Source organism: Streptomyces sp. NPDC059524 (assembly GCF_042749255.1).
Classification (GTDB): Bacteria; Actinomycetota; Actinomycetes; order Streptomycetales; family Streptomycetaceae; genus Streptomyces; species Streptomyces xanthii.
Genome location: NZ_JBHYTK010000066.1, coordinates 1 through 41,199 on the forward strand (window position 1 = coordinate 1; position 41,199 = coordinate 41,199).

Annotated in this window: 34 protein-coding genes and 1 tRNA gene; 13 read left to right on the forward strand and 22 right to left on the reverse strand. The window is 72.6% G+C overall.

Going from position 1 to position 41,199, the window contains the following annotated elements:
* Nucleotides 1–485 precede the first annotated feature (485 nt).
* Nucleotides 486–701: a DUF6243 family protein gene (locus ACFW9D_RS19805; protein WP_188335810.1), complete on the forward strand. Its 216-nt coding sequence runs from the start codon at nucleotides 486–488 to the stop codon at nucleotides 699–701.
* Between the two features lie 157 nt (nucleotides 702–858).
* Here the strand turns inward: ACFW9D_RS19805 and ACFW9D_RS19810 are convergent.
* The 3 genes from ACFW9D_RS19810 to ACFW9D_RS19820 form a co-directional block, all read right to left on the reverse strand.
* Nucleotides 859–932: transfer RNA gene (locus tag ACFW9D_RS19810), tRNA-Pro, on the reverse strand.
* Between the two features lie 102 nt (nucleotides 933–1,034).
* Nucleotides 1,035–1,580 (reverse strand): TetR/AcrR family transcriptional regulator, encoded by a 546-nt coding sequence (locus ACFW9D_RS19815; protein ID WP_384623442.1) that lies wholly within the window; start codon nucleotides 1,578–1,580, stop codon nucleotides 1,035–1,037.
* A gap of 14 nt (nucleotides 1,581–1,594) precedes the next feature.
* Complete coding sequence (locus ACFW9D_RS19820) at nucleotides 1,595–2,200, reverse strand: sugar O-acetyltransferase (protein WP_384623444.1); 606 nt, start codon at nucleotides 2,198–2,200, stop codon at nucleotides 1,595–1,597.
* A 204-nt stretch (nucleotides 2,201–2,404) separates the two neighbouring features.
* Here ACFW9D_RS19820 and ACFW9D_RS19825 point away from each other — a divergent pair, with 204 nt between their 5' ends.
* The gene (locus ACFW9D_RS19825) at nucleotides 2,405–2,728 is read left to right on the forward strand and encodes a hypothetical protein (RefSeq protein ID WP_384623446.1); all 324 of its coding nucleotides are present in this window, start codon (nucleotides 2,405–2,407) and stop codon (nucleotides 2,726–2,728) included.
* Here the strand turns inward: ACFW9D_RS19825 and ACFW9D_RS19830 are convergent.
* The 3 genes from ACFW9D_RS19830 to ACFW9D_RS19840 form a co-directional block, all read right to left on the reverse strand.
* Nucleotides 2,711–4,096, reverse strand: coding sequence for an MFS transporter (locus ACFW9D_RS19830; RefSeq protein WP_384623448.1), 1,386 nt, complete (start codon nucleotides 4,094–4,096; stop codon nucleotides 2,711–2,713). The two genes, ACFW9D_RS19825 and ACFW9D_RS19830, sit on opposite strands and share 18 nt — an antisense overlap.
* Before the next feature lie 104 nt (nucleotides 4,097–4,200).
* Nucleotides 4,201–4,560: an MmcQ/YjbR family DNA-binding protein gene (locus tag ACFW9D_RS19835; protein ID WP_188335815.1), complete on the reverse strand. Its 360-nt coding sequence runs from the start codon at nucleotides 4,558–4,560 to the stop codon at nucleotides 4,201–4,203.
* An 86-nt stretch (nucleotides 4,561–4,646) separates the two neighbouring features.
* Nucleotides 4,647–5,612, reverse strand: coding sequence for an alpha/beta fold hydrolase (locus ACFW9D_RS19840; protein ID WP_384623451.1), 966 nt, complete (start codon nucleotides 5,610–5,612; stop codon nucleotides 4,647–4,649).
* Between the two features lie 182 nt (nucleotides 5,613–5,794).
* Between ACFW9D_RS19840 and ACFW9D_RS19845 the strand changes: the two genes are divergently transcribed.
* The gene (locus tag ACFW9D_RS19845) at nucleotides 5,795–6,862 is read left to right on the forward strand and encodes an SUKH-4 family immunity protein (protein ID WP_384623453.1); all 1,068 of its coding nucleotides are present in this window, start codon (nucleotides 5,795–5,797) and stop codon (nucleotides 6,860–6,862) included.
* Here the strand turns inward: ACFW9D_RS19845 and ACFW9D_RS19850 are convergent.
* The 3 genes from ACFW9D_RS19850 to tdh form a co-directional block, all read right to left on the reverse strand.
* Nucleotides 6,859–7,761 carry a LysR family transcriptional regulator gene (locus ACFW9D_RS19850; RefSeq protein WP_188335818.1) on the reverse strand — a complete coding sequence of 301 codons (903 nt, stop codon included), beginning with the start codon at nucleotides 7,759–7,761 and terminating at the stop codon, nucleotides 6,859–6,861. The two genes, ACFW9D_RS19845 and ACFW9D_RS19850, sit on opposite strands and share 4 nt — an antisense overlap.
* A 22-nt stretch (nucleotides 7,762–7,783) precedes the next feature.
* A complete protein-coding gene (locus ACFW9D_RS19855; protein ID WP_188335819.1) occupies nucleotides 7,784–8,980 on the reverse strand; it encodes a glycine C-acetyltransferase in 1,197 nt (398 codons plus the stop codon).
* Nucleotides 8,981–9,054: 74 nt separating this feature from the next.
* Nucleotides 9,055–10,083: an L-threonine 3-dehydrogenase gene (tdh, locus tag ACFW9D_RS19860; RefSeq protein ID WP_384623456.1), complete on the reverse strand. Its 1,029-nt coding sequence runs from the start codon at nucleotides 10,081–10,083 to the stop codon at nucleotides 9,055–9,057.
* A 302-nt stretch (nucleotides 10,084–10,385) separates the two neighbouring features.
* On the opposite strand from tdh, the gene ACFW9D_RS19865 reads away from it, so the two are divergent.
* Nucleotides 10,386–11,006, forward strand: a complete 621-nt coding sequence (locus ACFW9D_RS19865) for a dihydrofolate reductase family protein (protein ID WP_384623458.1) — start codon at nucleotides 10,386–10,388, stop codon at nucleotides 11,004–11,006.
* Between the two features lie 12 nt (nucleotides 11,007–11,018).
* Here the strand turns inward: ACFW9D_RS19865 and ACFW9D_RS19870 are convergent, their stop codons facing one another.
* The 6 genes from ACFW9D_RS19870 to ACFW9D_RS19895 all read right to left on the reverse strand — a co-directional run bounded on the left by ACFW9D_RS19870 (nucleotide 11,019) and on the right by ACFW9D_RS19895 (nucleotide 19,728).
* Nucleotides 11,019–12,215: a Gfo/Idh/MocA family protein gene (locus tag ACFW9D_RS19870; protein ID WP_188335822.1), complete on the reverse strand. Its 1,197-nt coding sequence runs from the start codon at nucleotides 12,213–12,215 to the stop codon at nucleotides 11,019–11,021.
* A gap of 115 nt (nucleotides 12,216–12,330) precedes the next feature.
* Complete coding sequence (locus ACFW9D_RS19875; protein ID WP_384623460.1) at nucleotides 12,331–14,538, reverse strand: right-handed parallel beta-helix repeat-containing protein; 2,208 nt, start codon at nucleotides 14,536–14,538, stop codon at nucleotides 12,331–12,333.
* A gap of 38 nt (nucleotides 14,539–14,576) precedes the next feature.
* Nucleotides 14,577–16,043 (reverse strand): M1 family metallopeptidase, encoded by a 1,467-nt coding sequence (locus tag ACFW9D_RS19880; RefSeq protein ID WP_384623462.1) that lies wholly within the window; start codon nucleotides 16,041–16,043, stop codon nucleotides 14,577–14,579.
* Entirely contained in the window at nucleotides 16,040–17,713 is a 1,674-nt protein-coding gene (locus ACFW9D_RS19885; protein WP_384623464.1) for a hypothetical protein, read from the reverse strand. The genes ACFW9D_RS19880 and ACFW9D_RS19885 overlap by 4 nt, the downstream gene beginning before the upstream one ends.
* 73 nt (nucleotides 17,714–17,786) lie before the next feature.
* Nucleotides 17,787–18,647 (reverse strand): carbohydrate ABC transporter permease, encoded by an 861-nt coding sequence (locus tag ACFW9D_RS19890; RefSeq protein WP_188341194.1) that lies wholly within the window; start codon nucleotides 18,645–18,647, stop codon nucleotides 17,787–17,789.
* 94 nt (nucleotides 18,648–18,741) lie between these two features.
* Nucleotides 18,742–19,728: an ABC transporter permease gene (locus tag ACFW9D_RS19895; protein ID WP_384623466.1), complete on the reverse strand. Its 987-nt coding sequence runs from the start codon at nucleotides 19,726–19,728 to the stop codon at nucleotides 18,742–18,744.
* A gap of 269 nt (nucleotides 19,729–19,997) precedes the next feature.
* Between ACFW9D_RS19895 and ACFW9D_RS19900 the strand changes: the two genes are divergently transcribed.
* The 6 genes from ACFW9D_RS19900 to ACFW9D_RS19925 all read left to right on the forward strand — a co-directional run bounded on the left by ACFW9D_RS19900 (nucleotide 19,998) and on the right by ACFW9D_RS19925 (nucleotide 29,764).
* Nucleotides 19,998–21,068 carry a hydroxyacid dehydrogenase gene (locus ACFW9D_RS19900; RefSeq protein WP_384623468.1) on the forward strand — a complete coding sequence of 357 codons (1,071 nt, stop codon included), beginning with the start codon at nucleotides 19,998–20,000 and terminating at the stop codon, nucleotides 21,066–21,068.
* A 110-nt stretch (nucleotides 21,069–21,178) separates the two neighbouring features.
* A complete protein-coding gene (locus ACFW9D_RS19905) occupies nucleotides 21,179–22,279 on the forward strand; it encodes a LacI family DNA-binding transcriptional regulator (RefSeq protein ID WP_384623493.1) in 1,101 nt (366 codons plus the stop codon).
* A gap of 186 nt (nucleotides 22,280–22,465) precedes the next feature.
* Nucleotides 22,466–23,968, forward strand: a complete 1,503-nt coding sequence (locus tag ACFW9D_RS19910) for a M60 family metallopeptidase (RefSeq protein ID WP_384623470.1) — start codon at nucleotides 22,466–22,468, stop codon at nucleotides 23,966–23,968.
* Between the two features lie 61 nt (nucleotides 23,969–24,029).
* On the forward strand, nucleotides 24,030–25,358 hold the full coding sequence (locus ACFW9D_RS19915; RefSeq protein WP_384623472.1) for a M60 family metallopeptidase: 1,329 nt from the start codon (nucleotides 24,030–24,032) through the stop codon (nucleotides 25,356–25,358).
* A 21-nt stretch (nucleotides 25,359–25,379) separates the two neighbouring features.
* Entirely contained in the window at nucleotides 25,380–27,776 is a 2,397-nt protein-coding gene (locus tag ACFW9D_RS19920) for a polysaccharide lyase 8 family protein (protein ID WP_384623474.1), read from the forward strand.
* 83 nt (nucleotides 27,777–27,859) lie between these two features.
* Nucleotides 27,860–29,764 carry a DUF2264 domain-containing protein gene (locus tag ACFW9D_RS19925; RefSeq protein ID WP_384623476.1) on the forward strand — a complete coding sequence of 635 codons (1,905 nt, stop codon included), beginning with the start codon at nucleotides 27,860–27,862 and terminating at the stop codon, nucleotides 29,762–29,764.
* Nucleotides 29,765–29,771: 7 nt separating this feature from the next.
* Here ACFW9D_RS19925 and ACFW9D_RS19930 read toward each other — a convergent pair whose 3' ends face one another.
* From ACFW9D_RS19930 to ACFW9D_RS19950, 5 genes are all read right to left on the reverse strand, one after another.
* The gene (locus ACFW9D_RS19930) at nucleotides 29,772–30,368 is read right to left on the reverse strand and encodes an ATP/GTP-binding protein (protein WP_188335829.1); all 597 of its coding nucleotides are present in this window, start codon (nucleotides 30,366–30,368) and stop codon (nucleotides 29,772–29,774) included.
* Nucleotides 30,346–30,717: a DUF742 domain-containing protein gene (locus ACFW9D_RS19935; RefSeq protein ID WP_188335830.1), complete on the reverse strand. Its 372-nt coding sequence runs from the start codon at nucleotides 30,715–30,717 to the stop codon at nucleotides 30,346–30,348. Before ACFW9D_RS19935 ends, ACFW9D_RS19930 begins: the two co-directional genes overlap by 23 nt.
* A gap of 2 nt (nucleotides 30,718–30,719) precedes the next feature.
* Complete coding sequence (locus tag ACFW9D_RS19940; RefSeq protein ID WP_161300185.1) at nucleotides 30,720–31,154, reverse strand: roadblock/LC7 domain-containing protein; 435 nt, start codon at nucleotides 31,152–31,154, stop codon at nucleotides 30,720–30,722.
* A 113-nt stretch (nucleotides 31,155–31,267) separates the two neighbouring features.
* Nucleotides 31,268–33,361 (reverse strand): ATP-binding protein, encoded by a 2,094-nt coding sequence (locus tag ACFW9D_RS19945; protein ID WP_384623479.1) that lies wholly within the window; start codon nucleotides 33,359–33,361, stop codon nucleotides 31,268–31,270.
* 381 nt (nucleotides 33,362–33,742) lie between these two features.
* A complete protein-coding gene (locus ACFW9D_RS19950) occupies nucleotides 33,743–36,301 on the reverse strand; it encodes an alpha/beta fold hydrolase (protein ID WP_384623481.1) in 2,559 nt (852 codons plus the stop codon).
* 99 nt (nucleotides 36,302–36,400) lie between these two features.
* On the opposite strand from ACFW9D_RS19950, the gene ACFW9D_RS19955 reads away from it, so the two are divergent.
* Nucleotides 36,401–37,417, forward strand: a complete 1,017-nt coding sequence (locus ACFW9D_RS19955; protein ID WP_384623483.1) for an AraC family transcriptional regulator — start codon at nucleotides 36,401–36,403, stop codon at nucleotides 37,415–37,417.
* Between the two features lie 146 nt (nucleotides 37,418–37,563).
* On the opposite strand, the gene ACFW9D_RS19960 is transcribed toward ACFW9D_RS19955, so the two are convergent.
* Complete coding sequence (locus ACFW9D_RS19960) at nucleotides 37,564–37,797, reverse strand: hypothetical protein (protein WP_384623485.1); 234 nt, start codon at nucleotides 37,795–37,797, stop codon at nucleotides 37,564–37,566.
* Between the two features lie 175 nt (nucleotides 37,798–37,972).
* Entirely contained in the window at nucleotides 37,973–39,154 is a 1,182-nt protein-coding gene (locus ACFW9D_RS19965; protein WP_384623487.1) for an MBL fold metallo-hydrolase, read from the reverse strand.
* A 213-nt stretch (nucleotides 39,155–39,367) separates the two neighbouring features.
* On the opposite strand from ACFW9D_RS19965, the gene ACFW9D_RS19970 reads away from it, so the two are divergent.
* A complete protein-coding gene (locus tag ACFW9D_RS19970; RefSeq protein WP_384623489.1) occupies nucleotides 39,368–40,525 on the forward strand; it encodes an acyl-CoA dehydrogenase family protein in 1,158 nt (385 codons plus the stop codon).
* Nucleotides 40,522–41,199, forward strand: a complete 678-nt coding sequence (locus ACFW9D_RS19975; RefSeq protein ID WP_384623491.1) for a thiamine pyrophosphate-binding protein — start codon at nucleotides 40,522–40,524, stop codon at nucleotides 41,197–41,199. The genes ACFW9D_RS19970 and ACFW9D_RS19975 overlap by 4 nt, the downstream gene beginning before the upstream one ends.

A 41,199-nucleotide genomic window follows, 5' to 3' on the forward strand; every position in this document is an offset into this window, starting at 1 on the left:
GTCAGCCCCCCCCCCCGGAGTGCCGCGGCGGCGCTCGCTCGGCGTCCCCGCGGGATCCGCTCGGAGAAGCGGCTGCGCCGCACGCCGGACCCGACGAACCAGCCGGCGGCGAACGTCGCCCCGGCTCGCAGCAGGATGACGGCATACAGCCCGGCGACGGTGAGTACGGCCCCGTCCACGACGCTCCTCATTCCCCCGTGCGCCAGGTCAGTGGGCACGGCACGCCGACAGCGCATCGAACAGCGATTCTACGGACGCTGCCCCGTCGGCCCCGCCCCCGGGTCCGGCGGACGGCCTGATCAGAGCGCAGGGCGGCGAAGAGTGTGGCACGCGGGGGCGGCGGAACCAGGTAACGTCATCGCCATGTTCTTCCAGACGCCGATTTACGAGTGAGCGTGACGGGCCGCCGTTGACGTCCGTCGCCGCCGCGCCCCTCCTCCACCGATGAATCCGTAGATCACTTCACCTCACCACCGGGAGAACCCGTGACCGACAGCAAGAACATCAACAACCCCGTGGGCCAGGGCGGCGGCCCGCGCAAGCGGCTGTCCCGCGCCGAGCGGCAGAACAACGGCCCGCACCGCAACCGCGACCGTGAGAGCGCCGCCGAGAAGAAGGCGGAGCTGCTGCGCAAGATGCGCGAGAAGGCACGCGGGACCGAGGGGACCGCGCAGGCGGGCGACGACACCGCGCAGAGCTGACGCACCACCGCATGACAGCAGGGCCCGGACCGTGACGCGCGGTCCGGGCCCTGCTGTCGCATCGAGGGCTCCCGCCACACGGCCACACCCCCGGAACACAGCGAAGGCCGTCCTCTCACGGATGAGAGAACGGCCTCCGACCTGCGTTTCCGCACAGTCGGGACGACAGGATTTGAACCTGCGACCCCTTGACCCCCAGTCAAGTGCGCTACCAAGCTGCGCCACGTCCCGATGCCCGCTGACCTGGGCTTTCGCCCGGCCGAACGTGCACGGAAACCATACCGCACTCCGGGCCGTGGTCGCGCATCCCTTTCCGTCCCGGCGGGCCGCGAACTACGGATCTGCGGTGATCAGCGCGACCGCCGTACGGGTCAGCTCGCGGTCGGGCGGGGTGTCGTCGAGGGCGCCGTGCAGGGTCAGTCCCTCGATCAGGGCGTCGAGGCGGCGCGCGGCGGGTGGGCTGAAGTGCTGTTCCAGGAGCCGGCGGCTGCTCCGCATCCAGGCCGCGGTCAGGGTCCGGTACTCGGGGCGGCGGGCGGCCAGGGTGTAGAGCTCCTGGGTCAGGACCAGGTCCCGGCGCGGGCCCTCGGCGACCGCGTGGATCAGCGTGGTCACGGCCTCACGGGCCTCCTCGGGGGTCCGGGCCGGGGCCAGGTGGCGTTCGAAGACGGCGACGATGTGCGCGGCGAAGCCGGTGAAGGCCTCCCTGAGCAGGTCGTCGATGCCGGTGAAGTGGTACGTCATGGAGCCGAGCGGGACCCCGGCGCGGGCCGCGATCTTGCGGTGGGAGACGCCGGCGACGCCCTCGTCGGCGATCAGGTCGAGGGTGGCGGCGAGGATCGTCTCGCGGCGCCGGGGGTCGGTCTGTCCGGTGGCCATGGAAGTCGCCGCGGTCAGATCGTGCGGACGGGGCGGGCCGGGTTGCCGACCGCGACGACGTTCGCCGGGATGTCGCGGGTGACGACGGCGCCGGCCCCGATCACGCTGTTGTCCCCGATCGTGACGCCCGGGCACACGATGGCGCCGCCGCCGAGCCACACGTTGTCCCCGATGGTGATGGGCCGGGCGGCCTCGAACTTGTCGCGGCGCGGCTGGGGCTCGACCGGGTGGGTCGGGGTGAGGAGCTGGACGTTCGGGCCGATCTGGCAGTCCTCGCCGATGGTGATCGCGGCGACGTCGAGCGCCGTCAGGTGGTAGTTCACGAAGGTCCGGGCGCCGATCGTGATGTTGCTGCCGTAGTCGACGTAGAGGGGCGGCCGCAGTTCCACGTCCTCGCCGACGGAGCCGAGCAGTTCGTCGAGGAGCGGGCGGGCCGCGGCCGGGTCCTCCAGGTGGGCGGCCTGGTAGCGGGCGGCCAGGCGCATGGCCCGCTGCTGGCGCCGGGCGATCTCGGGGTCGTCGGCGATGTAGAGGTCGCCGGCCTCCATGCGCTCCAGCTGGGAGCGCGGGTCGTCGGCGAGGGCGTCCGGCGCGGGGCGGGGTGTCGTGGGCTCAGGCATGCGTACGATCGTACGCCTCGCAGTGTACGAACGTACGCCCCCGGCCGTCGGCTCCGACTGTCTGCGGTCGGAGCGGCGCGCGTACGCGTGGGTGATGCGGCTCCACCGCGGGCTGCCCCGGGCGGCGGCCGGTACGTGATGGAGCGGCCCGAGCCGGTCGATCCTCCGGCCGCCTGCCGCGCCCTTGAGTAGGCTCCCGTCTTCGTGAGCCTCTTGATGTCCCGGGCCCGGGCCCGCCTGACCCCCGGCACCGTCGCGGTGCTCGTCGCGGTCTGCGATCTGCTGGTGTGCGGTGTGCTGTTCCTGGTGGGGCTCGGCGTGATCGGGACCGCGCCGACCACCGGGGCCGAGGAGAGCGCCGCCTGGGAGTCGGCCGGGTGGCTCTACGTCGGCTGGCTGCTCGGCGGGCTCGTGCCGTTCGCCGCGCTGGGGAGGGTGCTGGGGGCGCTCGCGCACGTGGCGGCGATGCTGGTGTCGCCGTTCGTGGTCGTGTTCCTGCCGCTCGGGGTGTCAGCCCTTCTCCGGTGAGGACCTGGCGGGGGCCTTCGCCGGTGACGTCCGGGGCCTGCCCGTGTGGACCGGCGTCGCGTCCGCGCGGACCAGGCCTCTGATCGCCGGGACGGCCAGCAGCATCGCCGCCACCAGGACCGTCACCGCGCCGCCCGCGAGGAGGACGTGATGGGTGCCGAACAGGCCGGCCGCCGGGCCCGCCAGCGCCTGGCCGACCGGGGCCATCGCGAGGGAACCGGCGACGTCGTAGGCGTGGATGCGGTTGAGCACCTCGCGCGGGACCTGGGTCTGGACGCTGGTCGCCCACATGACGCCCCAGAAGGACTGGCCCGCGCCGGCCACCGCGCAGCCGGCCATCATCCACGGCACGGACAGGCCCGCGCCGACCGTCGCGGGGAAGAACGCGAAGCCGAACAGGGCGAGGGAGCCGGCGCGGAGCATCCGGCGGGGGCGCAGGCGCAGGGCGATGAGGCCGCCGACGACGGTGCCCGCGCCGAGGGCCGAGTTGATCAGGCCGTAGACGCGGGGGCCGTGTTCTTGCGTGACCTGGGTCGCGACGAGCGGTATCGCGGGGCCCGAGGCGCCCACCATCAGGACGCACCAAATCGCGATGACCGCCCAGAGCCAGGTCCGTGAGCTGAACTCCCGCCATCCGACGACCAGTTGCCGCTTGAATCCCTCGCGCGGGGCCTGGTCGTCCACCGGGACGGGCGGGAGGCGCAGCAGGAGGAGGCACAGGGCGCTCAGGGCGTACGTGGCGGCGTGCGCGGCGAAGACGAGGCCCGGGGAGGCGAAGGCGACGAGCATGCCCGCGACGGCCGGGCCGGCGAGCTGGGCTCCGGACTCCGCGACGCGGATCGCGCCGTTCGCCGCCTGGACGTCGGCGGCCAGGCGGGGCACCGTGCTGGCGACGCCGGGCTGGAAGAGCGCGGAGGCCGCGCCGTTGACCGCGCCGATGACGCAGATCTCCCAGAGCACCACGTGCCCGGTGAAGAACATGACCGCGGCGAGGGCCTGCGTGACCAGACGGGTGACGTCGGCGCCGATCATCAGCAGCCGCGTGCTGAAGCGGTCCGCGAAGACGCCGCCGAAGATCACCAGTCCGGCGAAGCAGCCGACGGACGCCGCCATCGCGAGGCCGACCGCGCCGGCCCCGTATCCGTACTGGAGCAGGCCCGCGGCGAGGGCGACGGGCAGCATCGTGTCGCCGAGCTTCGCGACGGCCCGTGCCGTGAAGAACAGGTTGAAGTCGCGGGACCAGATCCCGCGCCGTCTCCCCTTCCTCGCCTTCCTCCCCTTCCTCGCCCGCTCGACCGGCCCCGGGTCCTCTCCCGGTTCTCCTGACTCCCGCGTACCGTCCCGCCCCCGTGACGACCCGCTGCTCATACCCTCCGGCTCCTCCCCGGTGCCGCGCCGCGCACGGCCGCACCGCCCGATCCCACCCCGCGGGCCGGATCATGCCACGCGGGGCGGACAGGTCGCCGGGGATTTCAGTCCGTGGCCGGGCGGCCCAAGTGCGGGTGGGATTCGAGGAGTCGGGTGGGGGCGGCCTGGCGCCAGGAGTCGGCGAGGATGTCGCGCAGCTCGTCCGTGTCCTCGAGTGCGGAGAGCCGGACGCGGACCCAGGCGAAGGCCGCCTCGTGGTCCGCGATCCAGAACTTCTCCGGCTCCGCGAGCACCAGCTCGTCCCGCTCCTCCTTGGGGCAGCGCACCGCGATGGAGGTCTCCTCCTCGGGCAGCGTGGCGAACATCTTCCCCGCCACCCGGAACGTGGGCATGCTCCAGGCGATCTTCTCCGTCGTGTCCGGGAGGGAGAGGGCGATGGTGCGAACGTCTTCTGCGTCGGGCATGGAAGGAACCGTAACCAAGAGCACTGACAACGGCCCGCGTTCACGACCCGGCCGGTCCGGGCCGGTCGGGGCGGGTGCCGGCCGTTTCAGGGCAGGCGCTTGTCCAGCCAGGCGGTCAGGTCCGCCTGCACCTCGTCGCGGTTGGTCTCGTTGAGGATCTCGTGGCGGGCGCCCTCGTAGCCCTTCCAGGTGAGGTCGGTGACGCCGACGTACCGGAGGTCCTCGAGGAGTTCGTGGACGAGGGTCATGCGCTGGTTGCAGGGGTCCTCGGTGCCGACGGCGATGTGGACGGGCAGGTCGGCGGGGATGCAGGCCACGTTCGCGGGTTCGTTGATGCGGCGGACGGCGCGGACCCAGTCCAGGGACAGGCCGGCGGAGAACGGGAAGCCGCAGCGGTCGTCGGCGACGTAGCGGTCCACCTCGTCCGGGTCGCGCGACAGCCACTCGAATCCGGTGGCGCCGGCCTCGTCCTCGTACGGCGCGTTGAAGGAGGCGAAGAGGTCGGGGACGTACGAGGAGATCGCGGCGCGGCCGCGGTCGGCGATGTCGGCCTCCAGGACGGCGATGGAGCCCTCGTTGTCGGCGCCGGGCAGGGAGCGGAAGGTGCCGGAGAGGATGAGTCCGGCGAGGTCGTCGGCGTAGCGCTGGGCGTAGTCGCGGGCGAGCATCGAGCCGAGGCTGTGGCCGAGCAGGACGAACGGGACGTCGGGGTGGAGCGCGCGGGCCTGGTCGCCGATGGCCTTGAGGTCCTCGACGATGGACAGCCAGGCGTCGACGGTGCCGGGTTCGGCGTCGTCGGTGACGCCGTGGCCGCCGGTCGTGGCGGCTGTCGCGCCGTGGCCGCGGTGGTCGGAGGCGATGACTCCGTAGCCGTGGGCGGTGAGGTGGCGGGCGAAGCGGTCGTAGCGCAGTCCGTGTTCGGCGGCGCCGTGGGCGATCTGCACGAAGGCGCGGGGGCGGGTGCTGTCGGGCAGCCAGGTGTAGACGGCCACGGCGGCTCCGTCGCCGGTGGTCAGCTGGCTCGTCACGTAGGCCGGGTCGGTGGCTGTCATGGGCGGCTCCGCGATCGGGGGGGGGCGGGACAGGGTGCATCTCCCCCGTCGCCGCCGTGCCCATACCTGTCGTCCGGCCGGCGGGCGGGATTGTCAGAGGCGGCGTCTAGCGTGGGGGCGTTCGTGATCGACGGTGCGGTGTGGCTGCGGGGATGGTGGCGAGGGTGCGGGAATCGGCGCTGATGAGCTTGCGGGAGGTCTGTCCGCGCGTCGCCGGGATGGACGTGCTGGGGGATCTGCTGGTCGAGGGGCAGACCGCGCATCACATCGTGCGGGACCCGGAGACGGGGCGCGTGTACGCGACGGAGTCGTACGATCCGCCCGACGAGATGTACCCCCTGGCCCCCTCCGCGGAGGCGCTGCGCCGGATGTCCGCCGCCGTGTCGGACCTCGACGCGCTCAGAGGTCCGTTCTCCGGGCTGCGGGGGCAATTCGGGCTCGGGGCGGTCAAGGAGGCCGCCCGGTTGCTGAGTTCGGCCTTCACCGGGGAGGACTGGGGATCCGACGGCTGGGGCCTCGCGGAGGAGGGCCCGGAGGAATGGGTGCACGGGCTGCCGCCGGTGTGGCGCATCCAGGCCTGTGTGAAGCCGCTGGCCCTGATCGCGGGGCCCGGGCGGGGGCTGCGGATGGATCTGGCGGCGGACGTGCTCACGAACATCTTCGGGGCGGACGGGGTCCGGCGGTTCACGCCCGGCGAGCTGCCGGAGGCGCTGACGCACGCGCCGACGCGGCGGTTCCTGACGGAGGTGGGGCTGCCGTCGGACGTCCCGCTCTTCTACCCCACCGGGAGCGAGGACGACCCGCTGTGCACGGTGGCCGAGCATCGCGCGGCCGTCGCGCGGGATCCCCAGATGCGGCGCCACTTCGAGGACGGCGCGAGCCACCCGGTGATCCCCGACGCCGACCGGTTCGTCCTGCTCGGGGGCACTCCGCAGGACGTCGATGTCGTGGTCGACGGCAGGACGGGCGAGGTGCACTGGACATCGTTCCTGGGCGACGACCTGACCGCGATGAACGCCGACATCTCGACCCTGGTGTTCGCCCTGTGGATGTACGGCACGGTCGAGGCGCTGGAGAAGCCGTACGCCCTCAAGGGGGACGACACCGACTCGCACTACCACTTCCTGGCCGACACCATGGTCGGGGTGCTGGAGTCCGTGGACCCGGTGGCCTGTCTGCCGGAGACCGGGCCTGAGGACTACCGGTACTGGCCCGAGGTGTGGCACGACGAAGCGGGAGGAGTGCTCTAGCCGCGTGCCGCCTCGCCCAGTGCCTCCAGGACCGGCCGGATCAGCGGATGCGCCTCCGCGCCGTGGCGGACGGCCGCGAAGACCTTGCGGGTGGGGGCCGCGCCGTCGATGGGGCGGACCACCGTCTGGGCGAGGTCGACGCCGATGAGGGCCGAGCGCGGGACCAGGGCGACCCCGGCGCCGGCCGCGGCGAGGGCGATCACGGCGCGGAAGTCGTCGGAGGAGTGCTCGAACTGCGGGGAGAAGCCGGCGTGCTCGCAGGCGAGGACCACCACGTCGTGGCACGGGTTGCCGGGGTACGGCCCGATCCAGGTGTCCTTGGCCAGCTCGGCGAGCGGCACCCGCTCCGTGTCCGCGAGCCGGTGCGCGGCGGGCAGCACCGCGTCGAAGGGCTCCGCGTACAGGGCGACGCGGGTGATGCGGTCGTCGTCCGCGCCGGGGGCGCCCCGGTACTCGACGGCGACGGCCACGTCGATCTGCCGCTCCAGGAGCATCGGCAGGCTGGCGTCGCCCTCGGCGTCCCGCACCCGGACCCGGATGCCGGGGGCGGACTCCGCGAGGCGGGCCAGGGCCGGGCCGACGACGAGGCCGATGCCGGTCGCGAAGGAGGCGAGCGTGACGGTCCCCGCCTCGCCCGTGCTGTAGGCGGCGAGCTCGGCCTCGGCCTTCTCCAGCTGGGCGAGCACCGCGTTGGTGTGCGTCAGCAGGATCTCGCCGGCCGGGGTGAGCCGGACGCCGCGGGCGCCGCGCTCGACGAGCTTGTGCCCGGTCTCCTGCTCCAGGGCCGTCAGCTGCTGCGAGACGGCCGAGGGGGTGAGGTACAGCGCGGCGGCAGCCGCGGTCACGGTCCGGTGGTCGGCCACCGCCCGGAGGATGTGCAGCCGCCGCGCTTCGATCATGTACCCGATTGTCGCAAACCGGTCAGCCGAGCTGGGCGCGGGCCTCGACGAAGGCGTCGACGGCGCGGTTCACGTCCTCCGTGGAGTGCGCGGCCGACAGCTGGACGCGGATACGGGCCTGGCCCTGCGGCACGACCGGGTAGGAGAAGCCGATCACGTAGACGCCGCGCTCCAGGAGCAGCTCGGCCATGCGGCCCGCGACGGCCGCGTCGCCGATCATGACGGGGGCGATGGCGTGGTCGCCGGGGAGGATGTCGAAGCCCTCCTCCGTCATCCGGGTGCGGAACAGCTTGGTGTTCGCCGCGAGCTGTTCGCGCAGGTCACCGGCGGACTCCAGGAGGTCGATGACCTTGAGGGAGGCGGCGGCGATGACCGGGGCGAGGCTGTTGGAGAACAGGTAGGGGCGCGAGCGCTGGCGCAGCAGGGCGACGATCTCGGCGCGGGCGGCGACGTAGCCGCCGGAGGCGCCGCCGAGGGCCTTGCCGAGGGTGCCGGTGATGATGTCGACGCGGTCCATGACGCCGTGCAGCTCGGGGGTGCCGCGGCCGCCGGGGCCGACGAAGCCGACGGCGTGCGAGTCGTCGACCATGACCATGGCGTCGTAGCGCTCGGCGAGGTCGCAGATGTCGACGAGCGGGGCGACGTAGCCGTCCATGGAGAAGACGCCGTCGGTGACGATCAGCTTGCGGCGGGCGCCGGCCTCGGTGGCGGCCTTGAGCTGGGTCTCCAGGTCGGCCATGTCGCGGTTGGCGTAGCGGAAGCGCTTCGCCTTGCTGAGGCGGATGCCGTCGATGATCGAGGCGTGGTTGAGGGCGTCGGAGATGACCGCGTCCTCGGCGCCGAGGATCGTCTCGAAGACGCCGCCGTTGGCGTCGAAGCAGGAGGAGTAGAGGATCGTGTCCTCCTGGCCGAGGAAGGAGGACAGGCGCGCCTCCAGCTCCTTGTGGACCTCCTGGGTGCCGCAGATGAAGCGGACGGACGCCATGCCGTAGCCCCAGCGGTCGAGGGCGGCGTGGCCGGCGGCGATGACCTCGGGGTGGTCGGCGAGGCCGAGGTAGTTGTTGGCGCAGAAGTTGAGGACTTCGCCGGGGCGGCCGCCCGCGGTCACGCCGACGGTGGCGGACTGGGGGGTGCCGATGACGCGCTCGGGCTTGTGCAGCCCGGCGGCGACGATCTCGTCGAGGGTGGTCTGGAGGTCGGCGCGTACGTTGTCGAACATGCGAGAAGTCAGTCCTTAGAGGTGTGAGGCCTGGGACGGGTGAGGAGTTCGGAGACGCGGAGGTCCGGAGGGACTCAGACGCTCCAGTCCAGGATGACCTTGCCGCCCTTGCCGCTGGCCGCGTCCTCGAACGCCGCGTCGAAGTCGGTGTACGCGTAGCGGCCGGTGATCACGGGGGCGAGGTCGAGGCCGGCCTCCAGGAGGACCGACATCGCGTACCAGGTCTCGAACATCTCGCGGCCGTAGATGCCCTTGATGGTGATCATCGAGGTGACGATCCGGGCCCAGTCGACGGCGAACTCCTGCGCGGGCAGGCCCAGCATGGCGATCTTGCCGCCGTGGGTCATGTTGGCGAGCATGTCGCGCATCGCGTGCGGGTTGCCGGACATCTCCAGGCCGATGTCGAAGCCCTCGCGCAGGCCGAGCTCGCGCTGGCCGTCGGCGATGGAGGACTGCGCCACGTTCAGGGCCAGGCTGACGCCGACCTTGCGGGCGAGCTCCAGGCGCTCCTCGCTGACGTCGGTGACGACGACGTTGCGGGCGCCGGCGTGCTTGGCGACAGCGGCGGCCATCAGGCCGATCGGACCGGCGCCGGTGATCAGGACGTCCTCGCCGACGAGCGGGAAGGACAGGGCGGTGTGCACGGCGTTGCCGAACGGGTCGAAGATCGCGGCGACGTCGAGGTCGACGGGGACGCGGTGCACCCACACGTTGGAGGCGGGCAGGGCGACGTACTCGGCGAAAGCGCCGTCGCGTCCGACGCCGAGGCCGACGGTGGCGCGGCAGAGGTGGCGGCGGCCGGCGAGACAGTTGCGGCACTTGCCGCAGACGAGGTGGCCCTCGCCGCTGACGCGGTCGCCGACGTTGATGTCGCTGACGTCGCGGCCGGTCTCGACGACCTCGCCCACGAACTCGTGGCCGAGGACGAGCGGGGCCTGGATGGTCGACTGGGCCCAGCCGTCCCAGCTGCGGATGTGCAGGTCGGTGCCGCAGATGCCGGTGCGCAGCACCTTGATCAGGACGTCGCCGGGGCCGATGGAGGGCTCGGGCACGTCGGTCAGCCAGAGTCCCGGTTCGGCCTTCTCCTTGACCAGCGCCTTCATCGGTACGGCTCCTGTCGTCGCGCACGCGGGCAGCACGCAGCGGCCCGCACACGGGGAAGAGTGAGTGGAGGTGGCGGCCGGCAGGCCGCCGCCCCGGACTCTTCCGTACCACGGCGGCTCAGGTCCATCGAGGATTTCTTAAGCGGCGCCGAAGCTTTCCTACAGGCCCGGTCCCGTTTCCTGCAGGACCGGTCGCGGTTTCCTGCAGGACCGGTCCCGTTTCCTGCAGGCCCGGTCCCGCGTCGGCCGGTCTCTCGCGGGTCCGGGCGGCGCCGCGGGCCGGCGCGCGGCACGATGGGGGCATGACCGAGCGAGCGGGCAAGGTGACCGGCGCCGTCACGGTCTCCGTCGACGGCTACTCGGCGGGGCTCCACCAGACGGAGGAGCGGCCGTTCGGCGACGACGGCGGTGACGGCACGGGCGCGGGGCTGCACGCATGGATGTTCGAGACTCCGGACGAGAACCGCGCCGAGGTCGAACAGATGACGGCGGCGGACGCGTTCGTGATGGGGCGCAACATGTTCGGCCCGGTCCGGGGCGCTTGGGATCGTCCGTGGAACGGCTGGTGGGGCGATGATCCCCCGTTCCACGCCCCGGTCTTCGTGCTGACACATCACGCGCGTGAGCCGCAGCCGATGGCGGGCGGCACGACGTACCACTTCGTCACGGACGGCATCGTCGCGGCGCTCGACCGGGCCCGGGCCGCCGCGGGCGCCGGGGAGGTGTCCGTCCTCGGCGGCGCGACCACGCTCAACCAGTACCTGGCCGCCGGGCTGATCGACGAGCTGCGGCTGCACATCGCGCCGCTGACGCTCGGCGCCGGCACCCGCCTGTTCGAGGGGGTGCCGGCGCTGCGCCTGGAGCAGGTGTCGGCGCGGGCGGCGAGCCTGGTCACGCACGTGACCTATCGCGTGCTGCGCTGACGGGCGCTCGCACTACCGGTTCTGGCCGCCCTCGAAGTAGGCGACGAGCTCGGGGTCGAGCGGCGGTACCTCGCGGGGGGTGCCGCCGGCGCGGAGGGACTCGGTGGCGCGGACGCCCGCGGCGACGGCCATGCGGGCTGCGACGGGCGAGGTGTCGGTGGTGCCGCCGTCCCGGACGAAGCGGAGGAACTCGTCGATGAGGAGCGGGTCGGCGCCGCCGTGTCCGGCGTTGTCCTCGGCGTCCGGGACCGGGTGGGCGGCGTCGGGCTCGTCGCGGTAGGTGGAGCGGCGGCTGTTCCAGACCTTGACCACTCCCCCGGGGCCGTCGCCGAAGTTCTCCAGGCGTCCCGCGTCGCCGATGACGGTGTAGTTGCGCCAGTAGTCGGGGGTGAAGTGGCACTGCTGGTAGGAGGCGAGGACGCCGTTGTCGAGGCGCATGTTGACGAGGGAGACGTCCTCGACGTCGATGACGGGGTTGAGGCCGCGCTGGGTGGCGGGCGGCCAGTGGCCGTCCTTGGTGTACCAGTCGTCGTGCTTGGGCTCGCCGGGCGCGCGGCGGTGCGGGTTGTCGCCGTAGACCATGAGGTCGCCGAGGGCCTGTACCTGGCGGGTGTAGCCGCCGGCGAGCCAGTGCAGGACGTCGATGTCGTGGGCGGCCTTCTGGAGCAGCAGGCCGGTCGTGTACTGCCGCTCGGCGTGCCAGTCCTTGAAGTACCAGTCGCCGCCGTAGCCGACGAAGTGGCGCACCCAGACGGTCTTGACCTCGCCGATCTCGCCGCGGGCGATGATGTCGCGCATCAGGCGGACGACGGGCATGTGGCGCATGTTGTGGCCGACGTAGAGGCGGGAGCCGGTCGCGTGGGCGGTGCGCAGGAGCTCGTCGCAGCGTTCGACGCTGATGTCGAGGGGCTTCTCGACGAAGACGGGCTTGCCGGCCTCCAAAGCCTCGCGGGCGACGTCGGCGTGGGTGTGGTCGGGGGTGAGGACGAGGATCGCGTCGACGTCGGGGTCCTCGACGACCTTCTTGTGGTCGCTGGAGACGAGTGCGCCGGGGAAGGCGAGCGCCGCCTCCGTCCGCGCGGCGGCGTCGTGGTCGGCGAGCGCGGTGACCCGGGAGCCGGCGCCGGGCCGGTGCGCGGTGCGCGCGATCGAGCCGCGCAGTCCGTAGCCGAGGACGCCGAGGCGCAGGTCGGAGGGGGCGTCGGTCATGGCGTAACCGCCTTTCCTGTACGGGGTGTTGGTGCGGTCGGCGTAAGGAGCATGGAAACACGGGGCGTCGCGGACCCGCCGACCGGTCCGCGACGCCCCTGGTGCTGCTGTCGGGTCAGGGGTGGACGAGGACGTGGGAGAGGGCGACGCGGCCGGTGCCGGTGAGGCGGACGCGGACGTAGCGGGCCTCGGTGTCCGTGTCGAGGACGGTGGGGCGCAGGGCCTTGCCGGTGACGTGGACGGTGGTGGCGTCGGAGAAGTCGGCCGAGGAGGCGAGCTGGACGTCGAAGTCGGCGGTGGTCATGGAGCTGTTGTTCCAGACCTCGACCTGTCCGACGTGCTGCGCGGAGCCGAGGTCGACCTGCCACCAGGCGCCGGCCTCGGAGAGGGTGCGGGTGTCGGTGGTGGTGTCGCCGTCGGTGGCCTTGTCGGCGGTGGCGGTGCCGTCGGTGGAGAACTGGGTGGCGGTGCCCTCGCGGGCGAGGTCGGGCCGCAGCTGCCGGACCTTCTCGCGGCCGTCGGCGCCGGCGGCCTCGGCGATCTTGACGGCCTCGGCGGGCAGCCGGTCGAGGCCGGTGAAGTTGTCGGTCATGGTGGAGCCCCGCCCGGACAGGGCCGGGGCCGCGGTGTCGGTCCAGTTGCCGGTGGCGTGGTTGTCGATGCCGTAGCCGGCCCAGTTGGAGACCCACTTGTAGCCGACGCGGGTGATGACGTTGCCGGTGACGGCGATGTGGCTGGACTGTTCGTCGAGGTAGACGCCGTTGCCGTCGCGCTCGGTGTTGCCGTAGGCGCTGCGGTCGATGTAGTTGCCGGAGATCACGGTGCCGGGCTGGGCGCCCTGGGTGTAGATGGCGGCGCCGTCGTGCTGGTCGTGGCGGACGAGCATGACGTCGGTGATCCGGTTGTCCGTGATGCGGTTGTCGCGCAGGACGGAGGTCTGGGCCTCGGGCTGGTTCCAGCCCCAGCCGACGGAGATGCCGGAGTAGGGCAGCTCCTCGAGGGTGTTGTGGTCGATGACCGTCTCGGCCTCGTAGCCGGCCCAGATGCCGACGGAGTCGGTGTACTCGACGCCGGTGCGGCGGACGGTGTTGCGCTCGATCGTGTTGCGGGCGCCCGCGAGTTCGGCGGTGGGCATGGGCTCGGTGTCGCCGATGTAGGCGGCTCCGGAGGACAGGTCGGTGAAGCGGTTGCGGGCGAGGGCGGAGTCCTGGGTGCCCTGTTCGAAGACGACGCCGGCGCCGCCGAGCCTGCTGAACGTGTTGCCTTCCACGGTGACGTCGCGGCCGCCGCGAACGGTGAGGGCGGCGGCGGGCTTGGTGTAGAAGCGGCCCGCGTGGTCGACGGGGCCGGTGGCGCCGGTCAGGGTGAGTCCGGCCTGCATGCCGGCGTAGCCCTCGTCGGTGTTCGGCTGCTGGTACGCGGAGTAGGCGAAGCCGAGTCCGGAGAGGTGGACGTCGTGGGCGCCGTCGAGGACGAGAAGGCCCTCGGTGACCGGGGTGACGGCGCGGGAGCGGCGCGGGTCCTCGCCCTGGCGGGGCAGGTAGGTGACGGTGCGCTCCGCGGAGTCCCACACGAACTCGCCGGGCTCGTCGAGGAGTTCGCGGGCGTTCTCGAAGAAGGCGACCTTGCTGTAGCGGGACGAGTCCACGGTCGTGGAGTCCCAGGCGGGTCCGGTGCGGTCGGTGCCGGAGGCCGAGTTGGTCCAGCAGGGCTGGGCGAAGGTCATGACGTCGCCGGTGACGGCGGTGATGCGGCAGTGGTAGTTGCGCCAGCGGACGCTGATGACGGCCTCGGCGTCGGTGGGCCGGGCCCACCGGGCGATGCCGGTCTTCTCGGCGCCGGTCATGCCGGTCTTGGTGGCGTCGCACACGGAGGCGGCGCAGGACTCGCCGCGGGCCCGTACGGCACGCTCGCCGTCGACGAACAGCTGGCGCGGGGTGATGCCCTCGGGCACCTTCGTGGTCCAGGTGCCGTCGGCGTTCACGGTCCAGCCGGTGAGGGCGCGGCCGCCGGAGAGCACGGGGTCGGCGTCCTGCGCGGCGGCCCAGGTGACCCCGGAGTCCTCCTTGCCGAGCTTGAGGGGCTTGCTCAACTCATAGGTGCCGTCGGCGAGTTCGACGCGTACGGACCGGTCGTCGATCGTGCGGGCGACATCGCGGGCGCCCTCCACCGAGCAGGGGTGCCCTACGGTGCAGTCGGTGCCGGAGCCCCGCGGTGCGGCGTGCAGGGTCAGGGGCGCCGGGTCGGCGTGAGCGGCGGGCAGCGGTGCCAGGGCGAGGGCGGCGGTGGCCAGGAACGCGGCCGCGCCGGTGCGGGCTCTCATGCGGTGACCTTTCCTCAGGGGTGGGTGCGCGGATCGCCTCACGCGGCGGCCGTCCAGTCGGGGTGTCCGGGCATCGGCGGGTTCTTCGCGCCGAACAGCCAGTCCCGCAGGAACGCGTCGAGGGAGCGGTCGCCGGTCATCTCGACGGAGTGCTTGACGAAGTCCTCGCTGGTGACGGTGCGGTCCTTGAAGCGGCGCGGCCACTGGCCCATGATCAGGTCGAACTTCCGCTGCCCGACGTGCTGTCGGAGTGCGTAGAGGACGAGGGCGCCGCCGTCGTAGATGTTCGTGCCGCCGAGGGCCTTGGGCAGGCCGGGCGGGCCGTCGCTCGCGCGGATCGCGTCGAGCTTGGCGTAGGTGGCCTTCATCTTGTCGGCCATGACGGACCAGCCGCGTTCCTCGCTGTACAGGGCGGCGTAGTAGACGGCGGGCCCTTCGTTGAGCCAGGCCTGCTGCCAGTCGTTCGGGGTGACGCTGTCGCCGAACCACTGGTGGGTCAGCTCGTGCACCATCGTGTTCTCGTAGGTGGGGTTGCCGTCGGCGTTGAGCTTGAACCAGCTGGTGCCCATGAGGGTGAGCGTCGAGTTCTCGAGGGCGTCGGAGTATCCGTCGTAGATGTGCAGGCCGTAGACGGAGAAGGGGTAGCGGCCGAACTTGGCCTCCAGCCAGGCCAGATGGTCCGGGGTGCGGGCCACGATCGGGCCGTACTTGTCCTCCTGGCCCTGCGGGACGACGTGGCGCAGGGGCAGTCCGGTGTGCGAAGTGCCGTACAGATAGGTGCCTTTGACGACGGCGATGCCGAGCAGCTCGGTGGGCATGCGCTCGCGCAGGGCGAAGTGCCAGACGGTGGAGCCGTCGGCGCGCTTGTCCTTGCCGGTCAGCTCCCCGTTGGCGGCGGCGACGAAGCCTTCGGGCGCGGAGAGGTGGAAGGTCCAGGTGGCCTTGTCGGACGGGGTGTCGTTGCAGGGCATGAAGGTGTCGGCGCGGGAGGACTGCACGGCGGACGCGAAGCCGCCGTCGCTGCCGAACCGCCAGCCGGTCAGGCCGGCCCGGGGCGCCTTTCCGTTGCCGCGGTAGGCGACGGTGACGGTGAACGGGGTGTCCTTGTGCAGCGGGGCGGCCGGGGTGACGGTCAGCTCCTGCCCGGACTTGCCGAGGGAGAGGGCGTGTTGGGCGGGGCGGCCGTTGACGGTGACGGACTCGATGGTGTGGCCGTCGGTGTCGAGGTTGAACGCGGAGAGGTCCTGGGTGGCGCGCGCGTTCATCTTCACGACGCCGGTGAAGTCGTAGGTGACCGGCGTGAAGTCGAAGGTGAGGTCGTAGTGGACGACCTCGTAGCCGCCGTTGCCCAGGGTCGGGAACAGGGGGTCGCCGACGCCGTCGGAGCCGGGCTTCGGGTCGAAGCCGGTCGCCCACGCGGGCGCGGCGAACAGGGGGACGGCGAGGGCGGCGACGCCGGCGCCCTTGAGGAGGGTGCGTCGGGTGGTGGGTCGGCTGGTGGTCACTTCTTGCCCTTCTGCGAGGCCTGCTCGAACTCGGCGCGGCACTGGTCGCCGCCGGCGTTGCGCCACTTCTTGACGACGGCGTCGTACGAGGACATGGGCTTGCGGCCGGTGACGATGTCCTTGATGCCGTCGCTGTGGATGGTGTTGAGGCTGCCGAGGCCCTTGGAGTCCCAGGTGGGCGACGTGTACGCGAGGGTGGGCTCGTCGATCAGCAGCGGGATGAGCTTGGTGTACGCCTCGTGGACGTGACGGGTGGCGTCGGAGCTCGTGGCGCTGAAGAAGGCGGGCGTCGCGGAGCCCAGGAAGCCCCACGGGACGGTGGTGTCCTGCGTGCCCTGCTTCGTGAGGACGGGGGTGCCGTCCTTGTCTCGCTTGTGGTCGACGCCCTCGACGCCGTACTTGATGAGCGTGTACTCGACCGATCCGAAGGGCGAGGCCGCGAAGTCGGCGAGGCGCAGGATCTCCTTGACCCGCTTGTCGTCCGCCTTCGTGATGAAGCAGTAGGACAGGGCGGTGTTGTTGGTCCAGACGACCGCGTCCCCGCCGACCGGGACCATGGGGCGCACGTCGAAGGACTTGTCGATGGCGGCCATCGTGTCGACGTATCCGGTGCCGGGAGTCAGGTAGGCCGGCATCCCGTCCGAGACGTAGGCGCCCTTGCCGTTCTTGAACAGGTCCGTGTACTGCGCCTTCTGGGCGCCGGACATCTGGACGGTGCCCGGGTAGTAGCAGCCGTCCTTGTACAGCTTCGCCGCTATCTCGACGGAGTGGCGGTACTTGTCGTCCTCCAGCTGGTAGGTCCACTTGCCGGTCTTGGTGTCGTGCTTCCAGGACGACTGGGCGCCCAAGGACTGGGCGAGGAGCGTGCCGGCGCCGCTGATGAAGAAGTACCGGTCCTTCTTCTCGTCGGTGAGCTCCTTGGCGAGGTCGACGAGCCGCTCGACGCTGTCGATCTCGTCGAGACTGGTCACGCCCGCCTGCGCGAAGAGGTCCGCGCGGTAGAAGCCCGCCCCGGCCGTGCCGTTCCGGGTCAGCGGAATCCCGTACAGCTTCCCGCCGAAGATCGCCCCCTGCCACGCGTACTCCGGGATCGCCGCCAGGTTCGGGTAGTCCTTGACCTTGTCGCCGGACAGGTGCGGGCCGAGGTCGACGCACTTGGCCTGGAGGAACGCGGCCTTGTTGTCGACGCCGCCGGTCTCCGGGTACATGAAGACGTCGGGCAGCTGGTCGCCGGCGACCATCGTGGAGAACTTGGCCGGGTAGTCGTCGGCGGGGACGGCCGTGAAGTCGACCTTCGCGCCGAGCAGTTTCTCGATCTCGCGCCAGGCGGCGTTCTTGCCGCGCTCCGGGGGCAGCGGGGCGAAGGTCTCGGTGACCGCGGTGATCGTCTTCGCGCCCTTGAGGGGGGTGCCCTTCGTGGCGCGGATCGGGTTCGCCGGGTACGTGAGGTAGGCGCTCGGGACGCCGGCGGCGGTGCCGGGCAGGTCGGGGCGGGCGCCGACGTTGCGTACGGCGGTGGTCGGCAGCAGTCTGGCGCTCTTGGCCTCGGCCTTGGCGGCGGTGCCGCCGTCGCCGCACGCGGCGATCAGGGGCGCCGCGGCGACGGCGAGACCGGCGCCCGCACCCCAGCGGAGCACGGTGCGGCGGTTGACGGGTGTGGTGCCGGGCATCGGAGGACTCCTCAACACGAGGGGACACGGGGACGTTTGGGGGGTGCGGAGCCGTGGTGGCGGTGGGTGCGGGTCAGCCCTTGACGGCGCCGGTGAGGACGCCCTTGGTGAAGAACCGCTGGAGGAAGGGGTAGACGAGGAGGATCGGCACGACGGCGATGACGAGGACGGCCATCTGCACGGCCTGCTGCGGGGCGATGGCCTCGCCGGCGGCCGCGGTGTCGAGGTTCTGGCCCTGGAGGATGAAGGTGCGCAGCACCATGGGCAGCGGCCATTTGTCGTTGTCGCCGAGGTAGAGCAGCGCGTTGAAGTACGCGTTCCAGTACGCGACGGCGTAGAAGAGTCCGACGACGGCGATGACCGCCTTGGACAGGGGCAGGACGACCCGGATCAGGGTGCGGAAGTCGCCGGCGCCGTCGACCTTCGCGGCGTCGTAGAGCTCTTCGGGCAGGTTCATGAAGAAGGCCCGCATCACGACGAGGTTGAACGCGCTGACCATGGTGGGGAGCACGAGCGCCGCGAAGGTGTTGTAGAGGCCGAGCTCCTTGACCAGCAGGAAGTTGGGGATGACGCCCGCGTTGAACAGCATGGTGAACAGGGCGGTCATGAGGATGAAGCGGCCGCCGACGATGCCGCGCCGCGACAGTCCGTACGCCATGCCGATGGTGGCGAGGAGGCTGCAGACGGTGCCGGTGAGGGTGACGCCGATGCTCACGAGCAGGGCGCGGGTCACGCGGCCGCCGGTGAACGCGGTGCGGTAGGCGTCGAGGCTCGGGTGGTCCGGCCACAGGACGAGACCGTTGGAACGGACGATGTCGCTCTGCGAGGCGAAGCTCGTGCCGATCACGCCGAGCAGCGGGTACGCGACGAGGGCGACGACCAGCACGAGGGCGAGGCCCTTGAGGAAGAGGCCGAGCCGGGTGGGCCGCTCCATCCACGGGGGCCGGATCCCTGAGGGGCGCAGTTCCCCGCTGCCGGCCGTGGTGTGCGCCGGGCGCGGGCGGCGCCGCGACTTCACTGCGGACGTGTCAACGGTCAGCACCGCGGTACACCCCTTCGTGGCCGAGCCGGTGGGCGAACTTGTTGGCGCCGATGACGAGCACCGTGCCGATCACGGCCTTGACGAGGCCGACGGCGGCCGAGGTGCCCCACTGGTTGTCCTTGATGCCGTGGAAGTAGACGTACGTGTCGAGGACTTCACCGGCGCCCGGTCCCACGGCGTCGCGCTGGAGCAGGATCTGCTCGAAGCCGACGGTGAGGATGTTGCCGAGGTTGAGGATGAGCAGCAGGACCAGGACCGGGGACAGGCCGGGCAGGGTGACGTGCCAGAAGCGGCTCCAGCGGCCGGCGCCGTCCATCGCCGCCGCCTCGTACAGGCCGCGGTCGATGGACAGGAGCGCGGCGAGGATGATGATGGTGCCCCAGCCGGCGTCCTTCCACATGACCTGGAGGGCGAGCAGCCAGGGGAAGGCGTTCGGGTCGGTCGTCATGTCGTAGCGCGGCAGGCCGAGCGATTCCAGCAGGTCGGGGACGACGCCCGCGCCGCCCAGGATCTGCTGGAAGATCGAGACGATGATGACCCAGCCGATGAAGTGCGGCAGGTAGACGACGCTCTGCACGAAGCGGCGCAGCTTGTCGCTGACGATGCTGTTGAGCAGCAGGGCCAGGCCGATCGGCACGGGGAAGAACAGGACCAGCTGGACGAGAGCGATCTTCAGCGTGTTGCCGGTGGCCGACCAGAAGTCCGGGTCGGCGAAGGCCGTCGTGAAGTTGGTGAAGCCGGTCCAGGCGCTGTGCATGTAGCCCAGATAGGGCTGGTAGTCCTGGAACGCCACCATGTAGCCGAGCAGCGGCACGTAGTGGAAGACCACGAAGTACAGGAACCCCGGCAGGCACAGCAGCAGCATCACCTTGTCGCGCTTGAGGCGCTGCCACAGGGACTTGCGAGGTGCGGGGGCTGTACGTGGGGCACGAGGTGTGCGGGGTGCGGCCACGGGTGGCGCGGGAGCAGTCATGAGGCGGTCCTGTTCGGCCGGGTGGCGCAGGAACTGCGTTTCTGCGGCGGCAAGTTAGTAAGCGGTTAACCCCCTCGTCAATAGATCGGAGCAATCCGCTCGCCGGTTCCTCCTGCCTCCGGCCCGCTCTGGAGCCCCTCAAAGCCCGCCATTTACCGCATGAATCGGACAGTCCGCCGCCACTGACGGCTCGGTGACCTTGACGGTCACACCGCGACCTCCTTAGCGTTCCGTCCCGTCATAGAACACGTTTACTGTCCGGAGGCAGGGTGCGAACCACTGACGAGGTGCCGGTCACGGCCGGTGCCGCCGACGCCACACCGCCCCCGCGGCGGCCCCGTACGGTTCTCGCGATGGACGCGTCCGTCGTCGACGACGTCTTCCCGCCCGCGGTGCGGGCCCGGCTGGAGGAGACCGCGGACATCCGGCCGCCGGGCGCGGTCCGGGAGTTCACCGGTCCCGAGGCGCGGGCCGCGCTGGCCGAGTGCGAGGTGCTGCTCACCGGGTGGGGCTGCCCGCCCATCGACACGCAGGTGCTCGACCGGGCACCCCGGCTGCGCGCGGTGATCCACGCGGCCGGCACCGTGAAGACGTTCCTGAGCCGCGACGCCTACGTCCGCGGCATCGCCGTGTCCTCGGCCGCCGCGGCCAACGCGGTGCCCGTCGCGGAGTTCACGCTCGCCGCGATCATCCTCGGCGCCAAGCGCGCCTTCCCCCTCTCCCAGCTCTTCCGCACCCGGCGCACCCACCGCACCGACGCCGATCTGCACCGCCACGCCTGGCTCGGCACGCACGGCATCACCGTCGGCGTGGTCGGCGCGTCGCACACCGGCCGCCGCGTCGTGCAACTGCTGCGCTCCCTCGACGCCGAGGTGCTCCTGTACGACCCGTACGTCGGCGACGCCGAGGCCGAGCTGCTCGGCGCGACCCGCACCGACCTGGACACCCTCGTCGCGACCAGCGACGTGGTGACCCTGCACGCGCCCGCCACCGCCGAGACCCGGCATCTGCTGGACGCCCGGCGCCTAGGCCTGCTGCGCCCGGGCGCGCTGCTCGTGAACACCGCGCGCGGCCCGCTCGTCGACACCGAGGCACTGGTCCCGCACCTGGTCGACGGCCGGATCGACGCTGTCCTCGACGTCACCGACCCCGAGCCACTGCCGCCCGGACACCCGCTCTGGGACCTGCCCAACGTCTTCATCACCCCGCACATGGCGGGCGCCCAGGGCAACGAGGTGGCCCGGCTCGGTGCCCTCGCCGTGGACGAGCTGGCCCGCTACGCGCGCGGTGTGCCGCTGAACCATCCGGTGCTTCTGGAGGACCTGGAGCACATCGCGTGAACGGGACGGGGCCGCACGTCATAGGCTCGGGACCGGCCGGACGGGCACAGGGCGACCGGCCGGAGCGGGTGAACCACGCGGACGGGCACGAGCGGCAGGGGGTGGGGCGGATGTCCCGGCAGGGATCCACAGCGGGCGGCAACGGAGCGGGCGCGCAGCGCCGCGCCACCGTCGTGGACGTGGCCAGGCTCGCGGGCGTCTCCACGGCGACCGTCTCCCGCGTGATGAACCGCAACTACCCGGTGGCGGCCGCGACCCGCGAACGCGTCGAGTCCGCCATGCGGGAGCTCGGCTACGTGGTCAACGCCCACGCCCGCGCCCTGGCCGGTGCCTCCAACCGCACCGTCGGCATCATCGTCGGCGAGATCGTCGACCCGTTCTACGCGTACATCGCGCGCGGCGTCGAACGCGAGGCCAGCGAGGGCGGCCGGCTCTGCCTGATCTGCTGCCACCAGGGCGACCCGCAGCGCGAGCTCGCCTTCATCGAGCTGATGCACGAGCGGCGCGCGGACGCCGTGGTCCTGGTCGGCGGCAGTGTCGACGACCGCGCGTACAAGGCCGAACTGGCCCGGCGGGCCCGCGAGCTGGACGCCGGCGGCTCCAAGCTGGTGCTGTGCGGGCGCCCCTCGCTCGGTGACGACGTGCCGACCGGCGGCGTCGAGTACGACAACGAGGGCGGTGCCTTCGCGCTCACCGACCACCTGATCACCCAGGGGCACGAGCGGATCCTCTACCTCGGCGGTCCGCCCGGCCTGTCGACGGCCCACGACCGGCTCGTCGGGCACCGGCGCGCCCTGGAGTTGCGCGGCCTGCCCCGCGACCCGCAGCTCGAACACCCCGGCCCCTTCAGCCGCACCTTCGGCTATCGCAGGATGGCCGAACTGCTGCGGGACGGCCCCTCGTTCACCGCCGTTTTCGGCGCCAACGACAACGTCGCGGCGGGCGCCGCACAGGCCCTGGAGGAGGCCGGTGTGCGCGTCCCTCAGGACATGTCGCTGGTCGGCTACGACGACGTGCCCGTCGCCCAGGAACTGCGGCCGCGCCTCACCACGGTCCGGATCCCGCTGGAGGAGATGGGCCGGCAGGCAGTGCGGGTGGCCATAGGCGGTGACGACGAGGAAGACTGGCGGGCCCCGACGACCGGCACGCTGCGCCTCGGCACGCACATCGTGGTGCGGGACTCGGTGGCCCGCGCGCCGCGCCGGGGCTGAGCGGCACCCCGAACTCCGGCAGACGTGCTTGATCCTGCTCGGATTCGGGCCGGTCCGCGTAGTAACGAACAGAAACTCGGCGGACCCTCTTGCGGCTGGATAGCAAACGCTTACATGCTGACGCGCAGCCCCACCGCACGTCCCGCTCCTCGCACCGACTTCGTCCCTTCTCACGGGAGTCCCTGGATGCGCCCTGCCCACAAGCCTGTCGCGGTCCCGCACGAGCCCGTCTCCCCCGCCAACGCCTCCCCCGCCTCCCACGCCTCCGTATCGCCGCTCGGCTTCGGCCGTCGTTCGATGCTCGCCGCGCTGGCCGGCGGCGGGGCGGCCCTCGCTCTCGGTGCCAGGAGCGCGAGCGCCGCGGCCCCGGCCGGAAGCACGGCCGGCTCCACGGTCGGTCCCGCGATCGCCGGGGCCGGCACGGAGCGCTGGAACCGGAGCGGCGACACCCTGCTCCTCAAGGCCTTCCCCGACGCCGAGACGGAGCGGATGCGGCTCGCCCGGTCGCTGCGCGCCAGTGAGTTCGTCCCCACCGGGCGCCACGCCGCGGCCGGTGCGACCGTCACCGTCCAGGTGCGGTCCGCCGAAGGCGCGCTGCCCGTGCTGCACATCGGCACCTTCGACGACTACAACACGGTCCCCGCGCTCAAGGCGCCCCGCGCCTATCGGCTGCGGCCGGGCCCGAACCGGATCAGCGACCCGCACGGCGGCCCCGTCTACCTCAGCTGCGCCGGGCACGGTCAGCGCGCCGCCGTCACCTTCGTCTCCGGCACCGCGCGCATGGCCGTCTTCGCCCTCGGCCGCACCTCTGAAGCCGATTTCCAGCGGCAGCTCGACGCCGTCACCGTGCCATGGGTGGAACTCGTCACCGACCGCGCGATCCTGACACTCACCCGTGAAGGCGCACTGCTGTACCGGGACCAGGACCACGCCGCGCTGATGTCGCTGTTCGACACCGTCATCGACTCGCACGACCGGATCAGCGGCCTCGACAGCGGCCGCCCGCTGGACCGCCCCAAAGCCGGCCGCTACCACTTCACCGAGGTCAGCGTCGTCCCCAAGGGAGTCACCGCCTACGCCTGGCACGGCCACAACGGCTTCCCGCGCGCGTACCTGGACCGCCTGTGCAGCGTCACCAACCTCACCACGCGCGGCTGGGGCCTCTACCACGAGCTGGGCCACCTCAACCAGCAGGCCGCGTACCAGGCGGGCACCCTCACCGAGGTCACCGTCAACATCTACTCGCTCGCCGCGCAGCGCACCCTGGGCCGCCCCTCCAACCTCCTCACGGTCGACCCGAAGACCGGACTCGACTGGTTCCAGTCCGCCCGCGCCAAGCTCGGCACGCCCGGCCTCTCGTACGTCGACGATCTCGGCCCCTACGAGAAGCTCGTCCCGCTGCGGCAGTTGGAGCTCGCCTTCGGGGAGGACTTCTGGCCCCGGCTGCACCGGCTGGTCCGCACCGAACACCAGCACGACGCTCCGGTCGAGGACTACGACCACCCGCCGGAGGTCGAGGCCCGCCAGTACCGCGCCCTCGCCACCTACGCCTCCCGCACCGCGGGCCGCGACCTCACCGACTTCCTCGCCGGCACCTGGGCGATGCCCGTCGACGCGCGGGGCCGCGCCGAGATCGCCGCCCTGCGCCTGCCCCGGCCCGACACGGACCCGAGCACGCTGACCGACTGACGTCACCGCGTGCCGCGCCCGCCCCAGCACCGTACGGATCACCTCAAGGAGACGACACCTCATGCGCACCCCCGCATCCCCGTCCCGCCGTACCGTCCTCGCCTCCGTCGCCGCCACCGGCGCCGCACTCGCCGTCGGCGGCCCGGCCGCGGGCCTCGCCCTGGCCGCCGACGGACCCACCGTGGAACTCGTCGCCCGCCCGTCCGCCGAGGCCGAGCGGCTCCGGCTCGGCCAGGCGCTGCGCGGCTCCGAGTTCCAGACGACCGGCCGCTATCTGCCCGCGGCCACCGCGCTCCGCCTCGACGTGCTCCCGTACGACGAGGTCGTGCCCACGCTGTGGGTCGGGCAGTGGGACTACTACGGCACCGTCACCGAGCCGCGCCGCTATCCGCTCAAACCGGGCTCGAACACCGTGACCGACCCGCACGGCGGCCCCTTCTACTTCACCCTCGAAGGGCGGGGCGAGCGCGCCGCCGTCAAGCTCAAGGACGGCTCCGTGCCGATGCCCGTCTTCACCCTGGGCGGCACCGAAGGGGCCGACTACCAGCGCCAGTTGGACACCTATACGGACGTTCCGGTCGTCGAGCTGCACGGGCCGCGCTCCATCGTGACCCTCACCCGGGACGGCGCCCTGCTGTACCGGGGCGAGGACCACGCGGCGCTGCTGCGCCTCCTCGAGCAGATCATCGACGCCGAGGCGGCCGTCAGCGGTCTCGACAGCTCCAAGCCGGTGCACCGGCCCAAGGCCGGCGCCTACCACTTCACCGAGGTGTCCAAGGTGCCGTCCGGCGTCGGCGCCTACGCGACCCACGGCTACAACGGCTTCCCGCGCGTCTACCTCGACCGGGCCACGACAGTGCAGGGCCTCCTCACCCGCGGCTGGGGGCTGTACCACGAACTCGGGCACCTCCACCAGCAGATGGCGTACAAGCCGACCGGCCTCACCGAGGTCACCGTCAACATCTACTCGCTGGCCGTGCAGCGCGCCCTCGGCCAGCGCTCGAACCTGCTGACCGTCGACCCGAAGACGGGGCTCACCTACTTCCAGTCGGCCCAGGCCAAGTTCGGCACCGACGGGCTCACGTACGAGAAGTCCTTCACCTCCTACGAGAAGCTCGTGCCGCTGCGGCAGCTGGAGCTCGCGTTCGGCGACGACTTCTGGCCGCGGCTGCACAAGCTGGTCCGCGAGGAGAACCCGCAGTCGGACTACACCGAGACGGCCAAGCGGTACCGCGCGCTCGCCACCTACGCGAGCCGGGTCGCCGCGCGCGACCTGACCGACTTCTTCCTCACCACCTGGGCCTTCCCCATCGACGCCCAGGGACGCGCCGAACTGGCCGCCCTGAACCTGCCGAAGCCGTCGGTCGACCCGGCGACGCTGACCGACTGACCCGGAGGACGACGACCGACCATGGAACTGAGCAGACGCCAGACCCTCGCGCTCGCCGGAGCGGGCGCGGCCGGGGCCCTCGTCCCGTTCGCGCCCGGCTCCGCCACCGCCGCGACGTCCGCCGACGATCCGTACGAGCCGCTGCTCGCCCGGGCCGCGCGCCAGCTGACCGGCGGCGCCTTCGACCCGGCCGACCCGGACTTCGCGGCCGCCCTGACCACCTTGGACACCCAGGCCGGCGGCTGGTGGCGCGGCATCGACACCTCGGCGGGCCGCAAGGCGCTGTGGGCCGACCTGTCCCCTGCCTCCGACCCCGGCATGTTCGGCCAGAGCTACACGCGGCTGCGCACGATCGCGATCGCCTGGGCCATCCCCGGCACCTCGCTCGCCGGGGACGCGGCAGTGCGCGACGGTCTGCTCGACGCGCTGCGCTTCCTCAACACCGTCGGGTACAACCCGGCGCGCGGCGAGTCCGGCAACTGGTGGTTCTGGGAGATCGGCGCGCCCCGCGCGCTCATGGACACGTGCGTGCTGCTCCGCGCGCAGCTCCCGGCCGCTGACCTGGACGCGTACCTGAGGACCGTCGCCAGGTTCGTCCCCGACGCGGACCGGCGCACCAACTCCCCGAGCCTGGCCGAGACCGGCGCCAACCGCGCGGACAAGGCCGTCATCGTCGCCCTGCGCGGCCTGCTCGCCCGCGACCCGGCCGTGCTCGACAAGGCCCGCGACGCCCTGTCCGACGTCCGGGACAGCGGGAAGAACAGCCTCTTCAAGTACGTCACCTCGGGCGACGGCTTCTACCGTGACGGCTCCTTCGTGCAGCACACGTACGTGGCGTACACCGGCACGTACGGCAGTGTGCTGCTCGGCGGCGCCGGCCAGCTGATCGCGCTGCTCGCCGGCTCCGACTGGGCGGTGACCGACCCGTCGGTCGACGTGCTCCACGAGGCGGTGGACCGGAGCTTCATGCCCGTCCTCTTCGACGGGCTGATGATGGACTCGGTGCGCGGGCGCGCCGTTTCGCGGGACCGGGCCCGGGACCACACGGACGGCGCGGTCACCGTCTCGTACATCCTCCAGCTCGCCGAGGGCGCGCCCGCGTCCTACGCGGACCGCTGGCGGGCGGCGGCCAAGGGCTGGATCCTGCGCAATCGTGAGACGCCGTACACCGGGCTGGTCGGCATCCCCGCGCTGGTCCGCGCCAAGGCGCTCCTCGACGACGCGCAGGTGGCGCCGGCCGACCGGCTGACGGGGCACTTCGTGCTGGCCGACATGGACCGGGTCGTGCACCGGCGCCCGGCGTGGGCCTGCGCCCTGTCGCTGTCCTCGAAGCGCATCGCCGCGTACGAGGCGGGCAACGGGGAGAACCTGCACGGCTGGTACACCGGCGACGGCATGACGTACATCTACGACGGCGACGACCTGGACGCCTTCGGCGACTCCTTCTGGCCGACCGTCGACCCGTACCGCCTTCCGGGCACGACCGTCGACACCCGGCCGCGCACCGACCTCGGAACCGCCCCCGGAACCAGCACCTTCCGTCCTAAGAACGCGGTGGCGGGCGGGGCCGTCCTCGACGGACGGTACGGCGCTTCCGCCATGGAACTCGTCGCGGACGGGTCGACGCTGCGGGCCAAGAAGGCGTGGTTCCTCCTGGACAACGCCGTCGTCGCGCTCGGCTCCGGCATCACGGCGAGCGACGGCCGCACGATCGAGACGGTCGTGGAGAACAGGAACCTGCACGCCGACGGGCTGCCCGCGCTCACCGTCGACGAACGACGGCAGCCCACGGAGCAGGGCTGGTCGGCTGAGCTCGACGACGCGGGCTGGGCACACCTGGAGGGCGTCGGCGGCTACGTCTTCCCCACCGGAGGCCCCCTGCGCGCCCTGCGCGAGGAGCGCACCGGCACCTGGCGCTCCATCAACTCCGGTGCGGACACCGGCGGCGACCCCACCCCGGTCACCCGCCGCTACGCCACCCTCTGGTTCGATCACGGTTCCTCCCCCGACTCCGCTTCGTACTCCTACGTCCTGCTGCCCGGTGCGACCGAGGCGGCCACGCTCGCCTGGTCCCGCTCCCGACCCGTGCGGATCCTGGCCAACTCCCCCGAGGTCCAGGCCGTCTCCTCGCCGCGGCTCGGTCTGCTCGCGGCGCACTTCTGGGCGGCGGGATCGATCGACGGCCTCGCCTGCGACGGACCCGGCACCGTCCTGGTGTCGCGGCGCGACGACGGCGTCACCGTCGCGGTCGCCGACCCGGGCCGCACGGCGGCGACCTTGACCGTCCGGCTCCCCTTCCCCGTCGACGAGGTGGTCGCCACCGACGACACCGTGACCGTCACCCCCGGCCGCCGGCCCGTGCTCACCGTCCGCGTGGGCGGCTCACACGGCCACACCCACACCGCCCGGCTGCGCTGACCCCGCGTCCGCGCTCCCGCCCGATCTCCACCGTCCGCACGAACCGCACCGTCCGCGTCCGCCGAAGGAGCCAGCGAACCGCCATGCCCGCCCCGTACTTCTCCCTGCCGCCCACGGACCGTGTCCGCTCCCCGCTGACCGGCTGGACCCGGGCTCACTGGGAGGCCCTGGCCGACCGTCAGCTGGACGCCCTGCTGCCGTACGCAACTCCGGGCTTCGCCCAGTACCGGCTGCCGGGGCGGGCCAGCTGGTCAGGCGTCGTCTCGGACGGGCTCGAAGGGTTCGCTCGGACATTTCTGCTGGCCTCCTTCCGGATCGCGGGCGCGGGCGGTCTGGACGAGCCGGGCTCGTCCGTGATCTCCCACCTCATCGAAAGGTACACGGAAGGTCTGACAACGGGCACGGAGCGTGACGGCGCCGAGGCCTGGCCCGAACTCACCGACTGCTCCCAGCAGATGGTGGAGGCCGCGTCGATCGCGATCGGGCTGCACGAGACCCGCCCCTGGATCTGGGACCGGCTCGACCCCCGGGTCCAGGAGCGCGTCGTCGACTGGTTCTCCGGCTTCGTCGGCGGCCGCACCTGGGACAACAACTGGCGCCTCTTCCAGGTCGTCTCCGAGCAGTTCCTCGCCTCCGTCGGCGCCCCGTACAGCCAGAGCGACATCGACGGCGGGCTCGACCGCATCGAGGACTGGTACGTCGGCGACGGCTGGTACACCGACGGCGACGGCCGCAACTTCGACTACTACATCGGATGGGCCCTGCACCTGTACCCCCTCCTGTGGGCGCGGATGGCCGGCCCCGAGGCCGACGGCGGGCGCGCCAAGGTCTACAAGGAGCGGCTGGCCGCGTTCCTCGGCACGTATCCGCAGTTCTTCGGCGCCGACGGGGCACCCGTGCACCAAGGGCGCTCGCTCACCTATCGGTTCGCGGCGACCGCACCGGTGTGGATGGGGGCGCTCACGGACTGCTCACCGCTGGCCCCCGGTCTGACCCGGCGTCTGGCCTCGGGGACCGCCCGGCACTTCGTCGAGCGCGGCGTGCCCGACGAGCGCGGCCTGCTGCCGCTCGGCTGGTACGACACCTTCCTGCCCTCCACTCAGGCGTACTCCGGTCCCGCCTCCCCGTACTGGGCCAGCAAGGGATTCCTCGGGCTGCTGCTGCCGGCCGACCACCCGGTGTGGACGGAACGCGAAGTCCCGCTGCCCGTCGAGGAGTCCACGCAGTACACGGCGCTGCCCGCGCCGGGCTGGCTCCTGCACGGCACCCCGCACGACGGCATCGTCCGGTTGATCAACCACGGCAGCGACCACAACTCGCTCGACGGGCCCGCCACGGACGATCCCCACTACGCCAAGCTCGCCTACTCCACCGCCACCGCCCCCGAATCCGCCCCGCACGCCTGGGCGCGCACCGTCGACAATCATCTGGCGCTGCTCGCGCCCGACGGCACACCGTCGCGCCGGCGCCGCATCCACCCGCTCGCCTGCGAGGGCCGGCGCGCCTCGTCCCGTCACGAGGCTCAACTCCCGGGGCACGAGAAAGAGTTCCCGGTCGAGTCGACGAGTGTGCTGCACGGCCCGTGGGAACTGCGGGTGCACCGGGTGCAGGCGCCCGCCGGGATCACGGTGCGCGAGGGCGGTCACGCCGTCGCCGGCACCGACCGCCCGCACGAGGAACGGGGCCCCGGCTGGGCACTCACGCGCACCGCCGACGGCCTGACGAGCGCCGTCGTCGCCCTGCACGGTTGGGACGAGGAGACGGGTGTCGCCCACGAGGTGGAGGCCAACGCCTTCGGACCCCGCTCGGCCACCCCGTACCTGCGCGCGCAGGACCACCCGGGCGGGACGAGCGTCCATGTGAGCCTGGTGGCGCTGACCCGTGACGTCGTGCACCCGCGGGCCCTGCGCGCCGCGGTCACCACCTCGGTCGACGGGGACGGCGAAGTGCGCGTCACCTTCCCGGACGGCGAGGTCGTGACCGTGTAGGCGCGGCTCACATGTGGGCCCCGTACCCGGAGGGCGCGGGCGCGTGCGCCAGCAAGTGACGCACCAGCACGAGCAGCGTCTGGATGCCCGAACTGGAGATGCGCGCGTCGCAGCGCACGACCGGCACCCCGGGGTCGAGGTCGATCGCGGCGCGCACCTCTTCGGGTTCGTAGCGGTACGCGCCGTCGAACTCGTTCACGGCGACGATGAATCCCATGCCGCGTTCCTCGAAGAAGTCGACCGCCGCGAAGCACTCCTCGAGGCGGCGGGTGTCGGCGAGGATGACGGCCCCGAGTGCGCCTTCGGAGAGCTCGTCCCACATGAACCAGAAGCGCTCCTGGCCGGGGGTGCCGAACAGGTACAGGACGTGCTCCGGGTCCAGGGTGATGCGCCCGAAGTCCATCGCGACCGTGGTCTCGACCTTGTTCTCGATGCCGTCCAGGTTGTCGGTGGCGGCGCTGACGGTGGTGAGCAGCTCTTCCGTACTGAGCGGTGCGATCTCGCTCACCGCGCCGACGAAGGTGGTCTTGCCGACGCCGAACCCGCCCGCGACCAGGATCTTGAGCGCGGTGGGGAACAGGTCAGAGCTGTCGTCGTAGTCCATCGAGCACTGCCTCCAGTAGGGACCGGTCAGTGGGGTTTTCGTGGAACATGGGGGGCTTGGTGGTGATCGCCCCGCAGTCGACGAGGTCGGAGAGCAGGACCTTGGTGACGGCTGCGGGGAGTCGGAGGTGGCCGGCGACCTCGGCCACCGAGGTGGGCTCCACACACAGGTCGAGCACCTCGCTGTGCTCGGGGCCCAGGTAGCCCACCGGGGTCGTGCCGGTGGCCATGACGAGGGAGAGCAGGTCCATCGCCGTGGTGGGCCGGGTGCGTCCGTTGCTCACCGTGTACGGGCGCACGAGCCGACCGGCCGCACCGTCGAGCCACGGCCCGTCCTGCGGGGCCGCCACCCTCAATTCCTCATCGCCGTGGGTTCGGCCGAGGGCTGCCGGGGCGCGGTCACCAGGTAGGGGCGCACGCTCTTGACGAGCATGGCCATCTCGTAGCCGAGGACGGCCGCGTCGGCCTCGCGTCCGGCGAGGACGGCGAGACAGGTGCCGGATCCCGCGGTCGACACGAACAGCAGGGTGGAGTCGAGCTCCACCACGACCTGCCGCACGTCGCCGCCGTCGCCGAACCTGATTCCCGCGCTGCGGCCGAGGGAGTACAGGCCCGAGGCGAGGGCCGCCATGTGGTCGGCGCTGTCGGCGTCGAGTCCGTGGACGGACTTGACGAGGCCGTCGGAGGAGAGGAGCACGGCGCTCGTGGTGTGGGGAACGCGCTGGACGAGGCCGCTCATCAGCCAGTCGAGATCGGACACATGACCCGTCGGCACATCGCTCGCCATGGGGGATCGACTCCTTGGTGGACTGCTCGGTGTGGTGCTGGTCGGGGGAAGCGCGGGGGCGGGGCGGGGCCCGCCGGGTATCGCTCGCGGGGCCGGGGCGGTGCGCGCATGTCTCACTCGCCGTGACCGCCCTCGGGACCGGGGGACGGCGGTCGCGGCTCGCGCGACAGGTCGCGCGGCTCGGCGCCCTCAGCGAGGGTGATGCCGCGCTGGAACGCCGCCATCAGGCCGGGGTCGTGGCCGACGGGTTCGTCGTCCTGGCGCGGGGCGGGGGTGCCGCGCAGTTGCGGAGCCAGGTGCTCCTGAGCTCTGCGGCGGGGCAGTTGGGGGCGGCCCATGGTGCCGCGCACCTGGCCGCCGAGCGGGACGGGCGGGACCCGCGGGCCGGCCGTGTGCTCCCCTGTGCCCTGCCGGTCCTCGGGCCGGATGCCGGGCAGCGCGTCGGCCGGGGTGGCGCGCCGGTCGACCGAGGTCCGCTGCGGGAGCGGCACGTGGCCCGGGCCGTGGGACGGTGACGCGGTGCGGGGCTGACGGGGGACGGCGGCGACGGCACCGTGCGGGGCGACGGGGGTGGCCGGGGTCCCGGGTGCGGACGGGGTGTTGGGGTCCTCCGGGGTGCGCGGGGTGTGTGGTGCGTTCGGGTTCGGCGGGGTGACCGAGGTGTACGGCGTCCCGGCGTGGTGCGGGCCCTCCAGGGTGCTCGGCGTGCCGGAGTGGTGCGGCGTGCCGGGCACCGGTGACGTATCGGGGGCAGCCTGCGTACCGGTGTGGTGCGAGGTGCCGGAGGGGTGCGCGGGGGCGGGGCTGCCCGAAGTGTCGGGTGCCACCGGTGAGTTCGACGGGGCCAGTGCGGCCGGGGCGGGGAGCGCTCCGGGTCCGAGGCCGGGGTGGGCGACGGCGCTCTGCTCGTGCGCGGCCGCGGCCTGCGGGCCGAGGACGCTGTCGGCGGTGGCGGCGGCCGCGGCCCGGCGCACGTGCGGGCTCCTGCGGGCGTCGTCGCCGTCGGCGCCGAGCAGTGCCTGGGGCAGGACGAGGACGGCCTGGACTCCCCCGTAGATGTTGGTCTGCAGCCGTACGGTGATGCCGTGCCGCCGGGCGAGCTGCGACACCACGAAGAGGCCGATCCGGCCGTCCTGGAGCAGCGTCGCCACGTTGACCTGGTCGGGGTCGGCGAGGAGGCCGTTCATCTTGTGCTGCTCGGTGGCCGGCATGCCGAGTCCGCGGTCCTCGACCTCGACGGCGAGGCCGGAGGCGACCATGTTGGCGCGGAGCAGGACCTGGGTGTGCGGTGCGGAGAACACCGTGGCGTTCTCGACGAGTTCGGCGAGCAGGTGGATGCAGTCGGCGACGGCGTGGCCGTGCAGGGTGCCGTCGACCGGCGGGACGAGCTTGACCCGGGAGTACTGCTCGACCTCGGCGATGGCGGAGCGCATGACCTCGGTCATGGAGACGGGGTGGCTCCACTGACGGCGGGAGACGGCGCCGCCGAGCACCGCGAGGTTCTCCGCGTGGCGGCGCATCCGGGTGGCGAGGTGGTCCACCTGGAAGAGGCCTGCCAGCAGTTCGGGGTCCTCGACCTCGTTCTCCAGCTCGTCGAGGACGGTGATCTCGCGGTGCACGAGGGACTGCAGGCGCCGGGCGAGGTTCACGAAGACCTCGACCTTCTGCCGGCTGCCGGCCTGGCTGGACAGCTGCGTGGCCTGCACGACCGCGGAGACGGCGGTGTCGTGGGCGCGCGCGAGGTCGGCGGCGAGGTGGTCGAAGTCGTCGGCGTCGGACGCGGCGGCGGCCGGGGCGCGGCGGGCCGGCGGGGCCTCGCCCTTGCGCAACTGCTCCACGAGGCCGCGCAGTTCCGCCTGGCCCCGGGCGCTGGTGCGGCGCAGGGCGACGAGGCGGTCGCGGACGGCGGCGGCCGCGCGGCCCGCGGCGACGGCGGCGATGACGATGCCGGCGACGGTGACCACGAAGGCGCCGGTGAGCACGGCCCACAGCTCGGGGCCGGGCCGGGTGCCGGTGGAGCGGATCGCGAAGAGCACGGTGGCCGTGCAGGCGAGGGCGACCGCGAGGGGCGGCAGGACGGCGATGCGCAGCAGTTGGGGCCGTATGTGGGTCTCGGCCGGGTGCGACGTGGCCCGGCCGGTCGGCCTGCCGTGCCGACCGCCTTCGCGACGGTCCGCGCGGGCGGCCGGCTGGCGCAGCTGAGACATACGGCGTCCTCGTCCTCGGTGCTCGTGGGGTGGGTGGGGCGGCGCGGCGGCGACGAGCGGGGCGACCGGGCGTCGCGCAGCGGACACTCACGGTAGTTGTGAACGCATCATGTGCGGTGGGCAGTTGCCGAACTCCGGCGGTGGACGTCCCGCTCTGGTATGAGGCCTCGCACGGCAGTCCGAATATGACTTCGGACAGGCGTTCGCCCAGCTCCCCGGGGGTCGGCCGGGGGCGGTGGATTGTCAGTGGGCGCGCCTACTGTCGGAAGGCAGACGACGCGAAGCGCCCCGCCGTGCGGTGCACGGAGCGGGGCGCGGGTGGTGCGGTGTCGCGGTGGGGTCGCTGTGGGTCGAGATCGGTCGAGGTCGGTCGAGGTGCGGTCAGTCGGGGGTGGGGGCGTGATGGTGCAGGCGGAGCCAGGTGTCGAGGTGTTCGTACGCGCTCCGGCGCACGCCGGGCAGGGAGAGGAAGACGTCGTGCCGGGCGTCGGTGACGGGGACGTCGGCGGTGTCGCCGCCGAGGCCGGCCGCCGTCCAGCGGGCGATCTGCCGGACGTCGAGGACGGTGTCGGCCCGGTCGCTGCGCTCGCTGTAGCGCAGCGAGTAGTGCGTCTTGTCGGAGCGCAGCACGAGGGACGGGACGCCGACGTCGATGCCCTGGTGCAGGGCGGCGTGCCCGCGGCGCACGGCGTTGAGCCAGCCGATGGTGACGGGGAATCCGTCGAGCGGCTTGAGGTCGACGTCGTACTCCCATTCGCCGGTGCCGCTGGTGTGCAGGGTGCGGCCGTAGACCCCGCCCGGGAGGTTGAGCGCCTGGAAGGGGCGCACGCGCGCGAGGGCGCGCAGGGCCCAGGTGACGGGTCCGCGCATGAACGGCTTGCCCTGGAGGTCGAACCAGGGGCTGTTGAGCACCAGGCCGCTCACCGCGGTCGGGCGTCCGGCGCGGCGGCGCCGGTCCAGGTAGAGCGGTGCGACGAGGCCGCCCGTGGAGTGGGCGGCGAGCACGACGGGCAGGTCCGGGTGCTCCTCGGCGATCAGTTCGAGGGCCTGGTCGAGTTCGGCGTCGTAGAGGGCGAGGTCGGACACGTAGTGCGCGGTCTGGCCCGGGCGCCGGGCTCGGCCGCACTTGCGCAGGTCCAGGCCGTAGAAGGCGAGTCCGCGCGCGGCGAAGAAGTCGGCGAGCTCGGTCTGGAAGAAGTAGTCGGAGAAGCCGTGCACGTACAGGACGGCGCCGGTGACCGGCTCGTCGGGGCGGACGCTGCGGCGGACGAGGACGGCGCGGGCGTCGCCCTCGCCGTCCGGGTCGGGGCCCAGGTCGATGACGCGCTGCGCGTAGTCCTCGCCGAGGAGGTCGGGCTGCCAGTCGGCGGCGCCGTCCGCGGCCGGATCCGGTGCCGTGACGGGCCTGAGGCTGCGGGCGAGGTCGGCACGGAGGGTGGTGAGCGCGTCGAGCACGTAGTTCTGCCGCATCCGCCACGGGCTCCGGTCGCCCTGGTGCGGGAAGGAGCCGGCGGCGCGCTGGATGTAGCCGGAGGCCAGGTCGAGGAGCGGGCGCGGGGTGAGCGCGCGGTCGGGGCGGGGCGCGACGGCGGGGTGGCCCTCGCGGTCCATCCAGGTCAGCACCTTGCAGACGAGGCGGTGGGTGAGGTCGGCGCGCAGGGTCCAGGAGGCGTTCGTGTAGCCGACGCAGACGGCGAAGTTGGGGATGCCGCTGATCATGGCGCCCTGCCAGATGAAGCGCTCGGAGAGATCGGCCTCCTCACCGTCGACGCGCGGCCGGATGCCGCCGAAGGGCAGCAGCCGCAGGCCCGTGGCGGTGACCACGATGTCGGCGGGGAGCACCTCGCCGGAGCGCAGCCGGACGCCCTCGGGCACGAAGCGGTCGATGTGGTCGGTGACCACGCGCGCGGTGCCGGCCCGCACGGCCTTGAAGAGGTCGCCGTCCGGGACGGCGCACAGCCGCTGGTCCCAGGGGTCGTACGCCGGGGTGAAGTGCTCGGCGACGAGTCCGGCGTCGCCGACGCCCTTGGTGGCGAGCCGGCCGAGGATCTTGCGGGCGGAGTCGGGACGGCGCCGGCAGTACTGGTAGAAGGCGGTGCTGAAGGCGATGTTCTTGGCGCGGACGGCTCGGTGGGCCAGGCCTTCGGGCAGCACGGAGCGGGCGCGGTCGGCGAGCTTGTCGCGCTGCGGCACGGAGCCGATCCAGGTGGGGCTGCGCTGGAGCATGGTGACGTGGGCGGCGGCCTTGCCGCTCCGGCCGTCCTGCCGCCCGGTGGTGTCTTCGAGCAGGGAGGGCACGAGGGTGACGGCGGTGGCCCCGGAGCCCACGACGACGACCCGCTTGCCGCCGTGGTCGAGGTCCTCGGGCCAGAACTGGGGGTGCACGATCTGCCCGCGGAAGTCCCCGGCGCCCTCGAACACGGGCGCGTGCGGGTGCTCGTAGTCGTAATAGCCACCGCAGGAGTAGAGGAAGTCGCAGCTCAGGGTCGTGCGGGTGCCGTCGCGGGGGTCCTCGACGGTGAGCGTCCAGCGGCTGGTCCTGGTGCTGAAGTCGGCGCCGACGACCTTGCTGGAGTAGCGGATGCGCCGGTCGATGCCGAACGCTTCGGCCGTCTCCCTGATGTAGCTCAGGATCGAGGCGCCGTCCGCGAGCGACTTCCCGTCGCGCCAGGGCCGGAAGGGGTAGCCGAGGGTGTACATGTCGGAGTCGGAGCGGACTCCGGGATAGCGGAACAGGTCCCAGGTGCCGCCGAGGTCCTCACGCGCCTCGAGCACGGTGTACGTGGCGCCGGGGCGGGCCGTCTGGATGCGGTGGGCCGCGCCCACGCCGGACAGGCCCGCGCCCACGATCACGACGTTCACGTGCTCGGTCGGGGCGGCGGGCGTGCCCTGCTGCGCGGCGTCCGCGCCCTGGGCCGGGGAGAGCGGTGTGAGGGACATGGCACTCAGTGTCCGATGCGGGGCCCTCCTTTTCTTGCCCGAGCGCGACATAGATTTGCCCGAGGGCGACACGGCCCGTCGGGGAACTGGAGGCTCGGGGTGTACATCAGGTCCGCCGCGCTGCGCGGTTTCCGGTCGACGGTGGGTGAGCTGGGCGGTGACGGGGCCCGGTTCGCACGGGCCGCCGGGCTCGAGGTGTCGGCCCTGGACAGCGATGACGAGCTGATCCCGGAGCAGGCGGTGGCGACCGCGCTGGAGGTCGCGGCGCACGAGCTGCGCTGCCCCGATCTGGGGCTGCGGATGGCGACGCGGCAGGACATCACGATGCTGGGTTCGCTCGCGGTGGCACTGCAGCACTCGCCGACGCTCGGCGACGCCCTGGAGTGCACGTCCCGCTACCTCTTCGTGCACAGCCGGTCCCTGACGCTGACGCTCGGGGACGACCCGGCCGGGGAGCCCGGCACGGGCGCGCTGCTGTACGGTCCGGCGACGTCGGCGGGGCCGGTGCAGGGCACGGACTGCGGGCTCGGCTTCGTGCACCGCACGATCGGTTTCCTGTGCGGCGGGCCGTACGGGCTGCGCGGCGTGGAGCTGCCGTACCGCCCGGCCGCGCCACTGTCCGCGCACGAGGCGTTCTTCGGGGCGCCCGTGCACATCGGGCGGGTCCAGGGGTACGCCGCCCTGCGCCTGCCGCGCACGCTCCTGCACCGCCCGACCGGCCGGGTCAACGCGAACCTGCGCCGGCTCGCGCTCGCCTACCTCGACGAGCAGGCCCAGGGGGTCACCGACACGGTGACGGCACGGGTGCGGGCGGCGATCCAGGAGTCCCTGGCCACGGGCTCGGCCTCGACCCGCACGGTGGCCTCCCTCCTCGCCCTGCACCCGCGCACACTCCAGCGGCACCTGGAAGCGGAGGGCACCACCTTCGGCGCGCTCCTCGACGACGTCCGCCGCCACACGGCCCGCCGCCTCCTCCTGACCACGGCCCTCCCCATCGGCCAGATTGCCGCCCTCCTCGGCTTCGCCGAACAGTCGGCCCTGTCCCGAGCCTCCCGCCGCTGGTGGAACGCGTCACCGCGGCGGGTGCGGGCCGAAGGGGCGAGTGCGGGCGAGTGACCCGCTCATGGGGCTTCGCCCTGTGGAGATCGGCGACGATCGCCCCTTTTCAGGGGCCGTGGGAAAGCACCGATAGGCACAGGTGGCGCCGACTCGGCGGATTGCGCGGGTCGACGGCGGAGCGGCCCGGAGACGGACTGCCCGCGTCAGCCCTCCGGGCGGAGGCGGGCGCGGGCGTCTTCGAGTCGCTGGGCGTAGTCGGGTGCGGACAGTGCGGGGAGGGTCTTGTCCAGCGTGCCGGCGATCCGGTGGACGGGTGCCCAGACCGCCGGGTCGTCGACCACCCGGCTGAGATCGGTCATCTGGAGCTTCTCCAGCCAGTGCGACAGCACCAGCGCCTCGTCGGCCGTGAGCCGGATCGCCACGCGGTCGTCCGTCATGCGTGTCCCCCGCTTCCCAGCGACGCGATCCGCTCCGCGCACGGCGCCCCCTCGCACCCCGCTGCCCGCTCCACGCACGGCGGCCCGCTCGCGCCCCGCTTGCCCGCTCCACGCACGGCGGCCCGCTCGCGCCCCGCTTGCCCGCCGGGCCTTCCGCATCGCGACGGGGCTGGCCTCAGTGGCCCGCCACCGCCACCTCCGGGTCGTCCGTGCCCGCCTTCGGAGCCGGCTCCGGGACCGGCCAGCCGCCGCGCGGGATCGCCGCGACCGAGCGCCACCACTGCTCCGTCGGCAGGGTCTCCGCCGCGGGCTCGAAGGGCTCGCCGGGGCGCGGGAGCGCGATGCGGGCCGCGGCGCGGCGGGCCGCCGTGACCGTGCCCTCGCCGGGCTCGGTCCAGGCGTGGGGGGCCAGGTTGAACGTCGCCCAGTGGATCGGGAGCATCGGCCCGGAGACCGGCCCGCCCTGGAGGTCGAGGTGGGCACGCAGGCCCTCCTCGGGGGTCATGTGGATGTCCGGCCACCACTCGGAGTAGGCGCCGATCTGGATCATCGTCACGTCGAACGGGCCGTGCTCGGCGCCGATGTCCTGGAAGCCGCGGAAGTACCCGGTGTCCCCGCTGTGGTAGACGCGGTGGTCGGGGCCCGCGGCGACCCAGGAGGCCCACAGGGTGTGCTGCGCGTTGCGCAGGCCGCGGCCGCAGAAGTGGCGGGCGGGCGTCGCGGTGAGGGTGACGCCCGCGACCTTCGTGGACTCGTGCCAGTCCAGCTCGCGCAGCCGGTCGGCCGGCACACCCCAGTGCTCCAGGTGTGCGCCGACGCCGAGCGGCACGGCGAAGACGGTGTCCGTGTCGGCCAGCGCCTTGATGGTGGGCATGTCCAGGTGGTCGTAGTGGTCGTGCGAGATCACCACCACGTCGACGGGGCCGAGCGCGGCGAGCGGCAGCGGCACGGGGTGCAGCCGCTTGGGCCCGGCGAAGGGGAACGGGGAGCAGCGCTCGCCCCAGACGGGGTCGAACAGCACCCGCGCCCCGTCGATCTCGGCGAGCACGCTGGAGTGCCCCATCCAGGTGATCCGCAGCCCGGTGGCGGGCGGCTTGGACAGGTCTGCGAGGGTCGTGGCGTGCACCGGGACGGTGCCGGAGGGGGCGCGGCGCAGGCGCTCCTCCTTGCGGAAGTAGACCTTCGCGAACTCGGCCATGGAGCCCTCGGGGCGGGTGCGGGCGCCCTCCGGGTTGCGGAACGAGCCGTCCGAGAAGTTCGGCGACCTGCGGATGCGGTCGAGTCGCGCCCCGGCGGGCTCGGCACCGAAGGATGCGGGCTGCAGCGAACGCAGTCCGGAACTCAGCGAACGTGACACGGCGCCTCCCGACGATCGATCAGGCTCCCATTATGTGCGGCCCCACCGACAACGCGCCGGGCCCCTTGTGTCCGTAGTCCCCGTACCCCCTCCGGCCCCACCCGCGCGAACTGATCCATCATTCAGTATCCCGTCCATTGACAGCGCTCTCCGAGGCTCCAGATACTGACTCACGATTCAGTAGAGCCGCTTGGCAGTCCCCTTGGAGGCATCGTGTCGGAGCTCCCCACCGAACTGGTCCCGCTCAGCCCCGAACAACTCGCCGTGGTCGATCTCGCCCGGACCTTCGCGACCGAGGAGATCCGCCCGCGCGCGCGTGCCGTGGACGAGGCGGACGTGGAGACGCCCTGGGATTTGTGGCACAAGGCGGCCAAGGTCGGCATCACCGGGTTCATGCTTCCCGAGGAGTACGGGGGCGGCGGCTTCACGGACGTCTTCACGCAGTGCCTCGTCCAGGAGGAGCTGTGCGTCGGGGACCTCGGCATCGGCAATCTGCTCTGCTCCAACGGCTTCTTCGCCGACCCGGTACTGGAGCTGGGTTCCGAGGAGCAGAAGCGGACCTGGCTGACCCCGCTGGCCGGCCCCGACACCCCCATGACGTCCCTGGCGACGACCGAGCCGGGCTCGGGCTCCGACGCCGCGTCCATCACGACGGCGGCCGCCCGCACGGAGGGCGGCTATGTGCTGAACGGCCAGAAGGCGTGGATCTCGAACGCCGGCGAGGCCGACTTCTACGTGGTGTTCGCGAAGACCGAGCCGACGCTGCGCTCGCGCGGGGTGAGCGCCTTCCTGCTGCGCAAGGACACCCCCGGACTCACCTTCGGTGAACCGATGCGCAAGATGGGCCAGCGCGCGATCGTGTGCCGCGAGGTCTTCCTGACCGACGTCTTCGTCCCGGAGGAGCAGCGGCTCGGCGCGGAGGGCGAGGGCTTCGTCGGCCTGATGCGCACGTTCGACATCTCGCGCACCGTGCTGGGCGCGGCGGCCACCGGTGTGGCCCGCGCCGCCTACGAGTACGCACGCGACTACGCGCGCACGCGCGTGCAGTTCGGCAAGCCGATCGTCGAGCACCAGGCGGTCGCGTTCCGTCTGGCCGACATGCGCACCCGCATCGAGCAGTCGCGTCTGATGACGTGGCGCGCGGCCCGCCGGATCGACGCCGGTCTGGACGCCACGGCGGAGGCCGCCATGGCGAAGCTCACCGCGTCGGAGACGGCCGCGTACTGCACCTGGGCGGCCGTGCAGACGCTGGGCGGCTGGGGGTACTCGCGTGAGTACCCCGTCGAGCAGTGGATGCGCGACGCCAAGCTGGAGGAGATCGAGGAAGGCACCTCGGACATCATGCGTCTCGTCATCTCGAGGTCGCTGTGACCGCCGGGCCGGAGCATCTCACGGGCGGCGAGGCGATCGTCCGCGCCCTCGCCGCGCACGGGGTCACGCACGCCTTCGGTATCCCGGGCACCCACAACCTGGAGATCTACCGGCACCTGACGGCTCACGGGATCGCCCACGTCGCCCCGCGTCACGAACAGGGCGCGGGCTACGCGGCGGACGCCTACGCGCGCGTGACGGGCACCCCTGGCGTCGCGATCACCACGACGGGGCCCGCGCTGCTCAACATCGCGGCGGCCGTCGGCCAGGCGTACTCGGACAGTGTGCCGCTGCTGGTCGTGTCGCCGGGGATGCCGCTGCGGCATCCCAGCCGCGCCACCGGTCTGCTGCACGAGATGCGCAGCCAGACCGACGCGCTGCGCGGGGTCGCCGCGTTCAGCCACCGCGTGACGTCGGTGGCCGAGATCGGGGCGGCGGTGGCGCGGGCGTTCACGCTGTTCCGTACGGGCCGGCCGCGCCCCGCGCACATCGAGGTGCCGCTGGACCTGCTGGGCGCGCCGGCGCCCGCGGGGCCGGCGCTCCTGGCTCCCCCGGCGGCGCCGCCCGCCCCGGCCGCCAACCGCCCCGGCGTGGCGTACCCCCGCCACCGCACCCCGGGGCACGACCCGGGGCCCCGCGCCCCCCCCCCGCGCCTCCGGCAGCGCCACCGGTGA

Excerpts from the sequence above, each read along its gene's own strand:
- ACFW9D_RS19905 (WP_384623493.1), top strand. The coding sequence starts at position 21,179 with ATGTCCCGGCAGGGATCCACAGCGGGCGGCAACGGAGCGGGCGCGCAG.
- ACFW9D_RS19820 (WP_384623444.1), bottom strand. The coding sequence starts at position 2,200 with ATGCCTGAGCCCACGACACCCCGCCCCGCGCCGGACGCCCTCGCCGAC.
- ACFW9D_RS19890 (WP_188341194.1), bottom strand. The coding sequence starts at position 18,647 with ATGGAGCGGCCCACCCGGCTCGGCCTCTTCCTCAAGGGCCTCGCCCTC.
- ACFW9D_RS19925 (WP_384623476.1), top strand. The coding sequence starts at position 27,860 with ATGCCCGCCCCGTACTTCTCCCTGCCGCCCACGGACCGTGTCCGCTCC.
- ACFW9D_RS19815 (WP_384623442.1), bottom strand. The coding sequence starts at position 1,580 with ATGGCCACCGGACAGACCGACCCCCGGCGCCGCGAGACGATCCTCGCC.
- ACFW9D_RS19845 (WP_384623453.1), top strand. The coding sequence starts at position 5,795 with ATGAGCTTGCGGGAGGTCTGTCCGCGCGTCGCCGGGATGGACGTGCTG.
- ACFW9D_RS19830 (WP_384623448.1), bottom strand. The coding sequence starts at position 4,096 with ATGAGCAGCGGGTCGTCACGGGGGCGGGACGGTACGCGGGAGTCAGGA.
- ACFW9D_RS19915 (WP_384623472.1), top strand. The coding sequence starts at position 24,030 with ATGCGCACCCCCGCATCCCCGTCCCGCCGTACCGTCCTCGCCTCCGTC.
- ACFW9D_RS19940 (WP_161300185.1), bottom strand. The coding sequence starts at position 31,154 with ATGGCGAGCGATGTGCCGACGGGTCATGTGTCCGATCTCGACTGGCTG.
- ACFW9D_RS19870 (WP_188335822.1), bottom strand. The coding sequence starts at position 12,215 with ATGACCGACGCCCCCTCCGACCTGCGCCTCGGCGTCCTCGGCTACGGA.
- ACFW9D_RS19840 (WP_384623451.1), bottom strand. The coding sequence starts at position 5,612 with ATGACAGCCACCGACCCGGCCTACGTGACGAGCCAGCTGACCACCGGC.
- ACFW9D_RS19950 (WP_384623481.1), bottom strand. The coding sequence starts at position 36,301 with ATGTCCCTCACACCGCTCTCCCCGGCCCAGGGCGCGGACGCCGCGCAG.
- ACFW9D_RS19945 (WP_384623479.1), bottom strand. The coding sequence starts at position 33,361 with ATGTCTCAGCTGCGCCAGCCGGCCGCCCGCGCGGACCGTCGCGAAGGC.
- ACFW9D_RS19930 (WP_188335829.1), bottom strand. The coding sequence starts at position 30,368 with ATGGACTACGACGACAGCTCTGACCTGTTCCCCACCGCGCTCAAGATC.
- ACFW9D_RS19895 (WP_384623466.1), bottom strand. The coding sequence starts at position 19,728 with ATGACTGCTCCCGCGCCACCCGTGGCCGCACCCCGCACACCTCGTGCC.
- tdh (WP_384623456.1), bottom strand. The coding sequence starts at position 10,083 with ATGAAGGCGCTGGTCAAGGAGAAGGCCGAACCGGGACTCTGGCTGACC.
- ACFW9D_RS19875 (WP_384623460.1), bottom strand. The coding sequence starts at position 14,538 with ATGAGAGCCCGCACCGGCGCGGCCGCGTTCCTGGCCACCGCCGCCCTC.
- ACFW9D_RS19865 (WP_384623458.1), top strand. The coding sequence starts at position 10,386 with ATGACCGAGCGAGCGGGCAAGGTGACCGGCGCCGTCACGGTCTCCGTC.
- ACFW9D_RS19885 (WP_384623464.1), bottom strand. The coding sequence starts at position 17,713 with ATGCCCGGCACCACACCCGTCAACCGCCGCACCGTGCTCCGCTGGGGT.
- ACFW9D_RS19835 (WP_188335815.1), bottom strand. The coding sequence starts at position 4,560 with ATGCCCGACGCAGAAGACGTTCGCACCATCGCCCTCTCCCTCCCGGAC.
- ACFW9D_RS19850 (WP_188335818.1), bottom strand. The coding sequence starts at position 7,761 with ATGATCGAAGCGCGGCGGCTGCACATCCTCCGGGCGGTGGCCGACCAC.
- ACFW9D_RS19855 (WP_188335819.1), bottom strand. The coding sequence starts at position 8,980 with ATGTTCGACAACGTACGCGCCGACCTCCAGACCACCCTCGACGAGATC.
- ACFW9D_RS19910 (WP_384623470.1), top strand. The coding sequence starts at position 22,466 with ATGCGCCCTGCCCACAAGCCTGTCGCGGTCCCGCACGAGCCCGTCTCC.
- ACFW9D_RS19920 (WP_384623474.1), top strand. The coding sequence starts at position 25,380 with ATGGAACTGAGCAGACGCCAGACCCTCGCGCTCGCCGGAGCGGGCGCG.
- ACFW9D_RS19960 (WP_384623485.1), bottom strand. The coding sequence starts at position 37,797 with ATGACGGACGACCGCGTGGCGATCCGGCTCACGGCCGACGAGGCGCTG.